Consider the following 56,133-nt stretch of genomic DNA (forward strand, 5'->3'; position numbering starts at 1 on the left):
GGAAACTTTGCGGCCTTATCGCGCGCTGCGCGGGGTGCGCCATCAGGTGCAGGACGAAGCGGATCCGGCGGCCTGGCTGGCGCGGCCGGAGGTGGAACGCGGCATGCAGACGCTGCAGCGCGCCGGGTATGTGTACGAGATCCTGGTGACGCACCGGCATCTGGCGGCCGCGGCGGCGTTCGCCGCCCGCCATGACGAGCACTGGCTGGTGCTGGATCACCTCGGCAAGCCGGACATCGCGCGCGGCGCGCGGCACTGGGCGCAGCAAATCCGGCCGCTGGCGGCGATGCCGCACGTGGCCTGCAAGCTCTCGGGGCTGATCACCGAGGCGCCGGGCGGCCGGTGGCGGGCGGAGGAGCTGCTGCCGTTCTTCGACGCCGCGCTGGAGGCTTTCGGCCCGCAGCGGCTGATGTTCGGCTCCGACTGGCCGGTGTGCCTGTTGGCCGGCGACTACCGCCAGGTGGTGCAACTGTGCGAACAGGCGCTGTCGACGCTGGGGGCCGCCGAACAGGCGGCGATTTGGGGCGGCACCGCCTGGCGAATTTACGGTTTAACGGAGTCTGGTTATGGATCTGTATCTGCAAGATAAGGTGGTGTTGGTTACCGGCGGCGGTGCCGGCATTGGCGCGGCGATTTCTCATGTGCTGGCCGAGGAAGGGGCGATCCCGGTGCTGGTCACTAACGCCGCGCCGGAGGCGGGGCTGCTGGCCGATTTGCAGCGGCTGCAGCCGCGCACCGAGGTGATCCTCACCGAATTGTGCGACGAGGCGGCCTGCCGCCGCGCGGTCAGCCAGACGCTGGCGACCTTCGGCCGCATCGACGGACTGGTGAATAACGCCGGGGTCAATGACGGCGTCGGGCTGGAGGCGGGGCGCGAGGCGTTCGTCGGTTCGCTGGAAAAGAACCTGGTGCACTACTACCTGATGGCGCACCTGTGCCAGGCGGCGCTGCGGGAGAGCCGAGGCGCCATCGTCAACATCGCCTCCAAGACTGCGCTCAGCGGCCAGGGGGGCACCAGCGGTTACACCGCCGCCAAGGGCGCGGTGCTGGCGCTGACGCGCGAATGGGCGGTGTCGCTCCGTCATGACGGGGTGCGGGTGAACGCGGTGGTGCCGGCGGAGGTGATCACCCCGCAGTACCAGCGCTGGCTCAACACCTTCGCCGAGCCGCAGCGGCAGATGGAGAAGATCACCGCGCGCATTCCGCTCGGGCAGCGCATGACCACGCCGCAGGAAATCGCCGACACCGTGGCGTTTCTGCTGTCGTCGCGGTCATCGCACACCACCGGGCAGTGGCTGTCGGTGGACGGCGGCTACCTGCATCTCGATCGGGCGCTGACATGAGCGGCGCGGCGGCAGGGCGGCGCCGTTTCTGCCAGGCGCTCGATCTGATTGACTCACCGGCGCTGATTGCGGAGTACCAGCAGCATCATCAGCGCATTTGGCCGGGCATCGCCGCGCATTTGCGCGAGCACGGCATTCTGGACATGGAAATTTACCGGTTGGGCACCCGGCTGTTCATGATCGTGGAGGTCAGCGCCGATTTCGACGCCGCGCGCTTTGACGCCGCCAGCCTGAACAACCCCGAAGTACAGCGATGGGAAGCGCTGATGTGGCACTACCAGGCCGCCACCCCCTGGACGCCGCAGGGCGAAAAATGGGTGGAAATGGCGCGGATTTTCTCTCTGCAACAGCAATAACGCCAACATCATCATCATCATCGCCAGACGATACGAGGGTATCACCATGCTTGCTGAAAAAAGTGCGGCCTCCGCGCAGCCGGGCGTCCCCGTGACCGCCAATCTGCGCTGGGCCTTTATCCTGGTTACCAGCCTGTTCTTCATGTGGGGGCTGTCCTATGGCCTGCTGGACGTATTAAACAAACATTTCCAGGAGACGTTGCACGTCACCAAGGCGCAGTCGGGGCTGCTGCAGGCGGCCTACTTCGGCGCCTATTTCCTGGTGGCGCTGCCCGCCGGGTACTTTATGGATCGCAAGGGTTATAAGGCGGGCATTCTGGTCGGGCTGTGCCTGTACGCGCTGGGGGCGCTGCTGTTCGTGCCGGCGGCGTCGGCCAACAGCTTCGGCGTATTCCTGTTTGCGCTGTTCGTTATCGCCAGCGGCCTGGGGTGCCTGGAAACGGCGGCCAACCCGTACGCCACGGTGCTGGGCGACGCGCAGGGCGCCGAACGGCGGCTCAACCTGGCGCAGTCGTTCAACGGCCTCGGGCAGTTTATCGGCCCGCTGATCGGCGGCACGCTGTTCTTCTCCGCCGGCCAGTCCGCCGGCGACGGCGATCAGAGCGCGGTGAAGATGACCTATGTGGCGATCGCCGCGCTGGTGTTGCTGATCGCGCTGTTGTTCAGCCGCACCCGGCTGCCGGCGATCCGCGAAGAGGAAAAACCGGTGCACGGCGTGATAGCGCAGGGATTGTGGCAGCATCCGCATTTCGTCGGCGGGGTTATCACACAGTTCTTCTACGTGGCGGCGCAGGTGGGCGTGGGAGCGTTCTTCATCAACTACGCCACCGAGCACTGGCGCGAGGTGTCTAACCAGAACGCCTCTTACCTGCTGTCGATCGCCATGATCTGCTTTATGGTCGGGCGCTTCTTCAGCACCTGGCTGATGGGGCGGGTCAAACCGGCGACGCTGCTGGCGGCCTATGCGCTGATCAACATCGCGCTGTGCGGCGTGGTGATGCTGAGCGTCGACGGGGTGTCGGTAGTGGCGCTGATCGCGGTGTTCTTCTTTATGTCGATCATGTTCCCGACCATTTTCGCCCTGGGGGTGAAAAATCTGGGCAAGCACACCAAGCGCGCCAGCTCGTTCATGATCATGGCGATCGTCGGCGGCGCCATCATGCCGTACTTTATGGGGGCGCTGGCCGACCGCTACAGCACCGCGCTCTCTTATCTGCTGCCGCTGCTGTGCTTCGCGGTGGTGCTGGTTTACGGCCTGCGGCAGCGCCGCGGCTGATTCAACCCGGCGGCGAATCGGCCTTCGCCGCCGTTGTCAGCGCCTGCGGGCGGGTTCTCATCAGGATCACCAACGCCAGCAGCAGCACCATGCCGGACAGCACGCCGTTTATCGTCAAGCCTCCGGCGTCTACCACCCGCCCGCCCGCCAGCGAACCGCAGGAAATCGCCAGATTAAACAGCGCGATATACAGCGAAGAGGCGACTTCGACCGCGTTGGGGGCCGCCTTGAGCATCCACGCCATCAGCGCAACGGAAACGCCGCCGTAGGCGATGCCCCACAGCAGGAGGAAGGCGCCGCCGCTCAGCGGCGCGTGGCCCAGCAGCGGCAGCAGCAGGACGGCGAGCGCCAGCCCGAGGGCGATCAGCGCCAGGGTGCGGCGCAGCCGTTTGGCGGCGGCCTGGCCGGCGATGAAATTCCCGACGAGGCCGGCGACGCCGTAGGCGAACAGCAGCGGCCCCACCCAGCGGCTCTCGATACCGGAGACGGTCTGCAGCAGCGGACGGACAAAGGTGTAAGCCATAAAGTGACCGGCGACCAGCAAAAACGTCAGCAGCAGCCCGGTCAGCAGCCGGCGATTCGCGCGCTGCGCGGTGAACGACCTCCAGCTTATCGCCTGCGTGACCGGCAGCGGTGGCAGCACGCACACCAGCAGCAGCAGGGTCAGCGCCGCCAGAACGGCGACCGCCAGAAACGCCAGGCGCCAGCCCAGCGCTTCGCCGAGGAATACCCCGAGCGGCACGCCGAACACCGAGGCCGCCGCTACGCCGCCGAAGATGACGGACAGCGCCAATCCGACTGAGGCCGGCGGCACCAGGCGTTCCGCCAGCCCGCCGGCGATGGCCCAGATACCTCCGATGCAAAAACCCAGCAGGATGCGCGCGGCGAACAGCAGGGCCAGGGAGGTGGCGGCGGCGGCCAGCAGGTTAGCGGCGATCAGCAGCAGCAGAAAGCCCGCCAACAGGCTGCGGCGGTCCGTGCGCCGGGCGCCCAGCACCACCAACGGGGCGAACAGCGCGGCGAACAGGGCCGGCAGGGAAATCAGCAGCCCGGCGCGGCCGATCGTCGCGTTCAGGGTATTGACGATCGGTGTCAGCAGCCCGACGGGCAGCATTTCTGCGGTGACGACGGCAAAGGTGGACAGGCCGACCGTGAAGGTCGCCAGCCACGCTTTTGCGCCGCCGTCGGCGTGTAAGGCACTCATAATGACTCTCCCAACAGATGAAGACCCCCAGTGTATCCGCGCCAAAATGGCTGATAAACTGGCCAGAATGCGCAATGTTGGGGACAAATCGTGGCTAATTTACCGTCTATGCCGTTGGATAACCTGACCGACCTGCTGGTATTCATTCGCGTCGCCGACGCCTGCAGCTTCACGCTGGCGGCCGAGAGGCTGGGCATCTCCCGTTCGGCAGCGGGCAAATGCGTGACCCGATTGGAGGAGCGATTGGCGACCCGGCTGCTGCAGCGCACCACGCGCAGCGTCAGCCTGACCGAAGACAGCGCGGTGTTTTACGAGTATGCGCAGCGCATCCTGTCGCAGGCCGACGAGGCGGAAACGGCGCTCAATACGCGGCGGCAAACCCCGCGCGGGCGGCTGCGGCTGGATGTGCCGGTCTCGTTGGGGCGATTGCACATTTTGCCGATTTTGCGGGAATTTTTGGCACAGTGGCCGGAGGTGGAGGCCGACGTCAGCTTCTCCGACGATTACAGCGATTTGGTGCGCGACGGCATCGACGTGGCGATCCGCGTCGGCGGCAGCGACGACAGCCGACTGGTGCGACGGGTGCTCGCGCCGCATCGCCTGATCACCTGCGCGGCGCCGGACTATCTGGCGCGACACGGTACGCCTGCGAAACCGGAAGCGTTGGGCGATCACGAGACGCTGGTCTTCAGCCACCAGGGATTGCCGGCGCCGTGGCGCTATCGGGTTAATGGTCAACTGCACGAACAGCCGGTGCGCGGCCGGATGCGTTTCAACAACGTCGAGGCATTGCGTGATGCGGCCGTCGCCGGGGCTGGTCTGTGTCAGATAGGAGCGTTTCTGGTCGGCGAGCAGATTGCGGCCGGCACGCTGGTGCCGGTGCTGGAACGCTATTGTCGCCCGGGGCCGCCGATCTGCGCCGTCTATCCCAGCCGGCGCCACCTCTCCCCCAAGGTGAAACTGTTTCTGGCGGCGATCGAACGGCGCTGGCAGGGCAAGGCGATTTGGGAAAGCGCCTAGCGCGAGCGGTTCATGCCGCTTGCACGGCCAGCGTTCGCCGCATTAAGCGATAGCCGCCGGCCGCCACCAGCAGTACGACCAGGCCGGCCGTGAGCGTGACGCCAAAGCCGGCCTTGATCCCCACCGCATCGATCGCCAGCCCCGCCAAGGCGGCGCCGAGCGCCACGCCAATCCCCAGGCCGGTCACCATCCAGGTCAATCCTTCCGTCAAACGTGAAGGCGGCACGAGGCGTTCAACCAACCCCATGGCGACGATCATGGTCGGCGCGAAAAATAGTCCGGCGACAAACATCGCCGCCGCCAGCGTTAAGACATTGTGCACCCACAGCAGCGGCAGAGTGGTGAGTGCGGTGGCGAAGGCGGCGTATAAGAACTGCCGAGGCAATGGGGACGGCAGCTTTATTGCGCCGAAAATCAGCCCGGCGAGGCAGGAGCCGCCTGCGTAAACCGACAGCACGATGCTGGCGGCGGCCGGCTGCCCCTGCTGCTCGGCGAAGGCCACGCTGATGACGTCCACGGTGCCGACGATGGTGCCCAGCGCGATCAGCGCCAGCACCAGGATCTGCATCGACGGCATGGCCAGGATGGCGCGCTGCCGCTGGTTATTGCGGGGATAAACCGGGGGCTGAGTGCTTTTTTGCCAGGCGAATGCCGAAACGCCCGCGACCAGAAGCAGCGCGGCCACCAGAGGGCCGGCTTCAGGGAAGAGCGCAACGCTGAGCCCCACGGCGATCGGCGGGCCGACGATAAAGGCGACCTCATCCAGTACGGACTCGAATGAATACGCCGTGTGCAGCTGCGGCGTGCCGCGATAGATTTCGCTCCAGCGGGCTCTGACCATCGCGGAGATGCTGGGCATGCCGCCCGCGAGTGCGGCGAAGACGAACAGCGTCCAGTCCGGCGCCCGATAGTGGGTGCAGATCAGCAGCAGCAACAGGGCGAGTGCGCTGACCCCGGTGGCGTAGGGCAGCACGCGACTTTGGCCGTAGCGGTCCGCCGCGCGTGCGATTTGCGGCGCGAGCAGCGCCATGGAAAAGGCGAATGTCGCCGCCACCGCACCCGCCAGCCAATAGGAGCCGCGTACCTGCGAAAGCATGGTGATGATGCCGATACCGGTCATTGAGATCGGCAGGCGCGCGATCAACCCGGCAGAGGAAAACGCCTTGCTGCCCGGTGCGCTGAACAGTGTGAAATAAGGATTAGCCATGAATAGGGCTCCTGAATGTTGGCGGCTCGGTATTCGCGCAATGCCCATCATTGACATACGCCACGTATGTTACGTTAATTGACATACATGGCGTATGTCAATTATAACGTCATCAATGGCGAGACGGGAGTGAATCCATGGCACGTAAAGCGCGCACAGAAATGATTGAAGAAACCCGGCGTAAGCTGGTGGCGGCCGCCCGTCAGCAGTTCGGCGGCGTGGGGTATGCCGAGACGGTGATGGATGAGCTTACTGCGCAAGCCGGTATGACGCGCGGTGCGCTCTATCACCATTTTGGCGACAAGAAGGGATTGTTTTTGGCCGTCGTGCAGGAAATCGACGCCGAAATGGATGCGCGCCTCGCCGACATTACCGCGAGCACGCCAGATGACTGGGAGGCCTTCGCGGGGCGTTGCCGCGGTTATCTGATCATGATGACGGAGCCGCAATCGCAGCGCATTCTGTTACGCGATTCGCCCTCGGTGCTGGGAGCCGACTATCTGCAGGCCAGCAAGCTGGGTTGCATCACCTGGATGACGGGGGCCTTACAGGCGTTGATGGCGCAGCGGCGTATCGCTACCGCCGAACCGGAAGCGCTGGCGCATTTAATCAATGGCGGCCTGATGGATGCTGCGCTGTGGGTCGCCCATCAGCCGGAAAAAGACGTGGCGCTGGAGCAGGCCTTGGCCAGTTTGAACCTGTTGTTGAACGGGCTGCGTTCCACCTCTGCTTAAGTTTTACTGGCGGCCGCCGCGCCGTTTCGGCGGCGGCTTAAGGGTGAATGACGACGGGCTGGACGTTTTGCGCCAGCTGGATATTGTTGCGGCCGCTGTGTTTCGCCAGATAGAGCGCGGCGTCGGCTGCGCCTATCGCCGATTCGATGTCCAGTTTTTCCAGCGCGGAGATGCCGGCGCTAAGCGTCAGCGTGCCGCTGTGCTGCGGGCTGGCGCCGTGCGGGATGTTCAGTTCCGCCACGCGTTGGCGCACCCGCTCGGCCAACTGCGCCGCGTAGCCTTCGTGCACGTTGGTCAGCAGCACCAAAAACTCTTCCCCGCCGTAACGCACCACGATATCGCGCGAACGCACCGCATCGCGGATGGCGACCGCCACCTGCACCAAAGCCCGATCGCCCATGGCGTGGCCGTAGCTGTCGTTGTAGACCTTGAAGTGGTCGATATCCAGCAATAGCACGTAATGGTGGCCGGTTTGCGGTTCCAGCAGCATAGTGATCTTATTCTCCAGCCCACGTCGGTTATAAAGGCCGGTCAGGGGATCGAGCATGCTCAAATTATTGAATTTGTCCCGCTCGTTATACAGGTTGGCCACCAGCGCGTGGGTAAAGATTTCACTGCGTTTCAACATCAGGTGATGAATGGAGAAAGCGATAATAGGTAATAGCGTGGTGAATAATATCCGCAGGGTATTATGCATGCCGTCTAAAGCCAGGATCATCATTGCGGAAGGTACGGCGTGTAAACAAAAGGCGGTAAAGTTATCCGTCAGAGAAATAGCGCTGATAAAAAAGATGCTAAACAAACTAATTAATAAAAAATCTTGGTTATTCGGTAGGCAATATTGACTTTTAACGTAAATATGTGCGGCCCAGAGCAGGCCGAGTACGCTGGCGAACAGGTTGAGTTTGCACAAATATTTACGTGGCGTTTGCAGGGAAAATAGCGCCGCTACCAGACAAAATAGCGGTATACATAATAAAGGTAGGGTAAATGCGGGCGTATCCCTAAAAGGGAACAATAATGTAAATACGGAAGAGGCGGCATTCATTATCAGAAAAAGAAATAATGCCAGGCGCTGCTTGCTGTTCAGTAATTCCTGATAAGAACGGGCGTTCATACGGAGGTCACTCTTTGCAAAGTCGTTCTGTCGAATAATTAAGGTTGAGAAGCATTCCTTTGGCGCAAATATCCACTTGAATTGCATGGTTGAGGATTGTGATTATTATCATGCAAACAGGACTAGGAATTTTCTTATGTCAAATTATCATTTTTTCCTGCTGGTGTCATCTGAGTTTGGTCAGCGCAGTGAAAATGATGCAGCGGCCAAAAAAGTGTTATATGATATTGGTTATCATTATCACTTAAGGAGGGGTGTCATGCTCACTGCCATGATTGCCGCGTGCGGGCTGTGGGGCGTCAGTTGGTGCCTCGGGGATCGCCTGGCCAGCGCCTGGGGCGTTTTGCTACCTTGTGCGTTGATGCCGCTGCTGGCCTTAATCAACCTGGATATGCTGCAGTTGCGCACCCTGATCGTGATAGCGATGTTGGCCACGCTGGTGATGCTGTTCAATAGCCGGCTGCGCCACTATCTGCTGCTGCCTTCCTGCATGGCGCTGGCGGGTGGCCTGGCGGCAGTCAGCCTCAACTTCAGCTTTGGGTGAAACGCCGGAAACGGCAAAACCACGCTTAAGCGTGTTTATCATCAATGCGTTGGGATTTTTTCGAAGGAACTACCGGAGAGATCATCAATTGGTGCGAAGAGAGGGACTTGAACCCTCACGTCCGTAAGGACACTAACACCTGAAGCTAGCGCGTCTACCAATTCCGCCACCTTCGCACAGTCGATGTTGTTACTTTGATTTATATTACGTCGCCAGCTTGGTGCGAAGAGAGGGACTTGAACCCTCACGTCCGTAAGAACACTAACACCTGAAGCTAGCGCGTCTACCAATTCCGCCACCTTCGCATCGATGCTGAGTGCAATATAAATCATGTGGTTATTTGGTGCGAAGAGAGGGACTTGAACCCTCACGTCCGTAAGGACACTAACACCTGAAGCTAGCGCGTCTACCAATTCCGCCACCTTCGCGTACCAGAAACATTACCGGAGTAACGTTACCACGGAGGCGAATTCTAGAGATTTTGGCGGGCACGTCAACAGTTATTTCCCCGCTTTGCGGGCGTTTGCTGGAAAAACAGCCATATCGCCGCTTTTCTGCTGGTCAAACAGCCAAATCAGCCAATCAATCAACACCCTGACCCGCGGCGCCAGGAAACGGCCGGGCGGATACATGATGTAAATCGGCATTGGCGGAGGCGGCGTGTCCGCCAACACTTCCACCAGCTCCCCCTGTTTCAGCCAGGGCGCCAGCGAATAGCGCGCTGCCTGAATCAATCCCATGCCGGCGCGCGCGCCGGCGATGTAGGCGTCGGCGCCGCTGACGCTGAGCCGGGCGGGCAGTTCGCGTAGTTCCAGCTTGCCGCTGCGGCAGAATTCCAGCGGGTAATCGCGGTTGCTGGCCAGTGAAAAATACCCCACCGCGCGATGCGGCTCCAGGCTATCGATGTCAAGCGGCGTGCCGTGGGCCTGCAGATAGGCGGGGGAGGCGCAGGTGACCTGCGGCAGCTGGGCGATGCGCCGCGCCGCCAGGCCGTCGTCTTCGGTTTCCCAGGCGCGCAGCACGCAGTCCACGCCTTCGCGCAGCAGATCGACGTGGGTGTCGTTGGCGCCCAGCACCAGCGTGATGTCGGGATAGCGCCGGTAGAAGTCGTCCAGCGCCGGAATCACCACCTCGCGCGCCAGCGAATGGGGCATATCGATGCGCACCTTGCCGGACGGCTGCAGCTTATGCTGGCTGAACAACGTGTCCGCCTCTTCCAGCGCCCCCAGCAGCTGCACGCAGCGCTGGTAATAGAGGCTGCCTTCGCTGGTCACCTGCACCTGGCGGGTGGTGCGGATCAGCAGGCGCACGCCCAGCCGCTGTTCCAGCCGTTTCAGCGCGTTGCTGACCGTGGCGCGCGGCAGCTGCAGGCGTTCGGCCGCCCGGCTGAAACTGCCCAGTTCGACGATGCGGGTAAAAATGCGCATGGCTTGAACTTGATCCATGTTCACTCCGGATTGTTGGTGATTTTTGAACAGTGATGTGCAATCTGCATTATTTATCTTTGTCGCGTAAACAACCAGACTTTGCTGCGTTATCCATTCACCGCATGAGGGCAGCACAATGCAACAACGTAAACTCGGTTCCAACGGTCCCGTCGTCTCCGCCCTGGGGCTGGGGTGCATGGGCATGAGCGACTTCTATTCCACCGGCGCCGATCGGCAGGAAGCCATCGCCACGCTGCACCGGGCGCTGGAGTTGGGCGTCACGCTACTCGACACCGCCGACATGTACGGGCCGCACACCAACGAAGAGCTGGTGGGGGAGGCGATCAGGGGCAAGCGGCAACAGGTGTTCCTGGCCACCAAGTTCGGCATCCTGCGCGATCCGGCGGATCCTTCGGCGCGCGGCGTCAGCAGCCGGCCCGAATATATCCGGCGCTCCGTCGAGGGGAGCCTGCGGCGCTTGGGCGTGGAGGAGATCGATCTCTATTATCAGCACCGGGTCGATCCGCAGGTGCCGATCGAAGACGTCGTCGGCACGATGGCGGATCTGATCCGCGAAGGCAAGATCCGCCATATCGGCCTGAGCGAGGCGTCGGTCGCCACGCTGGAGCGGGCGCACAAGGTGCATCCGATCACCGCGCTGCAGACCGAGTATTCGCTGTGGACGCGCGACGCCGAACAGGGCGTGCTGGCGGCCTGCGAGCGCCTGGGCATCGGCTTTGTGCCCTACAGCCCGTTAGGGCGCGGTTTCCTCACCGGCGCTATCCGGCGGCCGGAGGATCTGGCCGAGGACGATTTCCGCCGCAGTAACCCGCGTTTCCAGGGGGAAAACTTCGCCCGCAACCTGGCGCTGGTGGAGAAGGTGAGCGAGCTGGCGGCGCAGAAGGGCGTCAAGCCTTCTCAGTTGGCGCTGGCCTGGGTATTGGCGCAGGGCGAGCACATTGTGCCGATCCCCGGCACCAAACGCCGTCGCTATCTGGAAGAGAACGTCGCCGCGGCGGAGATCGCGCTGAGCGTGGCTGAACTGGCGGCGATAGAAGCGGTGTTTCCGCTGAGCGCGGCGGCCGGCGATCGCTACGGCGCGGAGTCGATGACCTATATCAACGGCTAAAAAAAAGCGCGGCCTCGGGCCGCGCTCTGTCGTTTTCCGCCAACGGAAACTTATTTCTTCTTCGGCGCGCGCGGCGGGCGGCCGACGGTCGCCTGGTACACCTTGAAGCGGCCATTTTGCGCCAGCACTTCGTGGCTGCCGAAGGTGGCGTCCAGAATGTCCGGGTAGGGCAGGAAGGCGTTGGCGACGATGCGCAGCTGGCCGCCGATCGGCAGGTGCTTTACCGCGCCGCGGATCAGCGTTTCGGCAGCGGTCAGGCTGGTCTGCAGCCCGTCGTGGAACGGCGGGTTGGAGATGATCATGTCGAAACGGCCGGTGATATCGGAGTAAACGTTGCTGACGATCACTTCGCCTTCGATGCCGTTGGCGGCCAGCGTTGCGCGGCTGGATTCCACCGCGGCGGCATTGACGTCGCTGAGGGTCAGTTTCACCTTTGGCGACAGCTTGGCCATCACCGAGGCCATGACGCCGGCGCCGCAGCCGATGTCCAGCACCTTGCCTTTCATGTGTTTTTCCAGCGTCGACAGCAGCAGCGAGCTGCCGACGTCCAGGCCGTCGCGGCTGAACACGCCCGGCAGCGTTTTCACTTCCAGATCGTGCAGCTGATAGCTGTCCCACCACTCGTTCAGGTCGAACTCGGTCTGCGCGTCCAGGCGGCCGTGATACAGGCCGCAGCGGCGCGCGCTGTCGATTTTCGCCAGCGTGACGTGGCCTTCCAGCGTTGGCTCGGCGCTGCGCACGCCGCTGCGGTTTTCACCGACCACGAACACGTCCGCGCCCACCGGCAGCAGCGCCAGGAGGTTGCACAGCTGGAATTGCGCTTCCTGCTTGCTCTTCGGCCAGTAGTAAACCAGCGTGTCGCAGTCGGCGACGAAAGCGGGATCGACGGTCAAACCGAACTGCACGTTATCGCCCATCGTCCGGTTCAGTAACTGCCAGTGATGGTATTGCTGAGTGTGGACGCGCACGTCCGCGGCCTCGAATTGGGCCGGCAGGCTGTCCTGCAGGTCGCCGGCAAACAGCACGCGGCGTTCGATAAATTCATCACTGTGGCGCAGAATGACTTCACTGGCGGGGGTTAATGCAGACATCAGATATTGGCTCCTGGAAATGAGACCGGGGATTATAGAGCTTTGTGGCGATATGTTCGACGGGTTTGTTGGCGCGGGCTGCGCGGGTTTGTTAGCATAGCGCGGCGCATGGCAGGCATGGCGCACCACAACGGGTAGGAATCGGCATGGCATCAAAACGCGACTGGCTGTTACAACAACTGGGTATTACGCAGTGGACATTGCGCCGCCCGGGCGTGTTGCAGGGCGAAGTGGCGGTCAGTCTGCCGCCCGAGACGCGCCTGCTGGTGGTGGCGCAGACGCAGCCGGCGCCAGACGATCCGCTGTTTTGCGACGTGCTGCGCAGCCTGGGGCTGACGCCGGCGCAAACCTACAGCCTGACGCCGGAACAGGCGGCGATGCTGCCTGAAGATACCACATGCAACAGTTGGCGGCTGGGCGTGACGGAACCGCTCGCGGTCGCCGGCGCGCAGCTACACAGCCCGGCGCTGGCCGAGCTTTCCCAAGACGCGGGGGCCAAACGCGCCCTCTGGCAGCAGATTTGTCATCATGAACACGATTTCTACCCTGACGGCGGCCGACCTGGCCACGGCCTTCACCATTGAGCAAGCCAGCCACGCTTTCCCCTGGACGGAAACCACCTTTGCCAGCAATCAGGGCGATCGCTACCTTAACCTGAAGCTGAGCGCCGACGGGGTGATGGCGGGGTTCGCCATCACGCAGATCGTGCTGGACGAAGCCACGCTGTTCAACATCGCCATTCATCCGCAGTGGCAACGCCGGGGTTTTGGCCGCCTGCTGCTCAACGCGTTGATCGAACAGCTGGAGAGCCGCGGCGTGGTCACGCTGTGGCTGGAGGTGCGCGCCTCCAACCAGGCGGCGATCGCGCTGTATGAAGATCTCGGTTTTAACGAAGTCACCGTGCGCCGCAATTATTACCCGAGCGCCCACGGCCGCGAAGACGCGATCGTGATGGCGCTGCCGCTGGCGTAATCAGCCCGGCCGGAAAAAGCATTGATTGTCACCGGTTGGCAAATCGGCGAAAATGCCCGGCTGTTATCTTTTATTCACCGCTTTGCCCGGCGCCGCGATCGGCGCGTTCTGATGATGTCGCAGGGCGGACTAACCGTAGAACCTGAAAACCATGTCTCCTAGTGAATTTGCCCGCGAAGTCTCCAAAAGAAGAACTTTCGCCATCATCTCGCACCCCGATGCCGGTAAAACCACCATTACCGAAAAAGTGCTGCTGTTCGGACAGGCGATCCAGACCGCCGGTACGGTAAAAGGCCGCGGCTCCAGCCAGCACGCCAAATCCGACTGGATGGAAATGGAAAAGCAGCGTGGGATCTCGATCACCACCTCCGTGATGCAGTTCCCGTACCGCGACAGCCTGGTTAACCTGCTGGATACCCCGGGGCACGAAGACTTCTCCGAAGATACTTACCGTACCCTGACCGCCGTCGACTGCTGTCTGATGGTGATCGACGCCGCCAAGGGCGTTGAGGATCGTACCCGTAAGCTGATGGAAGTCACCCGTCTGCGCGACACGCCGATCCTGACCTTCATGAACAAGCTGGACCGCGACATCCGCGATCCGATGGAAGTGATGGACGAAGTTGAGCGTGAACTGAAGATCGCCTGCTCGCCCATCACCTGGCCGATCGGCTGCGGCAAGCTGTTCAAGGGCGTTTACCACCTGTACAAGGATGAAACCTACCTGTATCAGACCGGTAAAGGCCACACCATCCAGGAAGTGCGCATCGTCAAGGGCCTGAACAACCCAGAGCTGGATGCGGCGGTGGGCGAAGATCTGGCGGCGCAGCTGCGCGATGAGCTGGAACTGGTGCAGGGCGCTTCTCACGAGTTCGATCAGGAAGCCTTCCTGAGCGGCGAACTGACCCCGGTGTTCTTCGGTACCGCACTCGGCAACTTCGGCGTGGATCATATGCTGGACGGCCTGGTGGCCTGGGCGCCGGCGCCGATGCCGCGCAAAACCGACACCCGCGAAGTGACGGCGGCGGAAGAGAAATTCACCGGCTTCGTGTTCAAGATCCAGGCCAACATGGATCCGAAGCACCGCGACCGCGTGGCCTTTATGCGTGTTGTGTCCGGCCGTTATGAGAAGGGCATGAAGCTGCGCCAGGTGCGCACCGGCAAAGACGTGGTGATCTCCGACGCGCTGACCTTTATGGCCGGTGACCGCTCGCACGTGGAAGAAGCCTACCCGGGCGACATCATCGGTCTGCACAACCATGGCACCATTCAGATCGGCGATACCTTCACCCAGGGTGAAGACATGAAGTTCACCGGCATTCCGAACTTCGCGCCGGAACTGTTCCGCCGCATTCGCCTGCGCGATCCGCTGAAGCAGAAACAGTTGCTGAAGGGGCTGGTGCAGCTGTCCGAAGAGGGCGCGGTGCAGGTGTTCCGCCCGATCGCCAACAACGACCTGATCGTCGGCGCGGTCGGTGTGCTGCAGTTCGACGTGGTGGTGGCGCGCTTGAAGAGCGAGTACAACGTGGAAGCGCTGTATGAGTCGGTCAACGTGTCGACCGCGCGCTGGGTCGAGTGCGACGACGTGAAGAAGTTCGAAGAGTTCAAGCGCAAGAACGAGATCAACCTGGCGCTGGACGGTGGGGACAACCTGTCCTACATCGCGCCGACCATGGTGAACCTCAACCTGACGCAGGAACGCTATCCTGACGTGACCTTCCGCAAGACCCGCGAACACTGATAAATCGGCAGGGCGCCCGGTGCGCCCTGCCAACCTCCCTCATCCTCACTCCGCTAATTAATAAAACTTCCTCACCTTTTATGCCGCAAACCGATATCGCCAGGCAGCGTTCGTTAGGCCTGCGTTTTCCGCCGTATGGTCTATCTTTAACGAGATGTCCGCACATTGCTTGAGAGTAAATCACTGTAATACGCTGATTGTTTGGTGAGTTATTCTGATGTGTTGCCGATAGGAGACAGTCTGTTTCCTTAAATATCAATGAGATGACTGTTTTACCGTTTCGTGTCACCTAGTCTGTCGTCAATAGGCGACAGTTTTTTGATTAAAAATCCGACTCAATGCTTTTTTTGTTTGATTTTTAAGGTGTTTATGGAGTTGGCACGGCGGTTGCAATATTCCTGTCGTGAACGCTTAATCGTATAGCGATGATGAAGTATTTACCGAGAGGCCGCGTGAAGGCGGCTGAAGGGTTCCGGCGCTCTGGCGCTGGGGCCCCCAACAAAAGGAAGAGATCGATGAAAAAGACCAAATTTGCACACTCGCTGATGGCTGTTGTTTTGGGTTCTGCTTTGGTGAGCGGCACTGCGCTGGCCGAAGACAGTCTGCTCAACAAGGCGTCTAACGCCGCGGACAGTGCCGGTGCCAAAATCGATAGCTCCATGAAAAAAGTTGACGGTTACATGGATGACAGCGCGATAACGGCTAAAGTTAAAAGTGCGTTGGTGGACGATAAAACCATCAAAAGCACTGACATTTCGGTGAAAACCGAAAAAGGCACCGTGATCCTGAGCGGGTTTGTCGGCAGCCAGGCGCAGGCGGAACATGCGGTTGCGGTTGCCGGTAAGGTGGAAGGCGTCAAAACCGTCAGCGACAAGCTGCACGTGAAAGATGAAGCCAACCAGTCGATCAAATCGTATGCCGGCGACACCGCCACCACCAGCGAGCTGAAAGCCAAGCTGCTGGCCGATGACATCGTGCCGTCGCGCAATGTGAAAGTGGAAACCACCGATGGCGTGGTGCAGCTTTCCGGTGAGGTGAAAACGCAGGCGCAGTCTGAGCGTGCCGAAAGCATCGCCAAGGCTATCGACGGCGTGAAAAGCGTGAAAAACGACCTGGTGGTCAAGCCGTAATCCCGCCAGGCGCCCGTAACAAGTAACAACAAGCCGCATCTGTCGGGCCGTCAAGGCGGCCCGACGTGTACCACCAAAAAAAGAAACTGATTTGCCGTCGACGTCCGGTGTCGGGGCGGTAGACGGCAGCAAATTTTTTCACAATGGTAAGGAGAAGCTTATGTTTCGTTGGGGCATTATCTTTTTAGTCATCGCGCTTATCGCTGCGGCACTGGGGTTCGGTTCGCTGGCGGGCACCGCCGCCTGGGCCGCCAAAGTCGTGTTCGTTGTCGGCATCATCCTGTTCCTGGTCAGCCTGTTCACCGGCCGTCGGCGCCCTTAGCCGGCCGGCATTTTCCTGCAAACTGTAACAAAGCTTAATTCCTTTTCTCACCTCGGGGAGGGCCGGCCATGAACAGCGACATCATCGTCGGACGCTGGAAACAGCTGAAAGGTCAGGTATGGCAGGCATGGGCCGAATGGTCCGGCAGCGATGGTGCCTGGTTGGCCGGCAGCAATGATTTCCTCGTCGGCGTGCTGCAAGAGGATTACGGAAGAGAGCGAGACGCGCTATCCTCGGAGAAAACGTCTCACTGAGGATGCCAAGTTGGGATACAGAATACCCATCACGCTCGGCAATATAGAACCGCTGGCGTCTAAACCTTTTCGACCAGGAAAAATGGCGTTGGTCTGCGAAGGCGGCGGCCAGCGCGGCATTTTCACCGCCGGCGTGCTGGACGAGTTTCAGCGCGCGGGCTTTAACCCTTTCGATCTGCTGATCGGCACGTCGGCCGGCGCGCAAAATCTGTCCGCCTATATCTGCGGGCAGATGGGCTACGCGCGCCGGGTGATCACCCGTTACACCACCTCGGCCCAGTTCTTCAATCCGCTGCGTTTCGTGCGCGGCGGGCATCTGATCGATCTCGATTGGCTGGTTGATACGGCGGCGGCGCAGATGCCGCTGGCGATGGACGTGGCGGAACAGCACTTTACCGACGGGCGCGAATTCCTGCTGTGCGCCTGCCGAAGCGACGATTTCGAACCGGCCTATCTGCCGGCGCAGCGCGAACGCTGGCTGCCGGCCATCAAGGCGTCCAGCGCCATTCCCGGCTTTTACCGTCAGGGCGTGGAGTTGGACGGCGTCAGCTATCAGGACGGCGGCATCAGCGATGCGATCCCGGTGGAAGAGGCCTACCGCCGCGGTGCCGACACCATCGTGGTGATCCGCACCGTGCCTTCGCAAATGTACTACACCCCGCAGTGGATGAAGCGCATGGAGCATTGGCTGAGCGACAGCAGCCTGCAGCAGATGGTGCGCATCCTGCAGCATCACGAGCAAAGCTATCACCGCATCCAGCGCTTTATTGAGAAACCGCCGGGCAAGCTGCGCATCTTCGAGATCTTCCCGCCTAAGCCGCTGGCCAGCAATGCGCTGGGCAGCCGACTGGGGGCGCTCAATCAGGATTATCACCTGGGGCGCCGCTGCGGCCGCTACTTCCTGGCCACCGTCGGCCAGTGGATGGCGCAGCAGGAACCGGACGGTATCAAGGTGCAAAAATCGTTGTCGCGCCGCCTTATCCAGCCGGAGAACGTCAGAATGCCTTCGCCGATCGTGACCGACATCGCCATGTCGCCCGATCTCACGGCGCAGCCGGAGGCTGCGGTGGCGGCGCCGAAGCCCATTCTGCCGGGCGATCTGCCGCCGGGTGAAGGGGGCGCGCTGTGAGCTACGCCTTTACCGACACCCACTGCCATTTCGATTTCCCGCCCTTTACCGGACATGAGGCCGAGAGCCTGACGCGGGCGGCAAGCGCCGGCGTGCAGCGCATCATCGTCCCGACGGTCACCGCCGATCGCTTCGCGCGGGTGCTGCGGCTGGCGCAGGATCACGCGCCGCTGTTCGCCGCGCTGGGGCTGCACCCGCTGTATATCGCGCAGCATCATGAGCCGCAGCTGGAACAGCTGGCGGCGCTGTTGGCCGAACGGCCGCGCAAGCTGGTGGCGGTGGGGGAGATCGGGCTCGATCTGTATATGGACAACCCGCAGTTCGAGCGCCAGCAAAGCGTGCTGCTGGCCCAACTGAGGCTGGCGAAACAGCATGACCTGCCGGTGATCCTGCACTCGCGGCGTACCCACGATCAGCTGGCCGCGGCGCTGCGGCGCATGCAGCTGCCGCGTCGCGGCGTGGTGCACGGCTTCGCCGGCAGCCTGTCGCAGGCGCAGGCGTTTATCCGCCTCGGCTATTACATCGGTGTGGGCGGCACCATCACCTATGAGCGGGCGCAGAAAACGCGCGGCGTGATGGCGCAGCTGCCGCTTGAGGCGCTGCTGCTGGAGACGGATGCGCCGGACATGCCGCTGGCCGGCTATCAGGGGCAGCCGAATCGCCCCGAGCGTGCCGCCGAGGTGTTTCACGCGCTGTGCGAGCTGCGGCCGGAACCGGCCGACGAGATCGCCGCCCATCTGCAACGCAATACCCAGTCACTGTTTGCCATGCCGGATTGACGAGCTTATAACGTGACTTGTGTCACGTTATAAGATTTTCATTTGCGTCTCGTTGTATACATTTGTGACATAAATCGGTGCGAGGGTGACCTCGCTCAGTATAATCCCCCCGAAACTCTCCAATAGCAGACCTCTCTTCATGAGCAGGGATGTATTTTATTTTTTGCAACAGGGAAACTTTGCATGCAACTCATCATGAGTCTGGTCGGTATGGCGGTGCTGATCGCCATTGCGGTGCTGCTCTCCAGCAACCGTCGGGCCATCAAATTGCGCACCGTGGTGTGGGCGTTCATCATTCAGGTCGGCATCGGCGCGCTGGTGCTGTACGTGCCGCTGGGCCGCAGCATCCTCGGCAGTATGTCTAACGGCGTGGCAAACGTTATCGCCTACGGCAATCAGGGCATTTCGTTCATCTTCGGCGGGCTGGTGTCCGACAAGATGTTCGAGGTGTTCGGCGGCGGCGGCTTCGTATTCGCGCTGCGCGTCCTGCCGGTGATCGTGTTCTTCTCCTCGCTGATTGCGGTGCTGTACTACCTCGGCATCATGCAGTTGGTGATCCGCGTGTTGGGCGGCGGCCTGCACAAGTTGCTGGGCACCTCGCGCACCGAATCGCTGTCGGCAACCGCCAACATTTTCGTTGGCCAGACCGAAGCGCCGCTGGTGGTGCGCCCCTATATCGCCACCATGAGCCAGTCAGAACTGTTCGCCGTGATGTGCGGCGGCCTGGCCTCGGTAGCCGGTTCGGTGTTGGCGGGGTACGCGCAGATGGGCGTGCCGCTGGAATATCTGATCGCCGCGTCCTTCATGGCCGCGCCGGGCGGGCTGCTGTTCGCCAAGCTGATGGTGCCGGAAACCGAGCAGACCCACGATAAAGACGATGCGATGAAGCTGATCGCCGAAGAGGATCGTCCGGCCAACGTGATCGATGCGGCGGCTTCCGGCGCGGCTTCCGGCATGCAGCTGGCGCTGAACGTCGGTGCGATGCTGCTGGCGTTTATCGCGCTGATCGCCTTGCTTAACGGTATTCTCGGCGGTATCGGCGGCTGGTTCGATTATCCGCAGCTGTCGCTTGAACTGATCCTCGGCTGGGTGTTCTCGCCGATCGCTTTCCTGATCGGTGTGCCGTGGAGCGAGGCGATGACCGCCGGTTCGTTCATCGGCCAGAAGATCATCGTCAACGAATTCGTCGCCTACATGAACTTCGGCGCCTATCTGCGCCCGGATGACGTAGTGGCGGCGGAAGGCCTGCAGGTGCTGTCGACGCACACCAAGGCGATCATCTCCTTTGCGCTGTGTGGCTTCGCCAACCTCTCCTCGGTGGCGATCTTGCTGGGCGGTCTGGGCAGCATGGCGCCCAACCGTCGCCACGACATCGCGCGCTTCGGTCTGAAGGCCGTGGCGGCGGGCACGTTGTCCAACCTGATGAGTGCCACCATCGCCGGCTTCTTCCTGGCGCTGTAAGCCACCACGGAGCCCGCGACGGCGCGACCGATCGCGGGACTCCGCCTATACTCTAAGCAACGCGGGTGTTTGCCGCACCCGCGATCTTCAGCCGCTTCTTTAGCGAATTTGTGAACGATATCGCGTTATTTTGTGATGCTCTTCACATATAATTCCGGTCTGTTACAGTGCTATTTCATATAGTGTGACGATGAACGCGAATCGCCTCCGGCATTCGTGTTCAAATAGCTATTACTGGCCGGCCGCAAGGCGGGTGGCCATGTGCGGTGAGAAGGATCTCAGTTGCCGCCGCGGGAACGCCGTTCCCCAGCGCTATCTTCATGGAACCAAGTCCGCTCGCCAACACCCAGGTACTCAGTTGGAGAGTTTTATGACCGAATTAACCGCAGCAGCGCAACGTGCGCTGAACTTGATGGATTTAACCACGCTGAATGATGATGACACCGACGAGAAAGTGATCGCCCTCTGTCGTCAGGCCAACAGCCCGGCCGGCCACACGGCGGCCATCTGCATCTACCCGCGTTTTATCCCGGTGGCGCGTAAGGCGCTGCGCGAGCAAGGCACGCCGGACATCCGCATCGCCACCGTGACCAACTTCCCGCATGGCAATGACGATATCGACATCGCGCTGGCGGAAACCCGCGCGGCGATCGCCTATGGCGCGGATGAAGTGGACGTGGTGTTCCCATACCGTGCGCTGATCGCCGGCAACGAACAGGTCGGCTTCGAGCTGGTGAAACAGTGCAAGCAGGCTTGTCAGTCGGCCAACGTGCTGCTGAAAGTGATCATCGAAACCGGTGAGCTGAAGCAGGCCGATCTGATCCGCAAGGCGTCCGAGATCGCCATCAAGGCCGGGGCTGACTTTATCAAGACCTCCACTGGCAAGGTACCGGTCAACGCCACCCTGGAGAGCGCCGAGCTGATGATGTCGGTGATCCGCGATCTGGGCGTGGCAAAGACGGTGGGCTTCAAGCCGGCCGGCGGCGTGCGCACCGCGGAAGACGCGCTGCATTATCTGCAACTTGCCGATCGTATTCTGGGCGAGGGGTGGGCCGATGCGCGGCATTTCCGCTTTGGCGCTTCCAGCCTGCTGGCCAGCTTGCTGACCGCGCTGGGCCACCAGACCCAGACCGCCGGCGGCGGCTACTGATCGATTTCGTTGGCGGGCGCCAGGCGCGCCCGTCTGCACCGACTCTCGGCGACACAGGGGGATGCCTTGTTCCTGGCTCAAGAAATTATTCGTAAGAAACGCGACGGCCAGCCGTTAAGCGAAGCGGAAATCCGCTTTTTCATCAACGGTATTCGCGACAATGTGGTGTCGGAAGGGCAGATCGCCGCGCTGGCGATGACCATTTATTTCCATGACATGAGCATGCCGGAGCGCGTGGCGCTCACCATGGCGATGCGCGATTCCGGCACCGTGCTGGACTGGAAGAGTTTGGCGCTGAACGGCCCGATCGTCGACAAGCATTCGACCGGCGGCGTGGGCGACGTGACCTCGCTGATGCTCGGCCCGATGGTGGCGGCCTGCGGCGGCTATGTGCCGATGATCTCCGGCCGCGGCCTGGGTCATACCGGCGGCACGCTGGACAAACTGGAAGCCATTCCGGGCTTCAATATTTTCCCGGACGATAACGCCTTCCGTAAAATCATTCAGGACGTCGGCGTGGCGATCATCGGCCAGACCAGCTCGCTGGCGCCGGCGGACAAACGTTTTTACGCCACCCGCGACATCACCGCCACCGTGGATTCTATCCCGCTGATCACTGCCTCCATTCTGGCCAAGAAACTGGCGGAAGGGCTGGATGCGCTGGTGATGGACGTGAAGGTCGGTTCCGGCGCCTTTATGCCGACCTATGCCCTGTCGCAAGATTTGGCGCAGGCGATCGTCGGTGTGGCCAACGGCGCGGGCTGCAAGACCACTGCGCTGCTGACCGACATGAACCAGGTGCTGGCCTCCAGCGCCGGCAATGCGGTGGAAGTGCGCGAAGCGGTGCGTTTCCTGACCGGTGAATACTGCAACCCGCGCCTGCTGGAAGTGACGCTGGCGCTGTGCGTGGAGATGCTGCTGTCCGGCGGCCTGGCGAATGACGAGGCCGATGCGCGCGCCAAACTGCAGGCGGTACTGGACAACGGCAAGGCGGCGGAAGTGTTTGGCCGCATGGTGGCGGCGCAGCAAGGGCCGATAGACTTCGTCGAACGTTATGATAGCTATCTGCCGGCGGCAACGCTGAGCAAGCCGGTGTATGCTGAAAATCCGGGCATCATCAGCGCCATGGATACCCGCGCGCTGGGCATGGCGGTGGTTTCGCTGGGCGGCGGCCGCCGCCGGGCGAGCGACGCCATCGATTACAGCGTCGGTCTGACCGAGGTGGCGCGCCTGGGTGATAAGGTGGATGCCCAGCAGCCGCTGGCGATGATCCACGCCAACGATGAAGAGAGCTGGCAGCAGGCGGCCGATGCGGTGCGTAGCGCAATGACGCTGAGCGACAAGGCGCCGGAGGCGACGCCGGTAGTGTATAAGCGCGTCACTCAAGCGTGATGACCCTCGTCTTTCAAGCCGTAGCGTTGTTGGCTGCACGCGTGCACCCCAGTCACTTACTTGAGTAAGCTCCTGGGGATACACGCGCTAGCCGCCTAGCTACAACTTGAAATCCATTGGGTATAAATTTAGAGAATAAGGGCGATTGCAGTTTTGCGGTCGCAATAGCGTGAGAACACGCAGGAGAGCACAGATGAAACGCACATTTATTATGGTATTGGACTCCTTCGGCATCGGCGCGAGCGAAGACGCCGAACGTTTTGGCGACCAGGGTTCCGACACTCTGGGCCACATCGCCGAAGTTTGCGCGCGCGGTGAAGCCAACGTGGGCCGCCAGGGCCCGCTGACGCTGCCTAACCTGAGCCGCCTGGGGCTCGGCAAAGCGGCGGAAGAGTCCACCGGCAACTTCCCGCAGGGGCTGGATCGCAATGCCGACATCATCGGCGCTTACGCTTACGCCAGCGAGCTCTCTTCCGGTAAAGACACGCCGTCGGGCCACTGGGAAATCGCCGGCGTGCCGGTACTGTTCGACTGGGGCTACTTCAAGGACGAGCACAACAGCTTCCCGCAGGCGCTGCTGGATAAGCTGGTGGAGCGCGCCAACCTGCCGGGCTACCTGGGCAACTGTCACTCATCCGGCACCGTGATCCTCGATCAGCTGGGCGAAGAGCACATGAAAACCGGCAAGCCGATTTTCTACACCTCCGCCGACTCGGTGTTCCAGATCGCCTGCCATGAAGAAACCTTCGGCCTGGAGCGCCTGTACGAGCTGTGCGAAATCGCGCGTGAAGAGCTAACCGAAGGCGGTTACAACATCGGCCGCGTGATCGCGCGTCCGTTCGTCGGCGACAAGCCGGGCCACTTCCAGCGCACCGGCAACCGCCACGATCTGGCGGTAGAGCCGCCGGCGCCGACCGTGTTGAAAAAGCTGGTGGACGAGAAGGGCGGCGAAGTGGTGTCGATCGGTAAAATCGCCGACATCTATGCCAACGTCGGCATCACCAAGAAGGTGAAGGCGACCGGCATCGACGCGCTGTTCGACGCGACCCTGATTGAAATGGAAAAGGCCGGCGACAACACCATCGTGTTCACCAACTTCGTGGACTTCGACTCCTCTTACGGCCACCGCCGCGACGTGGCGGGCTACGCCGCCGCGCTGGAGCTGTTCGACCGCCGCCTGCCGGAGCTGCTGAAGCTGGTGAAAGACGAAGACATCATCATCTTCACCGCCGACCACGGCTGCGACCCGACCTGGCCGGGCACCGACCACACCCGTGAGCACATCCCGGTGCTGGTCTACGGCCCGAAAGTGAAACCGGGCTCGCTGGGCCACCGCGAGACCTTCGCCGACATCGGCCAGACCGTCGCCAATTATTTTGGCCTGTCGCCGATGGATTACGGTAAAACCCTGTTTTAATTCGTGAGTTTAAGGCGGTGGCGCAGTTGGCCGCCGTCTGACATACCACGGCTTATACGTTTAACGCTATTTAATACGATTTAAAGGAAGAGAATTATGGCTACGCCGCACATTAATGCTGAGATGGGTGATTTCGCTGACGTAGTACTGATGCCGGGCGATCCGCTGCGCGCAAAATACATCGCCGAAACCTTCCTGGAAGGCGCGGTGGAAGTGAACAACGTGCGCGGCATGTTGGGCTTCACCGGCACCTACAAAGGCCGCCGCATCTCCGTAATGGGCCACGGCATGGGCATCCCGTCCTGCTCCATCTATGCGCGCGAGCTGATCGCCGAATTCGGCGTGAAGAAGATCATTCGCGTGGGTTCCTGCGGCGCGGTGCGTGACGATATCAAACTGCGCGACGTGGTGATCGGCATGGGCGCGTGCACCGACTCCAAGGTGAACCGTCTGCGCTTCAAGGACAACGACTACGCGGCGATCGCCGACTTCGACATGGTGCGCAACGCGGTCGATGCGGCGGCGGCGCAGGGCATCCCGGCGCGCGTGGGCAACATCTTCTCCGCCGATCTGTTCTACACCCCGGATCCGGACATGTTCCAGGTGATGAAGAAGTACGGCATCCTCGGCGTGGAAATGGAAGCGGCCGGCATCTACGGCGTGGCGGCGGAGCTGTACGAAGAGTTTGGCTGCAAGGCGCTGACCATTTGCACCGTGTCCGACCACATCCTGCGTCACGAAGCGACCACGGCGGCGGAACGCCAGACCACCTTTAACGAAATGATCGTTATCGCGCTGGAATCCGTGCTGCTGGGCGACAAAGCGTAATACCGCGGCGGGCGTCGTCATGGCGCCCGCCCGTCAATCTATTCACTCCGCATGGCCGATTTTTTGCTAACGCTTTACCTTTCAATTGGTTGTGGATCCCGTTGTTACGGACAATCGATTCACCGAAAGGACAAGAAAACGGCACGGACGCATTCAACGCCTGGCCTGAGTTACTCCTTCTTCGGCGCTTCCTGCTTTATCTCCGGCGCATCCTCTTCGTCGTCTTCCACCGTATTGCCTTCTTCCAGTGGCGTGTTGGCGGTCAACAGGTACGGCGACTGCTGCCAGCGGCTGCGGCGGTGCTGCAGCAGGGTGCGCGCCAGAATGATGCCGATCGCCAGCGCCAGCAGGATCATCAGGCGCAGCAGGTTGGTGGTGTTGTCCACCTGTTTGGATTCGGTCGCCAGCACGTGGGTGTCGAGGGTGATGCGGATAAAGCCGATCGGGCCGTCTTTGCCCTGAATGGATTCGACCAACTGGTGGTTGAAGTAGCTGCCGGCGCGTTTGCCGTCGAGCGATAGGCGATCGCGTATACTTATCTGCTCCCCGGCGTGGGAGACCAGCGTGCCGTCCAACTGATACACGCTGACGTCGAGAATGCGGCTGTGATCGGTGAGCTGCTTGAGGATGGCGTCGATGCGCGGGTTGTTGCCGTCGTCGTCCAGCAGCGGCGCCAGGCTGTAGGCGACCTGTTTGGTCAGCGTCTGCGCCAGTTCTTCCACCTGCTCGGATCGCGCCATTTGGTGACTCAGGCTAAAATAAGAGGCGCCCTGCATCAGCAGCACCAGCAAAGCCAGGCAAATCAGGATAATAGCGGTGCGGTGCAGGCGAAATTTCAGTTTAGCGCGAGCCATGCAGGTTCCTTGGGCATCGGGGACACTTTATGTTGCCAGAACCGCTGGCGATAGGATAGCTTGATGCGTCGTTTTATCATGCAGCGTTTTTGTCCATTCAGGAGTCAATGATGTCAAACAGTCTGACCTATTGCGATCTTCCGGCGGAGATCTCTCAATGGCCGGGTCTTCCCCTTTCGCTCAGCGGCGACGAAGTGATGCCGCTGGACTACCGGGCGGGCAATACCGGGTGGCTGTTATACGGCAGGAAGCTGGACAAGGCGCGCATTACCCAATTCCAACGCAAGCTGGGCGCGGCGATGGTGATCGTCACCGCCTGGGGCGTGGACGACTATCAGGTGGTGCGCCTGGCGGGCACCTTGACGCCGCGCGCCAAGCTGTTGGCGGCGGAGAGCGGGCTGGACGTGGCGCCGCTCGGTAAGATCCCGCACCTGCGCACGCCGGGGCTGCTGGTGATGGACATGGATTCGACGGCGATCGAGATCGAATGCATCGATGAGATCGCCAAGTTGGCGGGCGTCGGCGAGCAGGTGGCGGAAGTCACCGAACGCGCGATGCGCGGCGAGCTGGACTTTACCGCCAGCCTGCGCCAGCGCGTCGGCACGCTGAAAGGGGCCGATGCCAACATCCTCAAGCAGGTGCGCGACGAGCTGCCGCTGATGCCGGGGCTGACCAGCCTGGTGGGCAAGCTGCAGGCGATGGGCTGGCATGTGGCGATCGCCTCCGGCGGCTTCACCTACTACGCCGAATACCTGCGCAACCGGCTGCGGCTGGTGGCGGCGGCGGCCAATGAGCTGGAGATCCGCGACGGCAAGCTGACCGGCGAAGTGCTGGGGCCGGTGGTGGACGCGCAGTTCAAAGCCGACACGCTGCTGCGGCTGGCGGAGAAGCTGGAGATCCCGCTGGCGCAAACCGTGGCCATCGGCGACGGCGCCAACGATTTGAAAATGATGCAGGCGGCGGGGTTGGGCATCGCCTACCACGCCAAGCCGAAAGTGTATGAAAAAGCGCAGGTATCGATCCGGCATGCGGATCTGATGGGCGTGCTGTGTATTCTCACCGGCAGCCTGAAACACGAAGTGCGATAACGAAAGATTGAGGTAAGACGTGGCAAAAGCGGCAAAACGGGCATTTGTGTGCAATGAGTGCGGGGCGGACTATCCGCGTTGGCAGGGGCAGTGCAGCGCCTGTCATGCCTGGAACACCATCACGGAAGTGCGTTTGGCCGCGTCGCCCGCAGCGGCGCGCAACGATCGCCTCAGCGGCTATGCCGGCGACGCCGGCGTCAGCAAGGTGCAGAAGCTGTCGGAAATCAGCCTGGAGGCGCTGCCGCGCTTCACCACCGGCTTTCTCGAGTTCGACCGCGTGCTGGGCGGCGGCGTGGTGCCCGGCAGCGCGATTCTGATCGGCGGCAACCCCGGCGCCGGCAAGAGCACCCTGTTGCTGCAGGTGTTGTGCAAGCTGTCCGAACAGATGAAAACCCTGTACGTCACCGGTGAGGAGTCGCTGCAGCAGGTGGCGATGCGCGCTCACCGTCTGGGGCTGCCGACCGGCGGCCTGAACATGCTGTCGGAAACCAGCATCGAGCAGATCTGCCTGATCGCCGAGCAGGAACAGCCGAAGCTGATGGTGATCGACTCGATTCAGGTGATGCACATGGCGGACATTCAGTCTTCGCCGGGCAGCGTGGCGCAGGTGCGGGAAACCGCCGCCTACCTGACGCGCTTCGCCAAGACGCGCGGCGTGGCGATCGTAATGGTCGGTCACGTCACCAAAGACGGCTCGCTGGCCGGGCCAAAAGTGCTGGAACACTGTATCGACTGTTCGGTGCTGCTGGACGGCGACGCCGATTCCCGCTTCCGTACCCTGCGCAGCCACAAGAACCGCTTCGGCGCGGTCAACGAGCTGGGGGTGTTCGCTATGACCGAACAGGGACTGCGCGAAGTCAGCAACCCATCGGCGATCTTCCTCAGCCGCGGCGATGAAGTCACTTCCGGCAGCTCGGTGATGGTGGTGTGGGAAGGCACCCGTCCGCTGCTGGTGGAGATCCAGGCGCTGGTGGATCACTCGATGATGTCCAACCCGCGCCGCGTGGCGGTGGGCCTGGAGCAGAACCGGTTGGCGATCCTGCTGGCGGTGCTGCACCGGCACGGCGGGCTGCAGATGTCGGATCAGGACGTGTTCGTCAACGTGGTCGGCGGGGTGAAAGTCAGTGAGACCAGCGCCGATCTGGCGTTGCTGATGTCGCTGGTCTCGAGCCTGCGCGATCGGCCGCTGCCGAACGATCTGGTGGTGTTCGGCGAAGTGGGGCTGGCGGGGGAAATTCGCCCGGTGCCGAGCGGCCAGGAGCGGATCGCCGAAGCGGCCAAGCACGGCTTCAAGCGCGCCATCGTGCCGCACGGCAATATGCCGAAGAAGCCGCCGGCCAACATGCAGGTGTTCGGGGTCAAGAAGCTGGCGGACGCGCTGGACGTGCTGGAAGAGTTTTATTAATGTCGCCGACGGCGAGCAAGATATGCTATTTTGTTTAGCATACTAAACGGAGGTGGCCATGCCGCAATTTGATTACCTGAAGACGTCCATCAAGCAAAAAGGCTGCACGTTGCAGCAGGTGGCGGATGCCAGCGGCATGACCAAGGGCTATCTGAGCCAGCTGTTGAACGACAAGATCAAAAGCCCGAGCGCGCAAAAGCTCGAAGCGCTGCACCGTTTTCTCGGGCTGGAGTTCCCGCGTAAAGAGGTTAAAGTCGGCGTGGTGTTTGGTAAATTTTACCCGCTGCACACCGGCCACATCTACCTGATCCAGCGCGCCTGCAGCCAGGTGGATGAGCTGCACGTCATTTTGTGCCACGACGAGCCGCGCGACCGCGAGCTGTTCGAGAACAGTTCGATGTCGCAACAGCCGACGGTCAGCGATCGCCTGCGCTGGCTGCTGCAGACCTTCAAGTACCAGAAAAACATCCATATCCACTCGTTCGACGAGCAGGGCATTGAGCCCTACCCGCACGGCTGGAACGTGTGGAGCGACGGCATGAAGGCCTTTATGGAACAGAAAGGCATCGTGCCGAGCTTTATCTATTCCAGCGAAGCGCAGGATGCGCCGCGTTACCGCGAGCATCTGGGCATCGAAACCATTCTGGTCGATCCCGAGCGTTCGTTCATGAACATCAGCGGCAATCAGATCCGCCAGGATCCGTTCCGCTACTGGGATTACATCCCGACCGAGGTGAAGCCGTTCTTCGTGCGCACCGTGGCGATCCTCGGCGGCGAGTCGAGCGGCAAATCGACGCTGGTCAACAAGCTGGCCAACATCTTCAACACCACCAGCGCCTGGGAATATGGCCGCGATTACGTGTTCTCGCACCTGGGCGGCGACGAGATGGCGCTGCAGTACTCCGACTACGACAAAATTGCCCTCGGGCAGGCGCAATACGTGGATTTCGCGGTCAAGTACGCCAACAAGGTGGCATTTATCGATACCGATTTCGTCACCACCCAGGCGTTTTGCAAAAAGTACGAGGGGCGTGAACACCCCTTCGTGCAGGCGCTGATCGACGAATACCGTTTCGATCTGGTGATCCTGCTGGAAAACAACACGCCATGGGTGGCGGACGGCCTGCGCAGCCTAGGCAGTACCGCCGATCGGCTGGCGTTCCAGCGCCTGCTGGAGGAGATGCTGCGCGCCAACAATATCGAGTATGTGCACGTTGAGTCCAGCGATTACGAAGAGCGCTTCCTGCGCTGCGTCGAGCTGGTGCAACAGCTGCTGGCGGCGGACGCCGGCCGGTTGAGCGCGCCCGCCCAGCGTCACGCCGCAGGCTGAGTAAAATTAGCGTAATGTGCGATCGAGGCGGCAGAAACGCCACCCAGGCGCACATTTAACGGCTTGTTTAAACATGGTTCATTCGACAGCGACTACGTTAAGCTTTTCTTTACAATAACGCTTAGAAGAAGACATGTCTTATCGCTTGCTCGCTCTTTGGTTGGTCTGCTATGCCGCAGCCTGGACGCTGCTGACTGTTTATCTCGATCCTACCCTGCCTTACGACGCCGTCGAGGCGCTCAACTGGGGCCTCAACGGCGAATGGGGCTCACCGAAAAACCCGTGGCTGGTCGGGGCGGCGATGCAGCCGGCGATCGGGTTTTCGTGGCTGCCGCTGAACCTGTACTGGTATGGCGGGCACTTCATCGCCATCGCCATCGGCATGTTGGGCGTCTGGCTGTTGGCGCGCCGGCTGAGCGGCAGCACCTCGCTGGCCTGGATGGCGCTGCTGACGCTCAACCTGTCCGGCATCATCAATTTCGACATCATTCCCTACAACGACAATTACCTGTTGGTGATGCTGTGGCCGTGGATGGCGCTGTTTTTCCACCTGGCTATATCGCGTTCGGCCAACTGGTGGCCGGCCTTCGCGCTGACGGCCGGTTTGGCGATGATGGCGAAGTACTCGACCTTCGCCTTCGTCTATTTCGCCGCGCTGTCGACGCTGTTCGTACCGCAGATCCGCCGCTGTTATCGCCAGCCGCAGTTCTATCTGGCGGTGGCGATCTGGTTGGCGCTGGTGTTGCCGAACGTGTTCTGGTTGTGGAACCACGATTTCGCCGCCTTCAAGTGGGTGGATTCGCAGATCAAGATGCAGCTCAATCTCGACATGCTGCAGTCGCTGCTGCTGGTGTTCTATCCATCGCTGGTGCTGTGGGGGATCCTGCGGCGCAGCGGGGCGGTGCTGGCCTGGCCATCGGCGTTGCCGATGCGGGTGTTGCTGTGGGTCTACCTGTTGCCGCTCGGCATCATTATCTTCTGGTTTTCTTTCAACGTCGGCGGCCGGCTGACCGAATGGCTGCAGCCGTTCTTCATGCTGGCGCCGGCGCTGTTGGTCGGTTGCGTGCGCCAGCCGCCGGTGCGTTCGCTGCGCGCGGCGACCATTGGTCTGATGTGCGCGGCGCTGGCGGTCTATCTGGGGTATGCCGCGGTGATGCTGGGCAACGTGCGCAACGCCGGCCAGAAAATGGTAGGTATCAAGGCGTTCAGCGCCGAGGTGGAGCGGCAGTGGCAGGAGCGGTATGGCGTTGAACTGCGCTACGTCGGCGGCGAATACCTGTCGCAGTGGATGACGGTGTACGCCGGTTCCCGGCCGCAGACCATTACGCGCTGGTCCAATCATACGCGGCCGAACATCTACAACGTCAACATCAGCTATCCGCAGATTGCGCAGCATGGCGTCGCCTTGTTCGGTCGGTTGGGTGAGGACTGCGCACACAGCGACTTCGGCGGCGAACTGGCCCACTGGCCGAAGATGCGCCTCGATTGGCAGCAGACGCTGACGTACCGCGCCGATCCGCAGAGCGACGAGCAGACGCTGTGCGTCGGCTTCGTTCGTCCGCAGTAACGGCGGCGCGCTGCGCCGCCGCGATTCAGGCTCAGTAAGCGATAACCAGCTTGCCTTGCATATGGCCGCCGAGCAGCTGTTGATGCGCGGCGGTCAGCGTGTCTACCGACAGCCCGTGCAGGGTTTCGCTCAGCGTGGTGCTCAGCTTGCCCTCGTCCAGCAGCTGCGCCACCTGCTGCAGGATCTTGCCCTGCTGCGCGATGTCCGGGGTGGTGAACATGCTGCGGGTGAACATGAATTCCCAGTGCAGCGCGGCGCTTTTCAGCTTCAGCGCGTTTTGATCCAACGGCTGCGCGTTCTCGACGATGGTGCAGATATGGCCGAGCGGCGCGATCAGTTCAGCCATCGCCGGCCAGTGGCCGTCGGTATCGTTCAGACACAGGATGTAATCCACCTGCTCGATGCCCTGCTGCGCCAGGTTGCCCTTCAGATCGCGGTAGTCCACCACCAGATCGGCGCCGCGCTCACGGCACCAGGCGGCGGATTCCGGTCTTGATGCGGTGGCGATCACTTTCACCTTGCTGCGCAGCGCGGCCAGCGGAATGGCCAGCGAGCCGACCCCGCCGGCGCCGCCGATGATCAGCAGCGTCTTGTGCTCCGGTGCGTCCTGAATGTTCAGGTGTTCGAACAGCGCCTCCCAGGCGGTGAGGGCGGTGAGCGGCATGGCGGCGGACTCGGCCCAGTTCAGGCTGCGCGGCTTGTGCGCGGCGATGCGTGAGTCGATCAGTTGGTGGCTGCTGTTGCTGCCGGGGCGGGTGATGTCGCCGGCGTACCACACTTCATCGCCGGGCTTGAAGCCGCTGACGCCGTTGCCCACGTCCACCACGACGCCGCTGGCGTCCCAGCCGAGAATGCGCGGCTGCTGCAGGCCGTTTTTCTGCAGACCGGCGTGCACTTTGGTGTCCACCGGGTTGACCGACGCCGCTTTCACTTCCACCAGCAGATCGTACTGGCCGGGAACCGGCATCTCCGGTGAGATTTCGATGAAATCGGCGGGGTTCTGCGGGTCTACGGCAATGGCTTTAATCGACATGATTGTACTCCTTTCAAATGATGCTCCCAGTGTAGACCCGCGACAGTGGGGTGATAAGATGGACAATATCTAACGGAGTGTTCGTTTAAGGTGAACAATGGAATTCAAACAACTGCAGGACATGGCGTTGTTCGCGCTGGTGGCGGAGTGCGGCAGTTTTACCGCCGCCGCGCAGCGCGTTGGGTTGCCGAAATCCAGCGTCAGCCAGCGCATCAGCCAGCTTGAGCAGACGCTGGGGCTACGGCTGCTCAATCGCACCACGCGCCAGCTGAACCTGACCTTCGCCGGTGAGCGTTATCTGGAACATTGTCAGGTCATGATGTCTGCTGCCGAGCGGGCCGATCTGGCGTTGCAGCGGCTGCGCGATAACCCGAGCGGCCGCCTGCGCATCTCGACGCCCGCCGGGCTGGGCGCGACCCTGGTGGCGCGGCTGGCAGCGGATTTTCAGCGCCAGTACCCGGACGTTTCGTTGGAGGTGTCGGTGTCCGACGCCATGGTGGATCTGGTGCAGGAAGGTTTCGACGCCGCGCTGCGCACCGGCAAGCCGCAGGACTCTTCGCTGATCGGCCGCCGTCTCGGGTATGCGCCGCGCTATCTGTTGGCCGCACCGTCCTATTTGGCGCAGCACCCGCCGATCGAACATCCGCAACAGCTGCAGCAGCATCGCTGCATCGCCCACCGCGCCTGGACGGCCTGGAACCTGCGCTGCGGCGATGACTACTACCGTTGGCAGCTGCCGCTGGCGCACACCACCGACAACCTGCTGTATGCGCGGGAATGCGCCATCGCCGGCGCGGGGATCACGCTGCTGCCGGCGTTTCTCAGCCGCGAGGTGGTGGCGCAGAAACTGTTGGTGGAGGTGCTGCCGGCGTGGCGCGCAGAAGGGAATGAGCTGTATCTGGTCTACCCGAGCCGCAAGCTGAATTCCGCGGCGTTGGCCTGCTTCATCGATGTGGTGCTGCAGCATCCGGCGTTCGACGACTACGCACGCGAGCTGACGCGGGAGTAAAAAAAGGCGCCGCATGCGGCGCCTTTCGTATTACTTGGCGATCTTCTTGTACTTGATGCGGTGTGGCTCGAGCGCGTCGGCGCCCAGCGTACGCTTCTTGTACTCTTCGTACTCGGTGAAGTTGCCTTCGAAGAATTCCACCTTGCCTTCGTCCTGGTAGTCCAGGATGTGGGTGGCGATACGGTCGAGGAACCAGCGGTCGTGCGAGATCACCATGGCGCAGCCAGGGAATTCCAGCAGGGCGTTTTCCAGCGCGCGCAGGGTTTCGATATCCAGGTCGTTGGTCGGTTCATCGAGCAGCAGTACGTTGCCGCCAACCTGCAGCAGCTTGGCCAGGTGCAGACGGCCACGCTCACCGCCGGACAGCTCGCCCACGCGTTTGCCCTGATCGACGCCCTTGAAGTTGAAGCGGCCGACATAGGCGCGGCTTGGCATCTCGGTGTTGCCGATGCGCATGATGTCCTGCCCGCCGGAGACTTCTTCCCACACGGTTTTCGAACCGTCCATGTTGTCGCGGAACTGATCGACGGACGCCAGCTTGACGGTGTCGCCCAGCACGATGCTGCCGGAATCAGGCTGCTCCTGGCCGGACATCATGCGGAACAGCGTGGATTTACCCGCGCCGTTCGGGCCGATGATGCCGACGATCGCGCCTTTCGGCACCGAGAACGACAGGTCGTCGATCAACAGGCGGTCGCCATAGGACTTACGCAGGTTGCTGACTTCGACCACTTTATCGCCCAGGCGTGCGCCAGGCGGAATGAACAGTTCGTTGGTTTCGTTACGTTTCTGGTATTCGGTGTTGTTCAGCTCTTCAAAGCGAGCCAGGCGGGCCTTGCCTTTGGACTGACGGCCTTTGGCGCCCTGACGCACCCACTCCAGCTCTTTCTCGATCGACTTGCGACGAGCGGCTTCGGCGGACGCTTCCTGTGCCAGACGCGCGTCTTTCTGCTCCAGCCAGGAGGAGTAGTTGCCTTCCCATGGAATGCCTTCACCGCGGTCAAGTTCGAGGATCCAGCCGGCCACGTTATCCAGGAAGTAACGGTCGTGGGTGATCGCCACGACGGTGCCTTCGAAGTCGTGCAGGAAGCGTTCCAGCCAGGCCACGGACTCGGCGTCCAGGTGGTTGGTCGGTTCGTCCAGCAGCAGCATGTCCGGCTTTTCCAGCAGCAGGCGGCACAGCGCGACGCGGCGGCGTTCACCCCCGGACAGATGGGCGATTTTGGCGTCCCAGTCCGGCAGGCGCAGCGCATCGGCGGCGCGTTCCAGCTGCGCGTTGAGGTTGTGACCGTCGTGCGCCTGAATGATCTCTTCCAGGCGGCCCTGTTCGGCGGCCAGCTTGTCGAAGTCTGCGCCTTCTTCCGCGTACAGCGCGTACACTTCGTCCAGGCGTTTCAGCGCGCCGACCACTTCCGCCAGCGCTTCTTCCACCGACTCACGCACGGTGTGTTCGAGGTTAAGCTGCGGCTCCTGCGGCAGGTAACCGATCTTGATGCCCGGCTGCGGGCGCGCTTCCCCTTCGATATCGGTATCGATGCCGGCCATGATGCGCAGCAGGGTGGACTTACCGGCGCCGTTCAGGCCCAGCACGCCGATTTTGGCCCCAGGGAAGAAGCTCAGGGAGATGTTTTTCAAAATATGACGCTTCGGCGGTACCACCTTGCCGACGCGGTGCATGGTATAGACGTATTGAGCCACGTTGCTCTAAGCCTCTCTATATCAGTATTTATAGGATGTCTGGCGGCATGAGTGTAGCCCGTTTCGATCTCGGATCCCAGACATCGCTCAGCGATCGCTAAGTATAACCGTTTATGCGCCGATAAAGGCGCATATTGGTGGCTTATGGCGTGACGACGATCGCGACGCGGCGGTTTTCCGCACGGCCGCTGGAGGTGCGGTTATCGGCAACGGGATCGCGCTTGCCCATGCCGCGGGTTTCGATATTGGCGCGTGGAATGCCGACGCTGGCCAGCAGATCGGCCACCGCATCGGCGCGGCGCAGGGAGAGCTGATCGTTATAGCTGTCTTCACCGTAGTTGTCGGTATGGCCGTCCAGGCGGAACTTGGTGATGCCGACGCTCAGCAGCGCACGGCCCATCTTCTGTACCGTCTCGGTGCTTTCCGGGTTCAGTTTGCCGATGTTGTTGCCGAACAGCACCTTATCCGACAGGCCGAACTCCCAGCCATTATCGGTCAGTTTGAAGCCCTGCGATTGCAACAGCGCGACCTGCTCGGGTGTCAGGCCCTGCGGTTTGCTCTGGCAGCCGGCGAGCGCCAGCAGAGCGACGAACATCATCGTCAGCAGTGAAAAACGGCCTTTAAAAAGTTGCTGTATCATAGTCAAAATCCCTAGTTCAAGTGTTATAGCCGGGGCTCTTATTTATGTATAGCCAGCCGCCAGCCTCCGTTATAACGATGCTTTGCCTGATACATCGCATCGTCAGCTTCGTGCAAAAGACCCTGAGGCGTCGATGCGTGATCAGGGTACAGCGCAATACCGATACTCAGAGAGGTGATGACCGCCTCGTCGTTCGGCAGAATGACCGGTTGCGTCATGCAGTCGATGATGTTGTCAGCGATCTGCAAGACATCTTCCGTGCTGTGTACCGGCGCCAGCAGCACGGCGAATTCGTCCCCTCCCAGGCGGGCGACCAGATCGGTCTCGCGCAGCTGCGCGCGAATGCGCCCGGCAATGGTGGTCAGCACCGCATCGCCTGCGGCGTGGCCGTAACTGTCGTTCACCTCCTTGAAGCGATCGCCGTCGATAAACAGCACCGCCAATTTCGCCGGCGGTTCGATATCGCCCAGCGCGCGGCTCAGCCGCCCTTCGAAGAAGGCGCGGTTCGGCAAGCCGGTCAGGCTGTCGTGCGTCGCCCGGTGAGCCAGCGAGTCGTTCTCCTGCTTCAGATGGGCCTGCCAGGCCTCCAGCTCGTCGAGCAAGCCGTTGAAATCGTTGCTGAGCTCATGCAGCTCGGCGATAGGGGCCGACGGCACCCGCAGGCCGAAGGTGCGATCGCGGCGCACCGCATGCGCCACGTTGGCGATGTCGTCCAGCGAACTGACGATGCCGACCAGCATGCGGCGCGACAGTACCAGAGCGCACAGGGTGCTGAGCACCAGGCAGGCGATCATGCCGACCATGCCGCGCAACAGGAAACGCAGCAGGCTGCCGCCGTTACCGCTCAGCCAGACCTGGCCGACCTGCTTGCCCTCGTGGGTGATAGGCAGAATGACCGGTTCGGGCAGCGCCCAGTGCGCGACGATCTGCTCCAGGCCGTGCAGCGGCCCATCGGTAGGATGGCGCCAGTTGGCCAGCATCTTGCCGTTGTTGTCGAGGATCCGCGCGTCCGATACCTCTTCGTTGGAGGATATCAGCATCAGCGCCTCGCGCGCGGCGGTGCGGTCTTCAAACACCACGGCGGCCTCGACGGTATAGCTGATGGAGCGCGCGATCAGGTGCAGGTTGTGATTGGCATAGGCGCGCAGCGCAAACAGCGCCACCAGCGTCAAAAAGATGCCGGCGGTGCCGACGGCGATCAGCGCCAGCCCAAGATGCACCCGCTGCAGCACTCGGCCCAGCGTCGGGCGCGCATTGCCGGAGCGGTTTTTACGCAACAGCCTCATAGCGGCGGCGCCTGTTTGCGTGCCAGCTGCAACACGTTGGGGTGAACGCGCACGCCGCTGCGCGCCAGAGCGTCCAGGTTGACTTTGAAACTGGCCTGGTCCCCATCAATCTGCAGGCAAAATGCGCTGCCGGCGGAGCATTCGCTATCGTTCTCGCTGATGCTGAGAATGGAGTTGCCGGAAATGCGCTGCATGAAATTTTGTCTCTGCGCGGCGGTGATGTTCCCTAAGTAGATGACATCACAGCCGGTACTCAGCGTTGGGCTATCGAACGGCACGCGCTCGGCTTTAATCGGACGCGGCGCGCTCAGCAGGATCGGATCGAACAGCCCTTCGGCATACCGGGTGGGTGCGGTCACGCACAAGCGGATCGGATTGGGTTCACGCGACCAGCGTGCGTAGCTGATGATGCCTACCACTACAGTCGTCACGGCGTGCGTGCGCTTTTGATAGGGATCAGCGGCGGCGTGCGCAGGCTCGGACAACGTCAGCAGCACCAACAAAACGATCAGCAGCAGGCGGCCGATATTCAGGCGTGCGTCAAGGAAGCCCGGTTCGGGGCTTTTTGCGCAACGCATCGCTATCGCGGTCTTATTCACCATCTTCACCCGCCATTCCGGCCTGATCCACTGCCCGCAGGCCGTGGCCTGACAAGGAAAAATCCGGCCCGCTTGAAGGGACAATCGTTTTGCTGAAAGCTGTCAGTCGCACTGCCTAATGAACACTATCTAACCCATAATTGGCGCGGATTGTATTATAAGATGTCTTCGTTGGGCGCTTTATGTGCTGTTTTCTCGGAATTATCTTACTTATTTTTGATAGTATAAAAATGCCTACCCGGGTTTGCCACCGCTTTTCTGCAAAGTTGGCGCGTTTAGCCCGCTGTCAGGCGATTTGCGCAACGGTGGCGCCATATAACAAATCAAATAATGTGGTGACTAATAATTAAAAAGTATTTTACTTCTCCAATAAGCGCCGGGGCAGCTAATAAAAATCCGGTGGCTGGAAATATCCCGCCGGCCTGATTTGTCAGCCAAAGTAAACGTTTTTACCTGGCCCGCGTCATGGCGATACACTTCTTCTTCTACAGTATTGAATGGATAAGCGATTGCGCTGTCTATGGTAGATATCCGCGTCCGGGCCGTGCGCCCGGCTTTATTTTGTCCCGCGGCGCCGTGGTGCGGCGGTCACCGGGGAGCTGGGCGGCTCCTGCGGTATAACCAGTGAGGAAAGAGCGAGGATGGTCAAGGTGGACAAGCGACGGCTGTTGGCAATGGGCCTGTGTCTGACGGCGTTTTCAGGCGCGGCGCTGGCGGATTCTCTGGATGCGCAACGTCAGCGTTACCAGCAGATCAAACAGGCGTGGGATGGCAATCAGATGGACGTGGTGGCGCAGCTGATGCCGACGCTGCGCGATTACCCGCTTTATCCTTACCTGGAATACCGCGAGCTGACACAGGATCTGAGCCAGGCGGGGTTCTCCGAGGTGAACGACTTTATCAAACGCCACCCGACGCTGCCGCCGGCGAAATCACTGGTGCCGCGTTTCGTCAATGAGTTGGCGCGGCGCGAAGACTGGCGCACCCTGTTGGCCTTCAGCGCGCAGCCGCCCAAACCGGTGGCGGCGCGCTGCAACTATTACTACGCCAAATGGGCCACCGGCGACCAGCAGGCGGCCTGGAGCGGCGCCGACGAGCTGTGGCTGAACGGCAAAACGCTGCCGGGCGCCTGCGATCGTCTGTTCAGCGTCTGGCGTGGCGCGGGCAAGCAAACGCCGCTGGATATTCTGGCGCGCATGAAGCTGGCGCTGAAAGAGGGTAACAGCTCGCTGGTCAGCAACCTCTACAGCCAGCTGCCGGCCGACTACCAGACCATGGGCAACGCCCTGGTGCGCTTGCAAAACGATCCGACCACCGTGGAAGCCTTCGCCCGCAGCGTGGGGCCGACTGACTTTACCCGCGCCGCTACCGGCATCGCCTTTGAACGCCTGGCGCGGCAGGATGTGGAAAACGCACGGGCGATGATCCCGACGCTCGCGCGACTGCAGAAAATGAGCGACGACGAACGGCTGGGGTTGGAAGAGGCGGTGGCCTGGCGCCTGATGGGCAGCGACGCTACCTACGAGCAGGCGCAGTGGCGCGATCGGGTGATCCTGCGCAGCCGTTTGCCTTCGCTGTTGGAGCGCCGGGTGCGCATGGCGTTGGGCAACGGCGATCGGCAGGGCGTCGCGACCTGGCTGGCCCGCCTGCCGGAAGAGTCGCGCAACAAGGATGAGTGGCGCTACTGGCGCGCCAGTCAACTGATGGACGAAGGCAAACGCGCCGAAGGCGAGGAGATGTTGCGTAACCTGATGACCGAACGCGGCTTCTATCCGATGGTCGCGGCGCAGAAGCTGAACGCCACTTATCCGGTGATGGTGGCGGTGGCGGCCAAGCCGCGCACGTCGCTGGTCGACGGGCCGGAGGTCGCCCGGGTGCGCGAGCTGATGTACTGGAATATGGACAACCTGGCCCGCAGCGAGTGGGGCTCGTATGTCGCCAGCCGCAGCCGGCCGGAACAAGAAGCGCTGGCGCGCTACGCCTTTGAGCAAAAATGGGCCGATCTGAGCGTGCAGGCGACCATCGTCGGCAAGCTGTGGGATCATCTGGAGGAACGCTTCCCGGTCGCCTGGCCGCAGGAGTTCCGCCGCGCGACCGATGACAAGGGGATCACCACCAGCTACGCGATGGCGATCGCGCGTCAGGAGAGCGCCTGGAATCCGAAAGCGCAGTCGCCGGTTGGCGCTACCGGCCTGATGCAGGTGATGCCGCGCACCGCGCAGCATACGGTGCAGATGTTCAATATTCCCGGTTACGTCGGCCCGAGCCAGCTGTTCGATCCACAGACTAACATCACCATCGGCACCAGCTATCTGGAGTCGGTCTATCAGCAGTTCGGCCGCAACCGCATTCTGTCGAGCGCCGCCTATAATGCCGGCCCGTCGCGGGTGAATACCTGGCTGGGCAACAGCGCGGGGCGGATCGATCCGGTGGCATTCATCGAAAGCATTCCGTTCTCTGAAACCCGAGGCTACGTCAAGAATGTGTTGGCCTATGATGCGTTTTACCGCTATCTGACGCACCGGCCGGCCAAGGTGCTGACCGACGCCGAGTGGCAGAGACGTTATTGATTTTGACGGCCCTATGGTATGCTGCTGTACTAGTTAAATAGTATGGTGGCTGCCATGACGCAATTATCGTTAAACGACCCCGCTCTTTCAGAACAAGGCAATGAGGATTGGCTGCGCTTCGTCGCGCTGCTGCAGAATTCGTTTGCGCAAGAACTGCATCAACCGCTGCTGCAGCTGATGTTGACGCCGGACGAGCGCACCGCGCTGGGCACCCGGGTGCGAATCATCCAGGAACTGATGCGCGGCGAGATGAGCCAGCGCGAGCTGAAAAATGAACTGGGCGCGGGGATCGCCACCATCACCCGCGGATCGAACAGCCTGAAAGCGGCTTCACCCGAGCTTAAACAGTGGCTTGAGCAGCAGCTGTTGCATGACGCGCCCTAGCGGGCTCGGTGCTATTGCTGGTAGATGGCGTTGTGAAACGGCACCAGCGCCAGCAGCAGCGCCTGGTGATAAACGCTGGTGCGGCTCAGCCGGCCGTCGGTGAAGACGCCGATGGCGCCGCCCTGGCGCTTCACCTCGGCATTGCCGGTGATCGCCGCCATTTCGCTGCCCAATTCGCGACCGGCGCGAATACCTTGTAAGATGACCTCCGGCAGCATCAGGCTCGCCGAGCGGGATTCACCGCGGATGTGCGGGTTCTCTATGGTCATCCAGGCGAAGGTCATATTCTCTTCAATCCCGGCTTCCACGCCGACCCAAAAATCGGCCTCGGGCCTGACCTGGCGCGCTTCCATCACGCGTTGACGCGAGCCGGTGCGGGTTTCGTGATTGCCTATCGGCTGCAGCGAGACACCGCTGGCGACGTCAACGGATTCAATGCGGTATTGGCCTGCGCCAAAGACGTCATCGAAGGCCAGTTGAATAGCCTTGATCTTTGCCGGGTTGGTAGTTGCAGCGACAACATGGTACATAACGGGTTTGATATCCTTCTGGCCGATACGCCGGGCAGCGGCAAAAGCGCCACCGGGCCGGGGATAAATGCAAATTTCACGCAGTATAACGGAAAACAAAAATGTTACAGGTATACCTCGTTCGCCATGGCGAAACGGAATGGAACGCGGCTCGCCGCATCCAGGGTCAGTCCGACAGCCCGTTAACCGCCATGGGTGAACACCAGGCCCGTCTGGTCGCCAGGCGCGTCAGCAAAGAAGGCATTACGCACATCATTACCAGCGATCTGGGGCGCACGCGCCGCACCGCACAGATCATCGCCGACGCCTGTGGCTGCGAAGTGATTAGCGATCCGCGTTTGCGTGAGCTGCACATGGGGGTTCTGGAAGAACGCCTGATCGACAGTTTGACGCCGCAGGAAGAGCAGTGGCGCAAACAGATGGTCGATGGTACTCCTGACGGCCGAATCCCTCAAGGCGAATCCATGGAGGAGCTGGGCGAGCGCATGCGCGCCGCGCTGGAGAGTTGCCTGATGCTGCCTGAAGGCAGCAAGCCGCTGCTCGTCAGTCATGGTATCGCGTTGGGGTGTTTGATCAGTACGGTGCTGGGGCTGCCGGCCTATGCGGAACGCCGCCTGCGCTTGCGCAATTGCTCACTGTCGCGCGTCGATCACCAGCAGAGCCCGTGGCTGGCATCCGGCTGGATCGTGGAAACGGCGGGCGATGTCACGCATTTGGACATGCCCGCGTTGGACGAACTGCAGCGTTAACGCCGAATCGGGATCAGGTAATCGCACTTGATCTCGATAGGTGCCTGATGCGGACGGCGCTCGCCTTTCGGATAGAAGCGCTCGATGTCGTGCCCTTTGCGGCGCGTCAGCTGGAGCGCCGGCAGGCAGGTGCCGTAGACCGTCAGAATAAAGTCTTGCAGTCCCTCGGTGGGCCCTTCGTAGCTGAACATCGCAAACTCACCGCCCGGCAACACCAGCGGCTGGCCTTCCTGTACCTTGTCAGGCACCTGATCCGGCTCCAGCGCCGTGGTGTACAGCACTTCCTGTTCGTCGTCCTTCTCCTGGCTCGGTCGCGAGTGGTGCAGCCCGTACAGCACCGGCGGCAGGGTTTCGACGTCACCGAGGAACTGACGCCAGAACTGTGAGCGCAGTTCGGTGCGCACGGTGGTGATCTGTTCCAGCGTACAGGAGTAGCTTTGGGTCAGGCCGACCAGCTGCTTGTCCGGCAGCGAGACGAATTCCGGCTGCGGCAGGGTGAAGGCCCCCAGACGGATCGGCGGACAGATGCCGAATGCATTCCAGTCTTCGGCGCGGCGGTACAGCGCCGGCGTTTGCGCAAACTGTTTTTTGAAGGCGCGGGTGAAGGTCTGCTGCGAGTCGAAGCGATATTGCAGGGCGATATCCAAAATCGGCCGGCTGGTCAAACGCAGCGCGACGGCGGCTTTGGAGAGCCTCCTTGCCCGGATGTAAGCACCGATGGCGTTACCGGTAATATCTTTGAACATCCGTTGCAGATGCCATTTGGAGTAGCCTGCCTTGGCCGCCACGTTATCCAGCGACAAGGGTTGGTCCAAATGGCTTTCCAGCCAGCTAAGCAGATCACGAATGATACCGGCTTGATCCATAGATCTTCCTCGTAAAGCTTGGGGGTAGGAACCCGAACTGTTGATTCGTCACGCTGGTGCTGCGCTATCAGACCGATCCATGAGCCATTATGCGTTGCACTCTTTGCCTCTGCTGCGCATGCCGCGCCAGAGTTGGATTGGGGTACACCGTAGTGGGCGCAAAGAAATAACGACGCCGCATCATAGCAATTTTTTTACTCCGCGACTCTCAAAGATTTTTGTCACGCTCTGTGCTAAAACGGACAGTGCGGACCCGTAAAAACCGATTCCGTGAGCTTAGACATAAATAATGGCGACCGCCGAACCTATTTTTGCGGCAAGGTTATACCGGAGTTAAGTAAATGAAAAAAAGCTGGATATTTTTATTCGGTTTGGTTTGCGCAACCGTTGGCAGCGCGCAGGCGGAGCAGGTGGGCTCCGTTGATACGGTGTTTAAATTGTTGGGGCCGGACCACAAAATCGTGGTGGAAGCGTTCGACGATCCGGATGTTAAAAATGTAACTTGTTATATCAGCCGCGCCAAAACCGGCGGCATCAAAGGCGGCCTGGGGCTGGCGGAAGACACCGCCGACGCGGCCATTTCCTGCCAGCAGGTGGGGCCTATCGAGCTGAGCGACAAGATCAAAAACGGCAAGGCGGAAGGTGATGTGGTGTTCCAGAAACGCACCTCGCTGGTGTTCAAGAAGTTGCAGGTGGTGCGCTTCTATGACGCCAAGCGCAATTCGTTGATTTACCTGAGCTACTCCGACAAGGTGATCGACGGTTCGCCGAAGAACGCGTTGAGCGCGGTGCCGATCATGCCATGGGCTGAGACGAAATAAAAAAACGGGGTTCAGCATGCTGAACCCCGTTTTCATGACGGCAGGCCGGAATTACTCTTCCAGATCGCCGCAGAAGCGGTAGCCTTCGCCGTGAATGGTGGCGATGATTTCCGGCGTATCCGGCGTCGATTCGAAGTGTTTGCGAATGCGACGGATAGTGACGTCCACGGTGCGGTCATGCGGCTTCAGCTCGCGGCCGGTCATTTTCTTCAGCAGTTCGCCGCGCGACTGGATCTTGCCCGGGTTTTCGCAGAAGTGCAGCATGGCGCGGAATTCGCTGCGCGGCAGCTTGTACTGTTCGCCGGCCGGGCTGATCAAAGAGCGGCTGTTGATGTCCAGCTCCCACCCGTTGAACTTGTAGCTCTCGACCAGACGGCGCTCTTCGCCGAGGCTGCCCAGGTTCATGGTGCGCGACAGCAGGTTACGCGCGCGGATGGTCAGCTCACGCGGGTTGAACGGCTTGGTGATGTAATCGTCGGCGCCGATTTCCAGGCCGAGGATTTTGTCCACTTCGTTATCGCGACCGGTCAGGAACATCAAGGCGACGCTGGCCTGTTCACGCAGTTCGCGCGCCAACAGCAGGCCGTTTTTGCCTGGCAGGTTGATGTCCATGATGACCAGATTGATATCATTTTCAGACAGGATATTGTGCATCTCTGCACCATCATTGGCTTCATGAACAATGTAGCCTTCCGCCTCGAAAATGCTCTTCAGGGTGTTACGAGTGACTAACTCGTCTTCGACAATCAGAATGTGCGGGGTCTGCATATTTGCTACCTAAAATTGCCAACAAAATAGAAAATCGGAAGTACAGAAGTCTTTGTTTTCTTAGAGGAGGGCAGAGATAGCGCCACGTTCCCTCTCAGCAAATGACTAAAGTACGTAAACTCGTTCTTGATGCACTTTCCATCTCATGTCAACAAGATCGCTAGCCTGGTGGGGATGCTGTTCCCTACAACCCCTTGGGTGCCGAAACGGCGCATATCCTAACCCCATTAACAGCAATATAACAGCGCGTGCCGAATTCATCACCCAACAAAACTACGCTTTGTTGACATATATCAAATTCAATTGTAGCACGTTAACAGATTTGTGAAAAACACTTACAGAAATGCCAGTTTAAGTCACAGAACCTCAAATTCTGTGAACGATTCAGCATTATCCGGCCCGATAGGATACAATTATTCGCTTATTGATCATCGCGTTGTTTTAACTTATTGATAAATAAACGCAGTAAAACATAAGCGCGAATAATGACTATTACGACGGGTTTATTCGTTCAACGAGCCGTTTAATCTTGTTTGTTGCTATTAACGCGTTTATTGTTGCGTAATTGTAAATATAAGCGGGCGCTGCGCCATCGTCAAAAACGCAGGCCCGCCTTCGGTGGAAGAGTCATGCAGCTTCATATTGTTTTAGTGGCTCCGGCGCGGCCGGAAAATGTCGGCGCGGCGGCGCGCGCGATGAAAACCATGGGCTTCACGTCGTTGCGCATCGTCAACAGCGAAGCGCACCTGCAGCCGGCGGCGCGCTGGGTAGCGCACGGTGCCGGCGAGATCCTCGACGGCGTGCAAACGTTCGCCACGCTGGAACAGGCGCTGGCGGGCGTGGATTTTACCGTCGCCACCACCGCCCGCAGCCGCGCGCGCTTTCACTACTACTGTACGCCGCCCGAACTGCTGGAACAGCTGAGCGAGCGTAAGCAGTGGGTCGGCCAGGCCGCGCTGGTGTTCGGCCGCGAAGATTCCGGCCTGACCAACGAAGAGCTGGCGCTGGCGGACTTGCTGACCGGCGTGCCGATGCAGGCGGACTATCCGTCGCTTAACCTGGGCCAGGCGGTGATGGTTTACTGCTACCAGCTGGCGAGCCTGATGGGTGTCAGTACACCGCAGGAAACGGCGGCGTCGGAAGGGCAGCTCAAGGCGCTGCGCCGCCGCGCCGATGCCTTGTTGAACGCGTTGGAGGTCGGCGATGACCAAAAATTGCGCGACTGGCTGCACCAGCGCCTCGGCGCGCTGCAACAGCGAGATACGGCGATGCTGCATACGCTGCTGCACGACATCGAAAAAAAACTCGCCAAGTGATAGCGGCTCCATCAGACGGTTACCCAGCGTGATCCACTAGTAAATCGGCTTTAAGTTGTTTTTTTGTTCTGTCATTTTGCTTTTCACCTGTTGCATCGCGCATTACCGCCGCTGAACGGAAAATAAGCAAAAAAAAGAAATAGTTTGACTTGGGATAGCGATTGCTTTAACCAATAGAGGGGACAGAGTATTTCATGAGACAGACAGACAACATGCGCAACATCAGCCTGAAAACCACAATTATTACCACCACCGATACCACAGGTAACGGGGCGGGCTGACGCGCACAGGAAACACAGAAAAAAGCCCGCACCTAATCAGTGCGGGCTTTTTTTTCGGCTTAAATTCGGAGAGATCACACATGCGAGTGCTGAAATTTGGCGGAACCTCGGTGGCGAATGCAGAACGTTTTCTGCGCGTCGCCGACATCATGGAGAGTAATGCGCGTCAGGGACAGGTAGCCACGGTCTTGTCCGCCCCCGCAAAGATCACCAACCATCTGGTGGCAATGATCGACAAAACGGTGGCGGGCCAGGACATTCTGCCGAATATCAGCGACGCCGAGCGGATCTTTGCCGACCTGCTGAGCGGGCTGGCGCAGGCTCTGCCGGGCTTTGAATACGATCGTTTGAAAGGCGTGGTCGATCAGGAGTTCGCGCAGCTCAAACAGGTGTTGCACGGGGTCTCGCTGTTGGGTCAGTGCCCGGACAGCGTCAACGCGGCGATCATCTGCCGCGGCGAAAAGCTCTCCATCGCCATCATGGAAGGGGTGTTCCGCGCCAAGGGTTATCCGGTCACGGTGATCAACCCGGTGGAGAAGCTGCTGGCGCAGGGCCACTACCTGGAGTCTACCGTGGATATCGCCGAGTCCACGCTGCGCATCGCCGCCGCGGCGATCCCGGCCGACCACATCGTGCTGATGGCCGGTTTCACCGCCGGCAACGATAAGGGTGAGCTGGTGGTGCTGGGCCGCAACGGCTCGGACTATTCCGCCGCGGTGCTGGCCGCCTGCCTGCGCGCCGACTGTTGCGAAATCTGGACCGACGTCGACGGCGTGTATACCTGCGATCCGCGCACCGTGCCGGACGCCAGGCTGCTGAAATCGATGTCGTACCAGGAGGCGATGGAGCTTTCCTATTTCGGCGCCAAAGTGCTGCACCCTCGCACCATCACGCCGATTGCCCAATTCCAAATCCCTTGCCTGATAAAAAACACCTCCAACCCGCAGGCTCCCGGCACGCTGATCGGCAAAGACAGCACCGATGCCGATATGCCGGTGAAAGGCATCACCAACCTGAATAATATGGCGATGATCAATGTCTCCGGCCCGGGCATGAAAGGCATGGTCGGCATGGCTGCACGGGTGTTCGCCGTGATGTCGCGCGCCGGCATTTCGGTGGTGTTAATCACCCAATCCTCTTCCGAATACAGCATCAGCTTCTGCGTGCCGCAGGGCGAACTGCAGCGCGCCCGCCGAGCGCTGGAGGAGGAGTTCTATCTGGAATTGAAAGATGGCGTGCTGGATCCGCTGGACGTCATGGAGCGCCTGGCGATCATCTCGGTAGTCGGCGACGGCATGCGCACCCTGCGTGGCATTTCAGCGCGCTTCTTCTCCGCGCTGGCGCGCGCCAACATCAATATCGTCGCCATCGCCCAGGGCTCTTCCGAGCGTTCAATCTCGGTGGTGGTCAGCAATGATTCCGCCACCACCGGCGTGCGCGTCAGCCACCAGATGCTGTTCAACACCGATCAGGTGATCGAAGTGTTCGTCATCGGCGTCGGCGGCGTCGGCGGGGCGTTGATCGAGCAGATCTACCGCCAGCAGCCGTGGCTGAAGCAAAAACATATCGATCTGCGGGTGTGCGGCATCGCCAACTCGCGCGTGATGCTGACCAACGTGCACGGCATCGCGCTCGACAGCTGGCGGGACGAGCTGGCCGGCGCGCAGGAGCCGTTCAATCTCGGCCGCCTGATCCGGCTGGTGAAGGAGTATCACCTGCTGAACCCGGTGATCGTCGATTGTACCTCCAGCCAGGCGGTGGCCGATCAGTATGTGGACTTCCTGGCGGACGGCTTCCATGTGGTAACGCCGAACAAAAAGGCCAACACCTCGTCGATGAACTATTATCAGCAACTGCGCGCCGCCGCCGCCGGTTCGCACCGCAAGTTCCTCTACGACACCAACGTCGGCGCCGGTCTGCCGGTGATCGAGAACCTGCAAAACCTGCTGAACGCCGGCGATGAGCTGGTGCGTTTCTCCGGCATCCTGTCCGGTTCGCTGTCCTTTATCTTTGGCAAGCTGGACGAAGGGCTGTCGCTGTCGGCGGCGACTCTGCAGGCCAGAGCCAATGGCTACACCGAGCCGGATCCGCGCGACGATCTGTCCGGTATGGACGTGGCGCGCAAGCTGCTGATCCTGGCGCGCGAAGCCGGTTACAAGCTGGAGCTGAGCGATATCGAGGTCGAGCCGGTGCTGCCGCCGTCCTTCGACGCGTCGGGCGACGTGGAGCATTTCCTGGCGCGGCTGCCGGAACTGGATAAAGAGTTCGCGCGCAACGTGGCCAATGCCGCCGAGCAAGGCAAGGTGCTGCGCTATGTCGGCCTGATCGACGAAGGGCGCTGTAAGGTGCGTATCGAGGCGGTGGACGGCAACGATCCGTTGTATAAAGTGAAGAACGGCGAGAACGCGCTGGCCTTCTACAGCCGTTATTATCAGCCGCTGCCGCTGGTGCTGCGCGGCTACGGTGCCGGTAACGATGTGACCGCAGCGGGCGTGTTCGCCGATCTGCTGCGCACACTGTCATGGAAGTTGGGAGTTTAATATGGTTAAGGTGTATGCACCGGCCTCGATCGGTAACGTCAGCGTCGGTTTTGATGTGCTGGGCGCGGCGGTTTCGCCGATCGACGGCACGCTGCTGGGCGACTGCGTCAGCGTGGAAGCCGCCGAGACGTTCAGTCTGCAAAACGCCGGGCGCTTCGTCAGCAAGCTGCCAGCCGAGCCGAAAGAGAACATCGTTTATCAATGCTGGGAGCGTTTCTGCCAGGAGATCGGCCGCGAAGTGCCGGTGGCGATGCGGCTGGAAAAGAACATGCCGATCGGATCGGGGCTGGGCTCCAGCGCTTGTTCGGTGGTGGCTGGGCTGATGGCGATGAACGAATTTTGCGATCGCCCGCTGGATAAGACGACGCTGCTCGGTCTGATGGGCGAGCTGGAAGGCCGCATTTCCGGCAGTGTGCATTACGACAACGTGGCGCCCTGCTATCTGGGCGGCCTGCAGCTGATGCTGGAAGAAGAAGGCATTATCAGCCAGGAAGTGCCGTGCTTTGACGATTGGCTGTGGGTTATGGCCTATCCGGGCATCAAGGTCTCCACCGCCGAAGCGCGCGCCATTTTACCCGCGCAGTACCGCCGTCAGGATTGCATCAGCCACGGCCGTTATCTGGCCGGCTTTATTCACGCCTGCCACACCCGGCAGCCGCAGCTGGCCGCCAAATTAATGCAGGACGTGATTGCCGAGCCGTACCGCACCCGGCTGCTGCCGGGCTTCGCCGAAGCGCGCAAGGCGGCGCAGGAGATCGGCGCGCTGGCCTGCGGCATCTCCGGCTCCGGCCCGACGCTGTTCGCCGTGTGCAACGACGGCGCCACCGCGCAACGCATGGCCGCCTGGCTGCAACAACACTATCTGCAAAACGATGAAGGTTTTGTTCATATTTGCCGTCTGGATACCGCAGGCGCTCGACTACTGGGATAACGCATGAAACTGTACAACCTTAAGGATCACAACGAGCAGGTCAGCTTCGCGCAGGCGATCAAACAAGGCCTGGGCAAGCAGCAGGGGCTGTTCTTCCCGCTGGAGCTGCCGGCGTTCGAACTGACCGAGATCGACCAACTGCTGGAGCAGGACTTTGTCACCCGCAGCAGCCGCATTCTGTCGGCCTTTATCGGCGAAGAAGTGCCGGAGGCGGCGCTGAAGAAACGCGTGCAGGCCGCCTTTGAGTTTCCGGCACCGGTGGCGAAAGTGACGGAAGACGTCTCCTGCCTGGAGCTGTTCCACGGCCCGACGCTGGCGTTCAAAGACTTCGGTGGCCGCTTTATGGCGCAGATGCTGGCGGAAGTGGCCGGCGATCAGCCAGTGACCATTTTGACCGCCACCTCCGGCGACACCGGCGCCGCCGTGGCGCATGCCTTCTACGGCCTGAAAAACGTACGGGTGGTGATCCTGTATCCACAGGGTAAAATCAGCCCGCTGCAGGAAAAGCTGTTCTGCACCCTGGGCGGCAATATTCACACCGTGGCGATCGACGGCGACTTCGACGCCTGTCAGGCGCTGGTAAAGCAGGCGTTCGACGATCAGGAATTGAAAGACGCGCTGCACCTGAACTCGGCCAACTCGATTAACATCAGCCGTTTGCTGGCGCAGATTTGCTACTACTTCGAAGCGGTGGCGCAGCTGCCGCAGGAAGCGCGCAATCAGCTGGTGATTGCGGTGCCGAGCGGCAACTTTGGCGATCTGACCGCCGGGCTGCTGGCCAAATCGCTGGGCTTGCCGGTGAAGCGCTTCATCGCCGCCACCAACGCCAACGACACCGTGCCGCGCTTCCTGACCAGCGGTCAGTGGCAGCCGCACGCTACGGTCGCGACGCTGTCCAACGCCATGGACGTGAGCCAGCCGAACAACTGGCCGCGCGTGGAGGAGCTGTTCCGTCGTAAGGTCTGGCAACTGAAAGAGCTGGGGCACGCGGCGGTCAGCGACGAGACCACCAAAGACACGATGCGTGAACTGGCCGAGCTGGGCTATATCTCCGAACCGCATGCGGCCATCGCCTACCGCGCGCTGCGCGATCAGCTGCAGGAAGGGGAGTTCGGTCTGTTCCTCGGCACCGCGCATCCGGCCAAGTTTAAAGAGAGCGTGGAAGCGATCCTCGGCCAGGAACTGCCGTTGCCGAAAGCGCTGGCGTTGCGGGCCGATCTGCCGCTGCTGTCGCACACGCTGCCGGCCAGTTTCGGCGAGCTGCGCACGTTCCTGATGGCGCTGCCGGCCTGAAGTTCGGCCGGCTAAAATGCGAAAAGCCGTCTTGCGACGGCTTTTTTTATGCCTGTTCCGGGCGTTTGAACACCAGCTCGTTGCCCTGCGAGGCGGCTTCGTCGAAGGCGTAGCCTTCCAGGTTGAAGTCCACCAGCTGTTCGCTGCGCGTCAGGCGGTTTTTGATGATAAAGCGGCTCATCAACCCGCGCGCTTTCTTGGCGTAGAAGCTGATGACCTTGAACTTGCCGTTCTTCTCGTCGAGGAACACCGGTTTGATCAGCGCGCCATGCAGCTTGGCCGGTTTCACCGCTTTGAAATACTCGTCGGAGGCGAGGTTGACCACCACGTCGTCGCCCTGCTGCTCCAGCGCTTCGTTGAGTTTTTGGGTGATCTGATCGCCCCAGAAACTGTACAGATCTTTGCCCTTCGGGTTTTCCAGCTTGATGCCCATCTCCAGCCGGTACGGCATCATCAGATCGAGCGGGCGCAGCACGCCATACAGGCCGGACAGCATGCGCAAATGCTGTTGGGCGAAGTCGAAATCGGCTTCGTTGAAATCCTGCGCCTGCAGGCCGGTGTAAACGTCGCCCTTGAACGCCAGCAGCGCCTGGCGGGCGTTGTCCGGGGTAAATTTCGGCTGCCATTCGCTAAAGCGCGCGGCGTTGAGCCCGGCCAGCTTGTCGCTGATGCTCATCAGGCTGGCGATTTGCGCCGGCGTCAGCGCGCGGCAAATTTTGATAAGCCGTTGAGACTTGTCCAGCAGTTCGGGCTGCGTGAAGCGTTGTGTCGCCAGCGGGCTGTCGTAATCGAGCGTTTTTGCAGGGGAAATAATAACGAGCATGGCCAGATCCTGTTTATCCAAGTGCGCATACTGTAGCAAAAAGCGCGGAAAAAAGGGGCAATCGGTCCAATAGGCGGGGCGTGCATCGCACACGCCCCGGAATACTCAGCGCGGCGGCTGCTTGTCGTCCCACACGCCCGGCTCCAGCTGCGATTTCAGCTCCGGGTAACGGTTGGCGTCGAAGGTCGGCAGCTTGCCCAGGCGGCGCTGGCGATGGTAGTCGTCGGCCAGTTTCAGCGCCACCCGCGACAGCAGCAGGATCGCCGTCAGGTTGGTGATCGCCATCAATGCCATGGAGGTATCCGCCATTTTCCACACCAGCGGCAGCTCCGCCAGCGCGCCGAACATCACCATGCCCAGCGCCACGCAGCGGAAGATCAGCAGGCCGCCCGGGTGGTTGTGCTCGAGGAACACCAGGTTGCTCTCGGCATAGGCGTAGTTGGCGATGATCGAGGTAAAGGCGAAGAAGAAGATGGCGATGGCGACGAATGGCGTGCCCCAACTGCCGACGGCGGTCGACAGCGCGCGCTGGGTCAGATCGATGCCGCTGATGCTGTCGGTCGGCTGATCGAGAATGCCGGAGGAGAGGATGATCGCCGCGGTGGCGCTGCAGATGACGATGGTATCGATAAACACCCCGAGCATTTGTACGTAGCCTTGCGAAGCGGGATGCGGCGGATAAGGCGAGGCGGACGCCGCCGCGTTGGGCGCCGAACCCATGCCGGCTTCGTTGGAGAACAGGCCGCGCTGTACGCCCTGGGTCATCGCCTGGGAGATGCCGTAACCGACGGCGCCGGCCGCGGCTTCCTGCAGGCCGAAGGCGCTTTTGAAGATCAGCGCCAGGATCGCCGGCATGTGTTCGATGTTATGGCCAATCACCCAGAGGGCCAGCAACAGGTAGGCACCGGCCATCAGCGGCACCACCAGTTCGGCCACTTTGGCGATGGAACGGATGCCGCCGAAGATCACCACGCCGCTCAGCAGCACCAGACCGATGCCGACGTGCAGCGGCTGTAAGTGGAAGGCGACGGCGGAAGCTTGCGCGATGGAGTTGGCCTGCACGGCGTTGAACACCAGACCGAACGCGATGATCAGGAAGATCGAAAACAGCACGCCCATCCAGCGCATGCCAAGGCCTTTTTCCATGTAATAGGCCGGGCCGCCACGGTAGTTGCCGTTATCGTCTTTGGTTTTATAGAGCTGAGCCAGCGAGCTTTCCACAAATGAGGTGGCCATGCCGATAAACGCCACCACCCACATCCAGAAGATGGCGCCGGGGCCGCCGGCGGTCAGGGCGATGGCGACGCCGGTCAGGTTGCCGGTGCCGACGCGCGCTGCCAGCGTGGTGCACAGCGCCTGGAAAGAGGAGATGCCGGCGCTGTCGCTTTTGTTGCTGTTTTTCAACACCGAGAACATGTGGCTGAAGTGGCGGAGCTGGATAAAACGGGTGCGCAGCGTGAAGTAAATGCCGGTGCCGAGGAGCAGATAAATCAGCACCGACCCCCACAAAATGTTGTTTATAAAATTCATCAGGTCCGTCAATGGATCCCTCCTCTTATCGAAATTTAATGCGCACCTGGCAGCATCCACCGCAGGTGAAAAACATTGGCCTATTTTTTACAAGAGCTTAGCTGGAATCTGTCCGGCGTCAGTCGATTAAGATTTTTCGCAGATTAGCGGACGAATTGCATCAATTTTTTCGAATTTAACATAATTTATTCGGACAATAGCACGTTATTGCCTTTCCATCCGCTCGGTAATGGCGAAAGATATCGGCGTAAACGGTTGCTCGCCCAAGGATAAAACAGATGCTTGTGCGCCGCGGTTTTCCAGCCTTGCACCGGGCTTGGCGCATGTTATTATCAGGGTAGGGCATGGTTGAACAATGCCAAAAGTTCATGCACAAACGATGAGATAATGCCAACATGACCGACAAATTAACTTCCCTGCGCCAGCTGACCACGGTGGTTGCAGATACGGGTGATATCGCGGCAATGAAGCTGTATCAACCGCAGGACGCCACAACCAACCCTTCGCTGATCCTCAATGCAGCCCAAATTCCTGAATACCGCAAACTGATTGACGAAGCCATCGCCTGGGCGCGCGGCCAGAGCAGCGATCGCGAGCAGCAAATCGCCGATGCCGCCGACAAGCTGGCGGTCAACATCGGTCTGGAGATCCTCAAACTGGTTCCGGGTCGCATCTCCACCGAAGTGGATGCACGCCTGTCTTACGACACCGTTGCCAGCGTGGCCAAGGCCAAGCGCCTGATCAAGCTGTACAACGAAGCCGGCATCAGCAACGATCGCATTCTGATCAAACTGGCCTCGACCTGGCAGGGCATCCGCGCGGCGGAGCAGCTGGAGAAAGAAGGCATCAACTGTAACCTGACGCTGCTGTTCTCCTTCGCTCAGGCTCGCGCCTGTGCCGAAGCCGGCGTTTACCTGATCTCGCCGTTCGTCGGCCGTATCCTCGACTGGTACAAAGCCAACGGCGACAAGAAAGAGTTCGCCCCGCACGAAGATCCGGGCGTGATCTCCGTGACCGAAATTTACCAGTATTACAAACAGCACGGCTACAACACCGTGGTGATGGGCGCCAGCTTCCGCAACGTCGGCGAAATCATCGAACTGGCCGGCTGCGACCGCCTGACCATCGCGCCTGCGCTGCTGAAAGAGCTGGCGGAGAGCGAAGGCGCGCTGGAGCGCAAACTGTCTTATACCGGTGAAGTGAAGGCGCGCCCTGCCGCACTGACCGAACCTGAGTTCTACTGGCAGCACAACCAGGATCCGATGGCGGTTGAGAAACTGACCGACGGCATCCGCAAATTTGCCGTAGACCAGGGCAAACTGGAAAAAATGATCGCCGACCTGCTGTAATTCCCGCAGATCGCGCAGTAAAAAGGTGGCTCAGGCCACCTTTTTTTATGCCCGACGCCCCCGCCGGCGGGGGAAGCCCTTATACTCTCGGCAATGACAACAGAACGGGGGACGAGCCCGTTCGGACCCCATCAGGCTGTAGAGGTTACGCATGGATATTTTACGTATTGGTTTGGTTTCCGTTTCTGACCGCGCTTCCGGCGGCGTTTACCAGGATAAAGGCATTCCGGCGCTGGAGGAGTGGCTGGCCGGCGCGCTGGCGACGCCCTTCAAGCTGGAAAACCGGCTGATCCCCGATGAGCAGACGCAAATTGAACAGACGCTGTGCGAGCTGGTGGACGAAATGGGCTGCCATCTGGTGCTGACCACCGGCGGCACCGGGCCGGCGCGCCGCGACGTCACCCCCGACGCCACGCTGGCGATCGCCGATCGCGTGATGCCCGGCTTCGGCGAGCAAATGCGTCAGATCAGCCTACACTATGTGCCAACGGCAATTCTTTCTCGCCAGGTGGGGGCGATCCGCAAACAGGCGCTGATCATCAACCTGCCCGGCCAACCGAAGTCGATCAAGGAAACGCTGGAAGGGGTAAAGGATGAGCAGGGCAATGCGGTGGTACACGGCATCTTCGCCAGCGTGCCTTACTGCATTCAGCTGCTCGACGGGCCTTACGTCGAAACGCATGCCGCGGTGGTAGCAGCATTTCGGCCAAAGAGCGCGCGTCGCGAGATAAACCTCTAAATTTCAGCGTTCTGCGAGATCGGCCTCAGCCCGTCTGGTGTGAAAATAATTTGCCGCTATAGTAAGGATTCTTTTACAGAAAGCCTGCGGCTTTTATTTTTACAGCCTTAACCGACGGTGCCCTATGCCTCACGACACTAATCGCCGGCTGAACCGGCAAGACTACAAAACGCTGACGTTGGCCGCGTTGGGCGGCGCGTTGGAGTTTTACGACTTCATCATCTTCGTGTTCTTCGCCGCCGTGGTCGGCGATCTGTTCTTCCCGGCGGACATGCCGGAATGGTTGCGGCTGGTGCAAACTTTCGGCATCTTCGCCGCCGGCTATCTGGCCCGCCCTCTGGGCGGCATCGTGATGGCGCACTTCGGCGATCTGGTCGGCCGCAAAAAGATGTTTACTCTGAGCATTCTGCTGATGGCGTTGCCGACGCTGGCGATGGGCCTGCTGCCGACCTACGCCAGCATCGGCATCGCCGCGCCGCTGTTGCTGCTGCTGATGCGCGTGCTGCAGGGGGCGGCGATCGGCGGTGAGGTGCCGGGCGCCTGGGTCTTTGTCGCCGAACACGTGCCGCGCCGGCGCATCGGCTTCGCCTGCGGCACGCTCACCGCCGGGCTGACGGTGGGCATCCTGCTGGGCTCGGTGGTGGCGACGGTGATCAACACCACGCTCAGCCCGCAGAGCATTGCCGGCGGCGGCTGGCGCATTCCATTCCTGCTTGGCGGCATGTTCGGCCTGGTGGCGATGTACCTGCGCCGTTGGCTGCAGGAAACGCCGATCTTTATCGAGATGCAGGCGCGTAAAGCGCTGGCCGAGGAGCTGCCGCTGAAATCGGTGGTGCTCAACTACAAACGGGAAGTGGCGGTGTCGATGCTGCTGACCTGGCTGCTCTCCGCCGGCATCGTGGTGGTGATCCTGATGACCCCGACCTATTTGCAAAAGCAGTTCGGCATCGCGCCGGCCTTGACGCTGCAGGCCAACAGCATCGCCACCATCATGTTGATCGCCGGCTGCATCGTCGCCGGTTTGTCGGCCGATCGCTTCGGTGCCAGCAAAACGCTGGTGGCCGGCAGTGTACTGCTGGCCGGCTGCAGCTGGCTGTTCTATCAGACGGTG

Annotated in this window: 54 protein-coding genes, 3 tRNA genes and 1 other annotated feature (2 of these 58 running past the window's edge); of the genes, 38 read left to right on the forward strand and 19 right to left on the reverse strand. The window is 61.0% G+C overall.

Annotated elements, in window-relative coordinates:
* The 4 genes in view from ACJ8PN_RS12165 to fucP are tightly spaced (at most 46 nt apart) and all read left to right on the forward strand, a layout consistent with a single transcriptional unit that may run on beyond the window.
* Positions 1–589 carry the 3' portion of an amidohydrolase family protein gene (locus ACJ8PN_RS12165; RefSeq protein ID WP_171453280.1) on the forward strand. Its footprint begins 275 nt before the window's first position, so the window shows 589 of its 864 coding nt (coding positions 276–864); its start codon lies off the left edge, out of view; its stop codon occupies positions 587–589.
* A complete protein-coding gene (locus tag ACJ8PN_RS12170) occupies positions 567–1,343 on the forward strand; it encodes an SDR family oxidoreductase (RefSeq protein WP_442534972.1) in 777 nt (258 codons plus the stop codon). Before ACJ8PN_RS12165 ends, ACJ8PN_RS12170 begins: the two co-directional genes overlap by 23 nt.
* Entirely contained in the window at positions 1,340–1,699 is a 360-nt protein-coding gene (locus ACJ8PN_RS12175; RefSeq protein ID WP_015376547.1) for an L-rhamnose mutarotase, read from the forward strand. Before ACJ8PN_RS12170 ends, ACJ8PN_RS12175 begins: the two co-directional genes overlap by 4 nt.
* A gap of 46 nt (positions 1,700–1,745) precedes the next feature.
* Positions 1,746–2,975: an L-fucose:H+ symporter permease gene (gene fucP / locus ACJ8PN_RS12180; RefSeq protein WP_171453281.1), complete on the forward strand. Its 1,230-nt coding sequence runs from the start codon at positions 1,746–1,748 to the stop codon at positions 2,973–2,975.
* A gap of 1 nt (position 2,976) precedes the next feature.
* Here fucP and ACJ8PN_RS12185 read toward each other — a convergent pair whose 3' ends face one another.
* Positions 2,977–4,179: an MFS transporter gene (locus tag ACJ8PN_RS12185; RefSeq protein WP_442534973.1), complete on the reverse strand. Its 1,203-nt coding sequence runs from the start codon at positions 4,177–4,179 to the stop codon at positions 2,977–2,979.
* 108 nt (positions 4,180–4,287) lie between these two features.
* Here ACJ8PN_RS12185 and ACJ8PN_RS12190 point away from each other — a divergent pair, with 108 nt between their 5' ends.
* The gene (locus ACJ8PN_RS12190; protein ID WP_442535000.1) at positions 4,288–5,199 is read left to right on the forward strand and encodes a LysR family transcriptional regulator; all 912 of its coding nucleotides are present in this window, start codon (positions 4,288–4,290) and stop codon (positions 5,197–5,199) included.
* Between the two features lie 10 nt (positions 5,200–5,209).
* Here the strand turns inward: ACJ8PN_RS12190 and ACJ8PN_RS12195 are convergent, their stop codons facing one another.
* Entirely contained in the window at positions 5,210–6,406 is a 1,197-nt protein-coding gene (locus ACJ8PN_RS12195; RefSeq protein ID WP_171453283.1) for an MFS transporter, read from the reverse strand.
* A 137-nt stretch (positions 6,407–6,543) separates the two neighbouring features.
* On the opposite strand from ACJ8PN_RS12195, the gene ACJ8PN_RS12200 reads away from it, so the two are divergent.
* The gene (locus ACJ8PN_RS12200) at positions 6,544–7,140 is read left to right on the forward strand and encodes a TetR/AcrR family transcriptional regulator (protein ID WP_015376551.1); all 597 of its coding nucleotides are present in this window, start codon (positions 6,544–6,546) and stop codon (positions 7,138–7,140) included.
* A gap of 37 nt (positions 7,141–7,177) precedes the next feature.
* On the opposite strand, the gene ACJ8PN_RS12205 is transcribed toward ACJ8PN_RS12200, so the two are convergent.
* Positions 7,178–8,257, reverse strand: coding sequence for a GGDEF domain-containing protein (locus ACJ8PN_RS12205; protein ID WP_033645665.1), 1,080 nt, complete (start codon positions 8,255–8,257; stop codon positions 7,178–7,180).
* A gap of 259 nt (positions 8,258–8,516) precedes the next feature.
* Here ACJ8PN_RS12205 and ACJ8PN_RS12210 point away from each other — a divergent pair, with 259 nt between their 5' ends.
* Positions 8,517–8,801, forward strand: coding sequence for a DUF1435 domain-containing protein (locus ACJ8PN_RS12210; RefSeq protein ID WP_004933115.1), 285 nt, complete (start codon positions 8,517–8,519; stop codon positions 8,799–8,801).
* A gap of 89 nt (positions 8,802–8,890) precedes the next feature.
* On the opposite strand, the gene ACJ8PN_RS12215 is transcribed toward ACJ8PN_RS12210, so the two are convergent.
* The 4 genes from ACJ8PN_RS12215 to ACJ8PN_RS12230 form a co-directional block, all read right to left on the reverse strand.
* Positions 8,891–8,977: transfer RNA gene (locus ACJ8PN_RS12215), tRNA-Leu, on the reverse strand.
* A 42-nt stretch (positions 8,978–9,019) separates the two neighbouring features.
* Positions 9,020–9,106, reverse strand: a tRNA-Leu gene (locus tag ACJ8PN_RS12220).
* A gap of 36 nt (positions 9,107–9,142) precedes the next feature.
* Positions 9,143–9,229: transfer RNA gene (locus ACJ8PN_RS12225), tRNA-Leu, on the reverse strand.
* A 72-nt stretch (positions 9,230–9,301) separates the two neighbouring features.
* The gene (locus tag ACJ8PN_RS12230; RefSeq protein WP_442534974.1) at positions 9,302–10,246 is read right to left on the reverse strand and encodes a LysR substrate-binding domain-containing protein; all 945 of its coding nucleotides are present in this window, start codon (positions 10,244–10,246) and stop codon (positions 9,302–9,304) included.
* Positions 10,247–10,364: 118 nt separating this feature from the next.
* Here ACJ8PN_RS12230 and ACJ8PN_RS12235 point away from each other — a divergent pair, with 118 nt between their 5' ends.
* Entirely contained in the window at positions 10,365–11,357 is a 993-nt protein-coding gene (locus ACJ8PN_RS12235) for an aldo/keto reductase (RefSeq protein ID WP_004933109.1), read from the forward strand.
* A 50-nt stretch (positions 11,358–11,407) separates the two neighbouring features.
* Here ACJ8PN_RS12235 and rsmC read toward each other — a convergent pair whose 3' ends face one another.
* Positions 11,408–12,448 (reverse strand): 16S rRNA (guanine(1207)-N(2))-methyltransferase RsmC, encoded by a 1,041-nt coding sequence (gene rsmC, locus ACJ8PN_RS12240; RefSeq protein WP_442534975.1) that lies wholly within the window; start codon positions 12,446–12,448, stop codon positions 11,408–11,410.
* Between the two features lie 146 nt (positions 12,449–12,594).
* Here rsmC and ACJ8PN_RS12245 point away from each other — a divergent pair, with 146 nt between their 5' ends.
* The 13 genes from ACJ8PN_RS12245 to deoD all read left to right on the forward strand — a co-directional run bounded on the left by ACJ8PN_RS12245 (position 12,595) and on the right by deoD (position 25,023).
* Positions 12,595–13,032, forward strand: a complete 438-nt coding sequence (locus ACJ8PN_RS12245; RefSeq protein WP_442534976.1) for a DNA polymerase III subunit psi — start codon at positions 12,595–12,597, stop codon at positions 13,030–13,032.
* Positions 12,977–13,420 (forward strand): ribosomal protein S18-alanine N-acetyltransferase, encoded by a 444-nt coding sequence (gene rimI, locus ACJ8PN_RS12250; protein WP_171453287.1) that lies wholly within the window; start codon positions 12,977–12,979, stop codon positions 13,418–13,420. The genes ACJ8PN_RS12245 and rimI overlap by 56 nt, the downstream gene beginning before the upstream one ends.
* Before the next feature lie 151 nt (positions 13,421–13,571).
* Positions 13,572–15,161: a peptide chain release factor 3 gene (gene prfC / locus ACJ8PN_RS12255; RefSeq protein WP_004933094.1), complete on the forward strand. Its 1,590-nt coding sequence runs from the start codon at positions 13,572–13,574 to the stop codon at positions 15,159–15,161.
* 515 nt (positions 15,162–15,676) lie between these two features.
* Entirely contained in the window at positions 15,677–16,291 is a 615-nt protein-coding gene (gene osmY, locus ACJ8PN_RS12260; RefSeq protein ID WP_004933091.1) for a molecular chaperone OsmY, read from the forward strand.
* A gap of 160 nt (positions 16,292–16,451) precedes the next feature.
* Positions 16,452–16,613, forward strand: coding sequence for a DUF1328 domain-containing protein (locus tag ACJ8PN_RS12265; RefSeq protein WP_004933089.1), 162 nt, complete (start codon positions 16,452–16,454; stop codon positions 16,611–16,613).
* 68 nt (positions 16,614–16,681) lie between these two features.
* Positions 16,682–16,867: a CsbD family protein gene (locus ACJ8PN_RS12270; protein ID WP_274850507.1), complete on the forward strand. Its 186-nt coding sequence runs from the start codon at positions 16,682–16,684 to the stop codon at positions 16,865–16,867.
* A 10-nt stretch (positions 16,868–16,877) separates the two neighbouring features.
* On the forward strand, positions 16,878–17,996 hold the full coding sequence (locus ACJ8PN_RS12275; protein WP_442534977.1) for a patatin-like phospholipase family protein: 1,119 nt from the start codon (positions 16,878–16,880) through the stop codon (positions 17,994–17,996).
* The gene (locus ACJ8PN_RS12280; protein WP_082997235.1) at positions 17,993–18,775 is read left to right on the forward strand and encodes a TatD family hydrolase; all 783 of its coding nucleotides are present in this window, start codon (positions 17,993–17,995) and stop codon (positions 18,773–18,775) included. Before ACJ8PN_RS12275 ends, ACJ8PN_RS12280 begins: the two co-directional genes overlap by 4 nt.
* A gap of 183 nt (positions 18,776–18,958) precedes the next feature.
* Positions 18,959–20,236, forward strand: a complete 1,278-nt coding sequence (locus tag ACJ8PN_RS12285; RefSeq protein WP_004933076.1) for a NupC/NupG family nucleoside CNT transporter — start codon at positions 18,959–18,961, stop codon at positions 20,234–20,236.
* A gap of 370 nt (positions 20,237–20,606) precedes the next feature.
* Positions 20,607–21,386, forward strand: coding sequence for a deoxyribose-phosphate aldolase (gene deoC / locus ACJ8PN_RS12290; protein ID WP_171453290.1), 780 nt, complete (start codon positions 20,607–20,609; stop codon positions 21,384–21,386).
* Between the two features lie 66 nt (positions 21,387–21,452).
* On the forward strand, positions 21,453–22,778 hold the full coding sequence (deoA, locus tag ACJ8PN_RS12295) for a thymidine phosphorylase (RefSeq protein WP_442534978.1): 1,326 nt from the start codon (positions 21,453–21,455) through the stop codon (positions 22,776–22,778).
* Between the two features lie 193 nt (positions 22,779–22,971).
* Positions 22,972–24,195, forward strand: a complete 1,224-nt coding sequence (gene deoB / locus ACJ8PN_RS12300; protein ID WP_411261100.1) for a phosphopentomutase — start codon at positions 22,972–22,974, stop codon at positions 24,193–24,195.
* 96 nt (positions 24,196–24,291) lie between these two features.
* Positions 24,292–25,023, forward strand: a complete 732-nt coding sequence (gene deoD, locus ACJ8PN_RS12305) for a purine-nucleoside phosphorylase (protein ID WP_004933059.1) — start codon at positions 24,292–24,294, stop codon at positions 25,021–25,023.
* Positions 25,024–25,193: 170 nt separating this feature from the next.
* On the opposite strand, the gene ACJ8PN_RS12310 is transcribed toward deoD, so the two are convergent.
* The gene (locus tag ACJ8PN_RS12310) at positions 25,194–25,877 is read right to left on the reverse strand and encodes a YtjB family periplasmic protein (RefSeq protein WP_151254331.1); all 684 of its coding nucleotides are present in this window, start codon (positions 25,875–25,877) and stop codon (positions 25,194–25,196) included.
* Between the two features lie 110 nt (positions 25,878–25,987).
* Here ACJ8PN_RS12310 and serB point away from each other — a divergent pair, with 110 nt between their 5' ends.
* The 4 genes from serB to ACJ8PN_RS12330 all read left to right on the forward strand — a co-directional run bounded on the left by serB (position 25,988) and on the right by ACJ8PN_RS12330 (position 31,267).
* Positions 25,988–26,965 carry a phosphoserine phosphatase gene (gene serB, locus ACJ8PN_RS12315; protein ID WP_004933052.1) on the forward strand — a complete coding sequence of 326 codons (978 nt, stop codon included), beginning with the start codon at positions 25,988–25,990 and terminating at the stop codon, positions 26,963–26,965.
* Between the two features lie 19 nt (positions 26,966–26,984).
* Positions 26,985–28,370: a DNA repair protein RadA gene (radA, locus tag ACJ8PN_RS12320; RefSeq protein WP_015376595.1), complete on the forward strand. Its 1,386-nt coding sequence runs from the start codon at positions 26,985–26,987 to the stop codon at positions 28,368–28,370.
* A gap of 58 nt (positions 28,371–28,428) precedes the next feature.
* Positions 28,429–29,700, forward strand: a complete 1,272-nt coding sequence (gene nadR, locus ACJ8PN_RS12325) for a multifunctional transcriptional regulator/nicotinamide-nucleotide adenylyltransferase/ribosylnicotinamide kinase NadR (RefSeq protein ID WP_442534979.1) — start codon at positions 28,429–28,431, stop codon at positions 29,698–29,700.
* A 133-nt stretch (positions 29,701–29,833) separates the two neighbouring features.
* Positions 29,834–31,267 (forward strand): glycosyltransferase family 39 protein, encoded by a 1,434-nt coding sequence (locus ACJ8PN_RS12330; RefSeq protein ID WP_442534980.1) that lies wholly within the window; start codon positions 29,834–29,836, stop codon positions 31,265–31,267.
* 31 nt (positions 31,268–31,298) lie between these two features.
* On the opposite strand, the gene ACJ8PN_RS12335 is transcribed toward ACJ8PN_RS12330, so the two are convergent.
* Positions 31,299–32,300, reverse strand: coding sequence for a zinc-binding alcohol dehydrogenase family protein (locus ACJ8PN_RS12335; protein ID WP_033631747.1), 1,002 nt, complete (start codon positions 32,298–32,300; stop codon positions 31,299–31,301).
* Between the two features lie 97 nt (positions 32,301–32,397).
* Here ACJ8PN_RS12335 and ACJ8PN_RS12340 point away from each other — a divergent pair, with 97 nt between their 5' ends.
* A complete protein-coding gene (locus tag ACJ8PN_RS12340) occupies positions 32,398–33,309 on the forward strand; it encodes a LysR family transcriptional regulator (protein WP_004933035.1) in 912 nt (303 codons plus the stop codon).
* Positions 33,310–33,339: 30 nt separating this feature from the next.
* Here ACJ8PN_RS12340 and ettA read toward each other — a convergent pair whose 3' ends face one another.
* The 4 genes from ettA to ACJ8PN_RS12360 form a co-directional block, all read right to left on the reverse strand.
* A complete protein-coding gene (gene ettA, locus ACJ8PN_RS12345) occupies positions 33,340–35,007 on the reverse strand; it encodes an energy-dependent translational throttle protein EttA (protein ID WP_015376600.1) in 1,668 nt (555 codons plus the stop codon).
* A 142-nt stretch (positions 35,008–35,149) separates the two neighbouring features.
* Complete coding sequence (locus ACJ8PN_RS12350; RefSeq protein WP_015376601.1) at positions 35,150–35,647, reverse strand: OmpA family protein; 498 nt, start codon at positions 35,645–35,647, stop codon at positions 35,150–35,152.
* A gap of 38 nt (positions 35,648–35,685) precedes the next feature.
* Positions 35,686–36,933: a diguanylate cyclase domain-containing protein gene (locus ACJ8PN_RS12355; protein WP_004933026.1), complete on the reverse strand. Its 1,248-nt coding sequence runs from the start codon at positions 36,931–36,933 to the stop codon at positions 35,686–35,688.
* Positions 36,930–37,535, reverse strand: coding sequence for a YfiR family protein (locus tag ACJ8PN_RS12360; protein WP_351107418.1), 606 nt, complete (start codon positions 37,533–37,535; stop codon positions 36,930–36,932). The genes ACJ8PN_RS12355 and ACJ8PN_RS12360 overlap by 4 nt, the downstream gene beginning before the upstream one ends.
* Positions 37,536–38,173: 638 nt before the next feature.
* On the opposite strand from ACJ8PN_RS12360, the gene sltY reads away from it, so the two are divergent.
* Entirely contained in the window at positions 38,174–40,102 is a 1,929-nt protein-coding gene (gene sltY / locus ACJ8PN_RS12365) for a murein transglycosylase (RefSeq protein ID WP_253718505.1), read from the forward strand.
* Positions 40,103–40,156: 54 nt separating this feature from the next.
* Positions 40,157–40,486, forward strand: a complete 330-nt coding sequence (gene trpR / locus ACJ8PN_RS12370) for a trp operon repressor (protein ID WP_004933017.1) — start codon at positions 40,157–40,159, stop codon at positions 40,484–40,486.
* Positions 40,487–40,497: 11 nt separating this feature from the next.
* Here trpR and yjjX read toward each other — a convergent pair whose 3' ends face one another.
* On the reverse strand, positions 40,498–41,016 hold the full coding sequence (gene yjjX / locus ACJ8PN_RS12375) for an inosine/xanthosine triphosphatase (protein ID WP_004933015.1): 519 nt from the start codon (positions 41,014–41,016) through the stop codon (positions 40,498–40,500).
* Positions 41,017–41,117: 101 nt separating this feature from the next.
* Here yjjX and gpmB point away from each other — a divergent pair, with 101 nt between their 5' ends.
* Entirely contained in the window at positions 41,118–41,765 is a 648-nt protein-coding gene (gpmB, locus tag ACJ8PN_RS12380; RefSeq protein ID WP_004933012.1) for a 2,3-diphosphoglycerate-dependent phosphoglycerate mutase GpmB, read from the forward strand.
* On the opposite strand, the gene robA is transcribed toward gpmB, so the two are convergent.
* Positions 41,762–42,631, reverse strand: a complete 870-nt coding sequence (gene robA / locus ACJ8PN_RS12385) for an MDR efflux pump AcrAB transcriptional activator RobA (RefSeq protein WP_015376605.1) — start codon at positions 42,629–42,631, stop codon at positions 41,762–41,764. The two genes, gpmB and robA, sit on opposite strands and share 4 nt — an antisense overlap.
* Before the next feature lie 341 nt (positions 42,632–42,972).
* On the opposite strand from robA, the gene creA reads away from it, so the two are divergent.
* Entirely contained in the window at positions 42,973–43,452 is a 480-nt protein-coding gene (creA, locus tag ACJ8PN_RS12390; protein WP_004933005.1) for a protein CreA, read from the forward strand.
* 51 nt (positions 43,453–43,503) lie between these two features.
* Here the strand turns inward: creA and arcA are convergent, their stop codons facing one another.
* On the reverse strand, positions 43,504–44,220 hold the full coding sequence (gene arcA / locus ACJ8PN_RS12395; protein WP_004933003.1) for a two-component system response regulator ArcA: 717 nt from the start codon (positions 44,218–44,220) through the stop codon (positions 43,504–43,506).
* A gap of 629 nt (positions 44,221–44,849) precedes the next feature.
* On the opposite strand from arcA, the gene ACJ8PN_RS12400 reads away from it, so the two are divergent.
* The 5 genes from ACJ8PN_RS12400 to thrC all read left to right on the forward strand — a co-directional run bounded on the left by ACJ8PN_RS12400 (position 44,850) and on the right by thrC (position 50,581).
* Positions 44,850–45,536 (forward strand): tRNA/rRNA methyltransferase, encoded by a 687-nt coding sequence (locus ACJ8PN_RS12400; RefSeq protein WP_351107414.1) that lies wholly within the window; start codon positions 44,850–44,852, stop codon positions 45,534–45,536.
* Positions 45,537–45,748: 212 nt separating this feature from the next.
* Positions 45,749–45,817: a thr operon leader peptide gene (gene thrL, locus ACJ8PN_RS12405; RefSeq protein ID WP_086581142.1), complete on the forward strand. Its 69-nt coding sequence runs from the start codon at positions 45,749–45,751 to the stop codon at positions 45,815–45,817.
* Positions 45,756–45,873 (forward strand) — a sequence feature (Thr leader region). It overlaps the preceding gene by 62 nt.
* A 24-nt stretch (positions 45,874–45,897) precedes the next feature.
* A complete protein-coding gene (gene thrA, locus ACJ8PN_RS12410) occupies positions 45,898–48,357 on the forward strand; it encodes a bifunctional aspartate kinase/homoserine dehydrogenase I (RefSeq protein WP_004932996.1) in 2,460 nt (819 codons plus the stop codon).
* Position 48,358: 1 nt separating this feature from the next.
* A complete protein-coding gene (gene thrB / locus ACJ8PN_RS12415) occupies positions 48,359–49,288 on the forward strand; it encodes a homoserine kinase (RefSeq protein ID WP_004932993.1) in 930 nt (309 codons plus the stop codon).
* A 3-nt stretch (positions 49,289–49,291) separates the two neighbouring features.
* Complete coding sequence (gene thrC, locus ACJ8PN_RS12420) at positions 49,292–50,581, forward strand: threonine synthase (RefSeq protein WP_442534981.1); 1,290 nt, start codon at positions 49,292–49,294, stop codon at positions 50,579–50,581.
* A gap of 46 nt (positions 50,582–50,627) precedes the next feature.
* Here the strand turns inward: thrC and yaaA are convergent, their stop codons facing one another.
* Positions 50,628–51,404 (reverse strand): peroxide stress protein YaaA, encoded by a 777-nt coding sequence (gene yaaA, locus ACJ8PN_RS12425; protein ID WP_437189344.1) that lies wholly within the window; start codon positions 51,402–51,404, stop codon positions 50,628–50,630.
* A gap of 105 nt (positions 51,405–51,509) precedes the next feature.
* The gene (locus ACJ8PN_RS12430) at positions 51,510–52,946 is read right to left on the reverse strand and encodes an alanine/glycine:cation symporter family protein (RefSeq protein ID WP_082997241.1); all 1,437 of its coding nucleotides are present in this window, start codon (positions 52,944–52,946) and stop codon (positions 51,510–51,512) included.
* 383 nt (positions 52,947–53,329) lie between these two features.
* Between ACJ8PN_RS12430 and tal the strand changes: the two genes are divergently transcribed.
* From tal to ACJ8PN_RS12445, 3 genes are all read left to right on the forward strand, one after another.
* Positions 53,330–54,283 (forward strand): transaldolase, encoded by a 954-nt coding sequence (gene tal, locus ACJ8PN_RS12435; RefSeq protein ID WP_004932982.1) that lies wholly within the window; start codon positions 53,330–53,332, stop codon positions 54,281–54,283.
* Between the two features lie 151 nt (positions 54,284–54,434).
* Entirely contained in the window at positions 54,435–55,022 is a 588-nt protein-coding gene (gene mog / locus ACJ8PN_RS12440; protein ID WP_442534982.1) for a molybdopterin adenylyltransferase, read from the forward strand.
* 124 nt (positions 55,023–55,146) lie between these two features.
* Positions 55,147–56,133 carry the 5' portion of an MFS transporter gene (locus ACJ8PN_RS12445; RefSeq protein WP_049241978.1) on the forward strand. It continues 321 nt past the right edge of the window, so only the first 987 of its 1,308 coding nucleotides appear in the window; it begins with the start codon at positions 55,147–55,149; the stop codon falls past the right edge of the window.

The sequence above is a fragment of the Serratia sp. CY76391 genome, from assembly GCF_052166695.1.
GTDB lineage: Bacteria > Pseudomonadota > Gammaproteobacteria > Enterobacterales > Enterobacteriaceae > Serratia > Serratia nematodiphila.

Coding starts and splice junctions, on each gene's coding strand:
- robA (WP_015376605.1), bottom strand. CDS start 42,631: ATGGATCAAGCCGGTATCATTCGTGATCTGCTTAGCTGGCTGGAAAGC.
- osmY (WP_004933091.1), top strand. CDS start 15,677: ATGAAAAAGACCAAATTTGCACACTCGCTGATGGCTGTTGTTTTGGGT.
- deoD (WP_004933059.1), top strand. CDS start 24,292: ATGGCTACGCCGCACATTAATGCTGAGATGGGTGATTTCGCTGACGTA.
- ACJ8PN_RS12195 (WP_171453283.1), bottom strand. CDS start 6,406: ATGGCTAATCCTTATTTCACACTGTTCAGCGCACCGGGCAGCAAGGCG.
- deoC (WP_171453290.1), top strand. CDS start 20,607: ATGACCGAATTAACCGCAGCAGCGCAACGTGCGCTGAACTTGATGGAT.
- prfC (WP_004933094.1), top strand. CDS start 13,572: ATGTCTCCTAGTGAATTTGCCCGCGAAGTCTCCAAAAGAAGAACTTTC.
- ACJ8PN_RS12185 (WP_442534973.1), bottom strand. CDS start 4,179: ATGAGTGCCTTACACGCCGACGGCGGCGCAAAAGCGTGGCTGGCGACC.
- trpR (WP_004933017.1), top strand. CDS start 40,157: ATGACGCAATTATCGTTAAACGACCCCGCTCTTTCAGAACAAGGCAAT.
- creA (WP_004933005.1), top strand. CDS start 42,973: ATGAAAAAAAGCTGGATATTTTTATTCGGTTTGGTTTGCGCAACCGTT.
- fucP (WP_171453281.1), top strand. CDS start 1,746: ATGCTTGCTGAAAAAAGTGCGGCCTCCGCGCAGCCGGGCGTCCCCGTG.
- nadR (WP_442534979.1), top strand. CDS start 28,429: ATGCCGCAATTTGATTACCTGAAGACGTCCATCAAGCAAAAAGGCTGC.
- ACJ8PN_RS12230 (WP_442534974.1), bottom strand. CDS start 10,246: ATGGATCAAGTTCAAGCCATGCGCATTTTTACCCGCATCGTCGAACTG.
- serB (WP_004933052.1), top strand. CDS start 25,988: ATGTCAAACAGTCTGACCTATTGCGATCTTCCGGCGGAGATCTCTCAA.
- ACJ8PN_RS12270 (WP_274850507.1), top strand. CDS start 16,682: ATGAACAGCGACATCATCGTCGGACGCTGGAAACAGCTGAAAGGTCAG.
- thrA (WP_004932996.1), top strand. CDS start 45,898: ATGCGAGTGCTGAAATTTGGCGGAACCTCGGTGGCGAATGCAGAACGT.
- ACJ8PN_RS12175 (WP_015376547.1), top strand. CDS start 1,340: ATGAGCGGCGCGGCGGCAGGGCGGCGCCGTTTCTGCCAGGCGCTCGAT.
- ACJ8PN_RS12205 (WP_033645665.1), bottom strand. CDS start 8,257: ATGAACGCCCGTTCTTATCAGGAATTACTGAACAGCAAGCAGCGCCTG.
- tal (WP_004932982.1), top strand. CDS start 53,330: ATGACCGACAAATTAACTTCCCTGCGCCAGCTGACCACGGTGGTTGCA.
- ACJ8PN_RS12335 (WP_033631747.1), bottom strand. CDS start 32,300: ATGTCGATTAAAGCCATTGCCGTAGACCCGCAGAACCCCGCCGATTTC.
- ACJ8PN_RS12285 (WP_004933076.1), top strand. CDS start 18,959: ATGCAACTCATCATGAGTCTGGTCGGTATGGCGGTGCTGATCGCCATT.
- ACJ8PN_RS12210 (WP_004933115.1), top strand. CDS start 8,517: ATGCTCACTGCCATGATTGCCGCGTGCGGGCTGTGGGGCGTCAGTTGG.
- ACJ8PN_RS12265 (WP_004933089.1), top strand. CDS start 16,452: ATGTTTCGTTGGGGCATTATCTTTTTAGTCATCGCGCTTATCGCTGCG.
- ACJ8PN_RS12245 (WP_442534976.1), top strand. CDS start 12,595: ATGGCATCAAAACGCGACTGGCTGTTACAACAACTGGGTATTACGCAG.
- thrC (WP_442534981.1), top strand. CDS start 49,292: ATGAAACTGTACAACCTTAAGGATCACAACGAGCAGGTCAGCTTCGCG.
- gpmB (WP_004933012.1), top strand. CDS start 41,118: ATGTTACAGGTATACCTCGTTCGCCATGGCGAAACGGAATGGAACGCG.
- ACJ8PN_RS12340 (WP_004933035.1), top strand. CDS start 32,398: ATGGAATTCAAACAACTGCAGGACATGGCGTTGTTCGCGCTGGTGGCG.
- deoB (WP_411261100.1), top strand. CDS start 22,972: ATGAAACGCACATTTATTATGGTATTGGACTCCTTCGGCATCGGCGCG.
- ACJ8PN_RS12200 (WP_015376551.1), top strand. CDS start 6,544: ATGGCACGTAAAGCGCGCACAGAAATGATTGAAGAAACCCGGCGTAAG.
- ACJ8PN_RS12360 (WP_351107418.1), bottom strand. CDS start 37,535: ATGGTGAATAAGACCGCGATAGCGATGCGTTGCGCAAAAAGCCCCGAA.
- arcA (WP_004933003.1), bottom strand. CDS start 44,220: ATGCAGACCCCGCACATTCTGATTGTCGAAGACGAGTTAGTCACTCGT.
- ACJ8PN_RS12170 (WP_442534972.1), top strand. CDS start 567: ATGGATCTGTATCTGCAAGATAAGGTGGTGTTGGTTACCGGCGGCGGT.
- ACJ8PN_RS12350 (WP_015376601.1), bottom strand. CDS start 35,647: ATGATACAGCAACTTTTTAAAGGCCGTTTTTCACTGCTGACGATGATG.
- rsmC (WP_442534975.1), bottom strand. CDS start 12,448: ATGTCTGCATTAACCCCCGCCAGTGAAGTCATTCTGCGCCACAGTGAT.
- ACJ8PN_RS12400 (WP_351107414.1), top strand. CDS start 44,850: ATGCAGCTTCATATTGTTTTAGTGGCTCCGGCGCGGCCGGAAAATGTC.
- ACJ8PN_RS12330 (WP_442534980.1), top strand. CDS start 29,834: ATGTCTTATCGCTTGCTCGCTCTTTGGTTGGTCTGCTATGCCGCAGCC.
- yaaA (WP_437189344.1), bottom strand. CDS start 51,404: ATGCTCGTTATTATTTCCCCTGCAAAAACGCTCGATTACGACAGCCCG.
- yjjX (WP_004933015.1), bottom strand. CDS start 41,016: ATGTACCATGTTGTCGCTGCAACTACCAACCCGGCAAAGATCAAGGCT.
- rimI (WP_171453287.1), top strand. CDS start 12,977: ATGAACACGATTTCTACCCTGACGGCGGCCGACCTGGCCACGGCCTTC.
- sltY (WP_253718505.1), top strand. CDS start 38,174: ATGGTCAAGGTGGACAAGCGACGGCTGTTGGCAATGGGCCTGTGTCTG.
- thrB (WP_004932993.1), top strand. CDS start 48,359: ATGGTTAAGGTGTATGCACCGGCCTCGATCGGTAACGTCAGCGTCGGT.
- ACJ8PN_RS12235 (WP_004933109.1), top strand. CDS start 10,365: ATGCAACAACGTAAACTCGGTTCCAACGGTCCCGTCGTCTCCGCCCTG.
- ACJ8PN_RS12355 (WP_004933026.1), bottom strand. CDS start 36,933: ATGAGGCTGTTGCGTAAAAACCGCTCCGGCAATGCGCGCCCGACGCTG.
- mog (WP_442534982.1), top strand. CDS start 54,435: ATGGATATTTTACGTATTGGTTTGGTTTCCGTTTCTGACCGCGCTTCC.
- ACJ8PN_RS12310 (WP_151254331.1), bottom strand. CDS start 25,877: ATGGCTCGCGCTAAACTGAAATTTCGCCTGCACCGCACCGCTATTATC.
- ACJ8PN_RS12190 (WP_442535000.1), top strand. CDS start 4,288: ATGCCGTTGGATAACCTGACCGACCTGCTGGTATTCATTCGCGTCGCC.